The 55,633-nt window shown below is 62.5% G+C and carries 54 protein-coding genes (1 of these 54 cut by a window edge); 27 read left to right on the forward strand and 27 right to left on the reverse strand.

What is annotated here, in order from left to right; genetic code table 11:
• Positions 1–215: 215 nt before the first annotated feature.
• Positions 216–1,298 carry a DUF6161 domain-containing protein gene (locus tag ACW9H9_RS15720; RefSeq protein ID WP_457344134.1) on the forward strand — a complete coding sequence of 361 codons (1,083 nt, stop codon included), beginning with the start codon at positions 216–218 and terminating at the stop codon, positions 1,296–1,298.
• A gap of 106 nt (positions 1,299–1,404) precedes the next feature.
• Here the strand turns inward: ACW9H9_RS15720 and ACW9H9_RS15725 are convergent, their stop codons facing one another.
• The 3 genes from ACW9H9_RS15725 to ACW9H9_RS15735 all read right to left on the reverse strand — a co-directional run bounded on the left by ACW9H9_RS15725 (position 1,405) and on the right by ACW9H9_RS15735 (position 3,420).
• Positions 1,405–2,379 (reverse strand): hypothetical protein, encoded by a 975-nt coding sequence (locus ACW9H9_RS15725; protein ID WP_457344135.1) that lies wholly within the window; start codon positions 2,377–2,379, stop codon positions 1,405–1,407.
• Positions 2,380–2,440: 61 nt separating this feature from the next.
• Positions 2,441–2,842, reverse strand: coding sequence for a CesT family type III secretion system chaperone (locus tag ACW9H9_RS15730; protein WP_457344136.1), 402 nt, complete (start codon positions 2,840–2,842; stop codon positions 2,441–2,443).
• A 143-nt stretch (positions 2,843–2,985) separates the two neighbouring features.
• The gene (locus ACW9H9_RS15735) at positions 2,986–3,420 is read right to left on the reverse strand and encodes a GNAT family N-acetyltransferase (protein ID WP_457344137.1); all 435 of its coding nucleotides are present in this window, start codon (positions 3,418–3,420) and stop codon (positions 2,986–2,988) included.
• Positions 3,421–3,589: 169 nt separating this feature from the next.
• On the opposite strand from ACW9H9_RS15735, the gene ACW9H9_RS15740 reads away from it, so the two are divergent.
• The 4 genes from ACW9H9_RS15740 to argE are packed head-to-tail and all read left to right on the forward strand — an operon-like array spanning position 3,590 to position 7,193.
• On the forward strand, positions 3,590–4,927 hold the full coding sequence (locus ACW9H9_RS15740; RefSeq protein WP_457344138.1) for a flavin-containing monooxygenase: 1,338 nt from the start codon (positions 3,590–3,592) through the stop codon (positions 4,925–4,927).
• Positions 4,928–4,944: 17 nt separating this feature from the next.
• Positions 4,945–5,355: a RidA family protein gene (locus ACW9H9_RS15745; protein ID WP_010171793.1), complete on the forward strand. Its 411-nt coding sequence runs from the start codon at positions 4,945–4,947 to the stop codon at positions 5,353–5,355.
• 18 nt (positions 5,356–5,373) lie between these two features.
• A complete protein-coding gene (locus tag ACW9H9_RS15750; protein ID WP_457344139.1) occupies positions 5,374–6,051 on the forward strand; it encodes a DUF1028 domain-containing protein in 678 nt (225 codons plus the stop codon).
• Complete coding sequence (gene argE / locus ACW9H9_RS15755; protein ID WP_457344140.1) at positions 6,048–7,193, forward strand: acetylornithine deacetylase; 1,146 nt, start codon at positions 6,048–6,050, stop codon at positions 7,191–7,193. Before ACW9H9_RS15750 ends, argE begins: the two co-directional genes overlap by 4 nt.
• A gap of 345 nt (positions 7,194–7,538) precedes the next feature.
• Here argE and ACW9H9_RS15760 read toward each other — a convergent pair whose 3' ends face one another.
• Positions 7,539–8,450: a LysR family transcriptional regulator gene (locus ACW9H9_RS15760; protein WP_457344141.1), complete on the reverse strand. Its 912-nt coding sequence runs from the start codon at positions 8,448–8,450 to the stop codon at positions 7,539–7,541.
• Positions 8,451–8,700: 250 nt separating this feature from the next.
• On the opposite strand from ACW9H9_RS15760, the gene ACW9H9_RS15765 reads away from it, so the two are divergent.
• The 5 genes from ACW9H9_RS15765 to ACW9H9_RS15785 all read left to right on the forward strand — a co-directional run bounded on the left by ACW9H9_RS15765 (position 8,701) and on the right by ACW9H9_RS15785 (position 12,633).
• Positions 8,701–10,116, forward strand: coding sequence for a purine-cytosine permease family protein (locus ACW9H9_RS15765; RefSeq protein ID WP_457344142.1), 1,416 nt, complete (start codon positions 8,701–8,703; stop codon positions 10,114–10,116).
• 320 nt (positions 10,117–10,436) lie between these two features.
• Positions 10,437–10,931, forward strand: a complete 495-nt coding sequence (locus ACW9H9_RS15770) for a hypothetical protein (RefSeq protein WP_457344143.1) — start codon at positions 10,437–10,439, stop codon at positions 10,929–10,931.
• 398 nt (positions 10,932–11,329) lie between these two features.
• Complete coding sequence (locus ACW9H9_RS15775) at positions 11,330–11,587, forward strand: fructose-bisphosphate aldolase (RefSeq protein ID WP_457344144.1); 258 nt, start codon at positions 11,330–11,332, stop codon at positions 11,585–11,587.
• 117 nt (positions 11,588–11,704) lie between these two features.
• Positions 11,705–12,196 (forward strand): GNAT family N-acetyltransferase, encoded by a 492-nt coding sequence (locus ACW9H9_RS15780; protein ID WP_457344145.1) that lies wholly within the window; start codon positions 11,705–11,707, stop codon positions 12,194–12,196.
• Between the two features lie 11 nt (positions 12,197–12,207).
• Positions 12,208–12,633, forward strand: coding sequence for a GNAT family N-acetyltransferase (locus tag ACW9H9_RS15785; protein ID WP_457344146.1), 426 nt, complete (start codon positions 12,208–12,210; stop codon positions 12,631–12,633).
• A gap of 55 nt (positions 12,634–12,688) precedes the next feature.
• Here the strand turns inward: ACW9H9_RS15785 and ACW9H9_RS15790 are convergent, their stop codons facing one another.
• Positions 12,689–13,879 carry a TPM domain-containing protein gene (locus ACW9H9_RS15790; protein WP_457344147.1) on the reverse strand — a complete coding sequence of 397 codons (1,191 nt, stop codon included), beginning with the start codon at positions 13,877–13,879 and terminating at the stop codon, positions 12,689–12,691.
• Positions 13,880–14,006: 127 nt separating this feature from the next.
• On the opposite strand from ACW9H9_RS15790, the gene ACW9H9_RS15795 reads away from it, so the two are divergent.
• The 3 genes from ACW9H9_RS15795 (at position 14,007) to ACW9H9_RS15805 (ending at position 17,115) form a co-directional block, all read left to right on the forward strand.
• Positions 14,007–14,822 (forward strand): alpha/beta fold hydrolase, encoded by an 816-nt coding sequence (locus ACW9H9_RS15795; protein WP_457344148.1) that lies wholly within the window; start codon positions 14,007–14,009, stop codon positions 14,820–14,822.
• The gene (locus ACW9H9_RS15800) at positions 14,812–15,969 is read left to right on the forward strand and encodes an ATP-binding protein (protein WP_457344149.1); all 1,158 of its coding nucleotides are present in this window, start codon (positions 14,812–14,814) and stop codon (positions 15,967–15,969) included. Before ACW9H9_RS15795 ends, ACW9H9_RS15800 begins: the two co-directional genes overlap by 11 nt.
• An 87-nt stretch (positions 15,970–16,056) precedes the next feature.
• Entirely contained in the window at positions 16,057–17,115 is a 1,059-nt protein-coding gene (locus tag ACW9H9_RS15805; RefSeq protein ID WP_457344150.1) for an alginate lyase family protein, read from the forward strand.
• A gap of 37 nt (positions 17,116–17,152) precedes the next feature.
• Here the strand turns inward: ACW9H9_RS15805 and ACW9H9_RS15810 are convergent, their stop codons facing one another.
• Positions 17,153–18,718 (reverse strand): L,D-transpeptidase family protein, encoded by a 1,566-nt coding sequence (locus ACW9H9_RS15810; protein WP_457344151.1) that lies wholly within the window; start codon positions 18,716–18,718, stop codon positions 17,153–17,155.
• A gap of 37 nt (positions 18,719–18,755) precedes the next feature.
• On the opposite strand from ACW9H9_RS15810, the gene ACW9H9_RS15815 reads away from it, so the two are divergent.
• Positions 18,756–19,469, forward strand: coding sequence for a murein L,D-transpeptidase catalytic domain family protein (locus ACW9H9_RS15815; protein ID WP_457344152.1), 714 nt, complete (start codon positions 18,756–18,758; stop codon positions 19,467–19,469).
• A gap of 72 nt (positions 19,470–19,541) precedes the next feature.
• On the forward strand, positions 19,542–20,291 hold the full coding sequence (locus ACW9H9_RS15820; RefSeq protein ID WP_457344153.1) for a creatininase family protein: 750 nt from the start codon (positions 19,542–19,544) through the stop codon (positions 20,289–20,291).
• On the opposite strand, the gene ACW9H9_RS15825 is transcribed toward ACW9H9_RS15820, so the two are convergent.
• Both ACW9H9_RS15825 and ACW9H9_RS15830 read right to left on the reverse strand, forming a co-directional pair.
• A complete protein-coding gene (locus tag ACW9H9_RS15825) occupies positions 20,288–20,629 on the reverse strand; it encodes a hypothetical protein (protein ID WP_457344154.1) in 342 nt (113 codons plus the stop codon). The two genes, ACW9H9_RS15820 and ACW9H9_RS15825, sit on opposite strands and share 4 nt — an antisense overlap.
• 36 nt (positions 20,630–20,665) lie before the next feature.
• Positions 20,666–21,304 carry an ATPase gene (locus ACW9H9_RS15830; RefSeq protein ID WP_457344155.1) on the reverse strand — a complete coding sequence of 213 codons (639 nt, stop codon included), beginning with the start codon at positions 21,302–21,304 and terminating at the stop codon, positions 20,666–20,668.
• A 142-nt stretch (positions 21,305–21,446) separates the two neighbouring features.
• Between ACW9H9_RS15830 and ACW9H9_RS15835 the strand changes: the two genes are divergently transcribed.
• Positions 21,447–21,695, forward strand: a complete 249-nt coding sequence (locus ACW9H9_RS15835) for a hypothetical protein (protein WP_457344156.1) — start codon at positions 21,447–21,449, stop codon at positions 21,693–21,695.
• On the opposite strand, the gene ACW9H9_RS15840 is transcribed toward ACW9H9_RS15835, so the two are convergent.
• Complete coding sequence (locus ACW9H9_RS15840) at positions 21,674–22,405, reverse strand: GntR family transcriptional regulator (RefSeq protein WP_457344157.1); 732 nt, start codon at positions 22,403–22,405, stop codon at positions 21,674–21,676. The two genes, ACW9H9_RS15835 and ACW9H9_RS15840, sit on opposite strands and share 22 nt — an antisense overlap.
• Before the next feature lie 265 nt (positions 22,406–22,670).
• On the opposite strand from ACW9H9_RS15840, the gene ACW9H9_RS15845 reads away from it, so the two are divergent.
• Positions 22,671–23,735, forward strand: a complete 1,065-nt coding sequence (locus tag ACW9H9_RS15845) for a HoxN/HupN/NixA family nickel/cobalt transporter (RefSeq protein WP_457344158.1) — start codon at positions 22,671–22,673, stop codon at positions 23,733–23,735.
• A gap of 47 nt (positions 23,736–23,782) precedes the next feature.
• Here the strand turns inward: ACW9H9_RS15845 and ACW9H9_RS15850 are convergent, their stop codons facing one another.
• The 6 genes from ACW9H9_RS15850 to ACW9H9_RS15875 form a co-directional block, all read right to left on the reverse strand.
• Positions 23,783–24,700: an alpha/beta fold hydrolase gene (locus ACW9H9_RS15850; RefSeq protein WP_457344159.1), complete on the reverse strand. Its 918-nt coding sequence runs from the start codon at positions 24,698–24,700 to the stop codon at positions 23,783–23,785.
• Between the two features lie 103 nt (positions 24,701–24,803).
• Positions 24,804–27,239 (reverse strand): TonB-dependent siderophore receptor, encoded by a 2,436-nt coding sequence (locus ACW9H9_RS15855; protein ID WP_457344160.1) that lies wholly within the window; start codon positions 27,237–27,239, stop codon positions 24,804–24,806.
• Positions 27,240–27,331: 92 nt separating this feature from the next.
• Entirely contained in the window at positions 27,332–28,285 is a 954-nt protein-coding gene (locus ACW9H9_RS15860) for a FecR domain-containing protein (RefSeq protein ID WP_457344161.1), read from the reverse strand.
• Positions 28,282–28,779 carry a sigma-70 family RNA polymerase sigma factor gene (locus tag ACW9H9_RS15865; protein WP_457344162.1) on the reverse strand — a complete coding sequence of 166 codons (498 nt, stop codon included), beginning with the start codon at positions 28,777–28,779 and terminating at the stop codon, positions 28,282–28,284. The genes ACW9H9_RS15860 and ACW9H9_RS15865 overlap by 4 nt, the downstream gene beginning before the upstream one ends.
• Positions 28,780–28,888: 109 nt before the next feature.
• Positions 28,889–29,683 carry a class II aldolase/adducin family protein gene (locus tag ACW9H9_RS15870; protein WP_457344163.1) on the reverse strand — a complete coding sequence of 265 codons (795 nt, stop codon included), beginning with the start codon at positions 29,681–29,683 and terminating at the stop codon, positions 28,889–28,891.
• Positions 29,684–29,801: 118 nt separating this feature from the next.
• A complete protein-coding gene (locus tag ACW9H9_RS15875) occupies positions 29,802–30,707 on the reverse strand; it encodes a LysR family transcriptional regulator (protein ID WP_457344164.1) in 906 nt (301 codons plus the stop codon).
• 210 nt (positions 30,708–30,917) lie between these two features.
• On the opposite strand from ACW9H9_RS15875, the gene ACW9H9_RS15880 reads away from it, so the two are divergent.
• The 4 genes from ACW9H9_RS15880 to ACW9H9_RS15895 all read left to right on the forward strand — a co-directional run bounded on the left by ACW9H9_RS15880 (position 30,918) and on the right by ACW9H9_RS15895 (position 35,516).
• The gene (locus ACW9H9_RS15880; RefSeq protein ID WP_457344165.1) at positions 30,918–31,529 is read left to right on the forward strand and encodes a cysteine dioxygenase; all 612 of its coding nucleotides are present in this window, start codon (positions 30,918–30,920) and stop codon (positions 31,527–31,529) included.
• Complete coding sequence (locus ACW9H9_RS15885) at positions 31,526–33,109, forward strand: rhodanese homology domain-containing protein (protein ID WP_457344166.1); 1,584 nt, start codon at positions 31,526–31,528, stop codon at positions 33,107–33,109. Before ACW9H9_RS15880 ends, ACW9H9_RS15885 begins: the two co-directional genes overlap by 4 nt.
• Positions 33,110–33,191: 82 nt before the next feature.
• Positions 33,192–34,169: an ABC transporter substrate-binding protein gene (locus ACW9H9_RS15890; RefSeq protein ID WP_457344167.1), complete on the forward strand. Its 978-nt coding sequence runs from the start codon at positions 33,192–33,194 to the stop codon at positions 34,167–34,169.
• Positions 34,170–34,181: 12 nt separating this feature from the next.
• A complete protein-coding gene (locus ACW9H9_RS15895) occupies positions 34,182–35,516 on the forward strand; it encodes an LLM class flavin-dependent oxidoreductase (RefSeq protein ID WP_457344168.1) in 1,335 nt (444 codons plus the stop codon).
• Positions 35,517–35,524: 8 nt separating this feature from the next.
• Here the strand turns inward: ACW9H9_RS15895 and ACW9H9_RS15900 are convergent, their stop codons facing one another.
• From ACW9H9_RS15900 to ACW9H9_RS15910, 3 genes are all read right to left on the reverse strand, one after another.
• Positions 35,525–36,400 (reverse strand): LysR family transcriptional regulator, encoded by an 876-nt coding sequence (locus ACW9H9_RS15900; protein WP_457344169.1) that lies wholly within the window; start codon positions 36,398–36,400, stop codon positions 35,525–35,527.
• A 123-nt stretch (positions 36,401–36,523) separates the two neighbouring features.
• Positions 36,524–37,141, reverse strand: coding sequence for an isochorismate family cysteine hydrolase YcaC (gene ycaC, locus ACW9H9_RS15905; RefSeq protein ID WP_457344170.1), 618 nt, complete (start codon positions 37,139–37,141; stop codon positions 36,524–36,526).
• 24 nt (positions 37,142–37,165) lie between these two features.
• Positions 37,166–39,004 carry an amidohydrolase gene (locus ACW9H9_RS15910; RefSeq protein ID WP_457344171.1) on the reverse strand — a complete coding sequence of 613 codons (1,839 nt, stop codon included), beginning with the start codon at positions 39,002–39,004 and terminating at the stop codon, positions 37,166–37,168.
• A 174-nt stretch (positions 39,005–39,178) separates the two neighbouring features.
• Between ACW9H9_RS15910 and ACW9H9_RS15915 the strand changes: the two genes are divergently transcribed.
• The 3 genes from ACW9H9_RS15915 (at position 39,179) to ACW9H9_RS15925 (ending at position 40,828) form a co-directional block, all read left to right on the forward strand.
• Positions 39,179–39,610 (forward strand): helix-turn-helix domain-containing protein, encoded by a 432-nt coding sequence (locus tag ACW9H9_RS15915; protein ID WP_457344172.1) that lies wholly within the window; start codon positions 39,179–39,181, stop codon positions 39,608–39,610.
• Positions 39,611–39,693: 83 nt separating this feature from the next.
• Positions 39,694–40,416 carry a pirin family protein gene (locus tag ACW9H9_RS15920; RefSeq protein WP_457344173.1) on the forward strand — a complete coding sequence of 241 codons (723 nt, stop codon included), beginning with the start codon at positions 39,694–39,696 and terminating at the stop codon, positions 40,414–40,416.
• 112 nt (positions 40,417–40,528) lie between these two features.
• Entirely contained in the window at positions 40,529–40,828 is a 300-nt protein-coding gene (locus ACW9H9_RS15925; protein WP_457344174.1) for a YciI family protein, read from the forward strand.
• Between the two features lie 69 nt (positions 40,829–40,897).
• On the opposite strand, the gene ACW9H9_RS15930 is transcribed toward ACW9H9_RS15925, so the two are convergent.
• On the reverse strand, positions 40,898–41,797 hold the full coding sequence (locus tag ACW9H9_RS15930) for a LysR family transcriptional regulator (protein ID WP_457344175.1): 900 nt from the start codon (positions 41,795–41,797) through the stop codon (positions 40,898–40,900).
• Between the two features lie 131 nt (positions 41,798–41,928).
• Here ACW9H9_RS15930 and ampC point away from each other — a divergent pair, with 131 nt between their 5' ends.
• Positions 41,929–43,083, forward strand: coding sequence for a class C beta-lactamase (gene ampC / locus ACW9H9_RS15935; protein ID WP_457344176.1), 1,155 nt, complete (start codon positions 41,929–41,931; stop codon positions 43,081–43,083).
• A gap of 41 nt (positions 43,084–43,124) precedes the next feature.
• Here the strand turns inward: ampC and dctM are convergent, their stop codons facing one another.
• The 8 genes from dctM to ACW9H9_RS15975 form a co-directional block, all read right to left on the reverse strand.
• On the reverse strand, positions 43,125–44,405 hold the full coding sequence (dctM, locus tag ACW9H9_RS15940) for a C4-dicarboxylate TRAP transporter large permease protein DctM (RefSeq protein ID WP_457344177.1): 1,281 nt from the start codon (positions 44,403–44,405) through the stop codon (positions 43,125–43,127).
• Positions 44,405–45,037 (reverse strand): TRAP transporter small permease, encoded by a 633-nt coding sequence (locus ACW9H9_RS15945; protein ID WP_457344178.1) that lies wholly within the window; start codon positions 45,035–45,037, stop codon positions 44,405–44,407. Before ACW9H9_RS15945 ends, dctM begins: the two co-directional genes overlap by 1 nt.
• A gap of 103 nt (positions 45,038–45,140) precedes the next feature.
• Positions 45,141–46,124 carry a TRAP transporter substrate-binding protein gene (locus tag ACW9H9_RS15950; RefSeq protein WP_457344179.1) on the reverse strand — a complete coding sequence of 328 codons (984 nt, stop codon included), beginning with the start codon at positions 46,122–46,124 and terminating at the stop codon, positions 45,141–45,143.
• Between the two features lie 108 nt (positions 46,125–46,232).
• Positions 46,233–47,048, reverse strand: coding sequence for an HpcH/HpaI aldolase/citrate lyase family protein (locus tag ACW9H9_RS15955; protein ID WP_457344180.1), 816 nt, complete (start codon positions 47,046–47,048; stop codon positions 46,233–46,235).
• A 14-nt stretch (positions 47,049–47,062) separates the two neighbouring features.
• Entirely contained in the window at positions 47,063–48,259 is a 1,197-nt protein-coding gene (locus ACW9H9_RS15960) for a CaiB/BaiF CoA transferase family protein (RefSeq protein WP_457344181.1), read from the reverse strand.
• A 10-nt stretch (positions 48,260–48,269) separates the two neighbouring features.
• Complete coding sequence (locus tag ACW9H9_RS15965) at positions 48,270–49,619, reverse strand: MmgE/PrpD family protein (protein WP_457344182.1); 1,350 nt, start codon at positions 49,617–49,619, stop codon at positions 48,270–48,272.
• A 10-nt stretch (positions 49,620–49,629) separates the two neighbouring features.
• A complete protein-coding gene (locus tag ACW9H9_RS15970; RefSeq protein ID WP_457344183.1) occupies positions 49,630–50,793 on the reverse strand; it encodes an acyl-CoA dehydrogenase family protein in 1,164 nt (387 codons plus the stop codon).
• A gap of 33 nt (positions 50,794–50,826) precedes the next feature.
• Positions 50,827–51,645, reverse strand: coding sequence for an FAS1-like dehydratase domain-containing protein (locus ACW9H9_RS15975; protein ID WP_457344184.1), 819 nt, complete (start codon positions 51,643–51,645; stop codon positions 50,827–50,829).
• A gap of 140 nt (positions 51,646–51,785) precedes the next feature.
• Between ACW9H9_RS15975 and ACW9H9_RS15980 the strand changes: the two genes are divergently transcribed.
• Positions 51,786–52,685: a LysR family transcriptional regulator gene (locus ACW9H9_RS15980; protein ID WP_457344185.1), complete on the forward strand. Its 900-nt coding sequence runs from the start codon at positions 51,786–51,788 to the stop codon at positions 52,683–52,685.
• Positions 52,686–52,855: 170 nt separating this feature from the next.
• Positions 52,856–55,633: the 5' portion of a hypothetical protein gene (locus ACW9H9_RS15985; RefSeq protein WP_457344186.1), read on the forward strand. Its footprint extends 1,194 nt past the window's final position; the window shows 2,778 of its 3,972 coding nt (coding positions 1–2,778); its start codon is at positions 52,856–52,858; its stop codon lies beyond the right edge, outside the window.

Here is a 55,633-nt window from a genome sequence, read left to right on the forward strand (position 1 = left end):
TATATGCACCTCTTACTCATGTTATGCCCGAACACAAAATTTCTGACACCCTCAACCTGTCGAAATGACCGGCTCGATATCAATTGTGGTGAGCGTCCACGCATGCCACCATTGCGCCACCCATCAGAAACAACAGAGTAACCCGCTTAAAAAACGGCACGACTCATACAAAAAATGCCCTCTTCACCACGCCAGATAATTCACAGTACTTGCACATGACATCGGCCAACCTGAAAGCGCTTAGCGGCGAAAACTTCGAGACCCTCGCCGGGGTAGAAAAAGAAACCTTCATCAAAGAGGAAATTTCTTTTTGGGAAGCGTTTTTAAAAAATACAAATAACGCAAAACCTAAGCCAGGACATAAAGCGTTCGAGAACATCAGGTCGTCAATTCAACTATTAGACAATGAACTGTCAGATGATGAGTTTTTATTTTTTCCCGAAAACAACGACGCCCTCTCCAAGGTATGGACTTATAGCGATGCGCCCACCACGCGCAAATGGATGGAAATAAACGCCGAAAACCCTCAGGTCGCCGCAGGCTTCTATGACGCTATCTTCCTGAACAAAAGTGATGAGCTGGCCTCTTTCAACGCACTGACAGGCTATTTGGCGGCCTATGAATTTCAGCGTCCAGAACTCACCTCTTTTGCAGACCGTGCCGCCACCGAAAAACAGAAACTAGCCACGGTGTATGCCACTCTTTTCAAGGCAAAACTACGCCTGGCAAAAAAAGCGCGAGAGCAGTTTGAAAAATTCTCCGGCTGGCAACAAACCGAAGAGGCGGCCTGGAAAGACCGCCTGAAGGCGCTGGAATTTACCTATGAAGAAAAACTGCGCCTGGAAGGCCCTGCAACCTACTGGGCCAGAAAAGCCTGGGAACACGAAAGACGAGGTTATGCATGGGCAGGCATTCTTGGCGTCGTGCTGTTGGCAGCCACCGTCGGCCTCTGGACCTCGTTCAATATTTGGCTGAGCGGTGATCACACCACCATAAACCTGAACCACGTGGAAGGCGCGCTGATCTTTGTGGCCTTGCTGTCCACCCTGGCCTTTTCAGTCAAGGCATTGTCCAAACTTGCGTTCAGCGCCTTTCACCTTCAACGCGATGCCGAAGAACGCGAGCAACTCACCCATTTATACCTCACGCTCAGCAAGGACATTGGGGTGGATGCAGAGTCCAGGAAAATAATTCTGCAATCGTTATTCAGCCGCTCCGAAACAGGGCTGATTGCTAATGAGTCTGGCCCGACCATGCCAGGCCTTACCGATTTGTTGTCTGCCGTAAAAAAGACGTGAAGTAAACAACACTCCTTTGCGGGCGACAGGCCCGGTTTGTATAGCGTGCAGCGTTTTGTCAGACGGTTGTGCGGGACCTGTTTTCACAGGCCCCGTGCAACAGTGTTTAAATCCCCTTGGAACGGCCGTAAAGCGCCTGATCAATAGTCAATTTTTGGTTGTACTCGTTGACTACCGCCATCTTTCCAGACAATTGGTTGCTGCTCATTCTGTCAAAGGACGCGGGCTGATGAATGCCGTCGGTGTATTTCACGCTGGGGTCTGCGGACAGTGTGCGCACATCGTATAAGAGCAGACCTTGTTCCTTGAGCCCTTCAGCCAGGTCCTTGACCAGTGCAGGGCCGATCGCAGGAAAACCCTGGGCCGCCATGCGCTGATTGACCTCGACGTTGGACATCGGGTGTATGCCACTTAACGCCGATTGCGCGTCAGGGTCGCCGGTCCGGCTGTTGAACTGCTTTTTCACCACTAGATCATTAGGGTTGATCGGTGAGTTACGCAACGTGGTCGCAACGGGAATGTGCGGCCATGCATCGATCAATGTCACGTCATTGGTGCCTTCACGGGGATCACCCAGCATCACCAGAATATGGTCATTTTTGTATGACACGTTGGACACGGGCGAGCTTGAACCGCGTGCGGCCAACAGCGTATAGGCCACGTCCGCGAACTCCTGGCAGTTACCGCCCTGCAACGTCGCGGCAGTCTTTGCACTGTTGTACGTTCTGTCCAGCTGAGGGGCCTGTTTGCGAAATTCCTTTTTCAGTTCACGGGTCAAATGCCCCCGCGCATAACTTTCACCCTGTGAATGCACGACGGACAACCACTGGTTCCCCGCGCCATGGGGCAAGAGGCGTTGTGTCTCTTTCTGCACAGCATCGGCCAGTTGCAGGTTTTTTAACGTTCGTGGTTTTACCTGAACCACCGCATTGCTGTAGGGCCCGCGCATCCCCAACGTTGCCGAGGGAATGGCGTGGTGCACCGCCGTAGGTGGCGGTGGTGCGGCAGGCGCAGTGTTTTGATTGCTGTATTGCCCGTAATGGGAGTAACCACCATAAGACGGAATACCATTGCCATTCATACGCTTGATGTCCTGAACATTGAATGAAGGAGTGACGGCGGTTTTTGCTCAACGGTGCCCGTTACGCAGCGGCGGCCAGCCGCTTGTTGACGGTTTCTAAGTAGTGCGCAAAACGCTCATAGAGGCTGATCAATTGATCGGGCGCCAGGCCCTCCCATGGCAGGCGGGCCCACAGGACAATCGCATCGCCACTGCCGTTGGCGGCAATCACGATAGGCGGCGTAATCGCGTTCATGAGGTTGACCTGCAACAACTCCAACAGCAGTTTGCCCGCACTGTCATCGGTTACGGTTAACGGCAGGTGGCTGCTCAGTGTCAGAACGCCGGACGGGTAATTTTGCAACGTAAGGGAGCGCCCGGAACGCATCACCAATTCAAATGCTTCTTCGTGTCCGGTGACCGAAGGGGCCATTCCCAAGTACTTGAATAGCGGCGTAAGGACGTCATTGAAGTTCGACTGCATTAGTCATTTCCTCTGGGCAGGGTAAAAAAGGAAGACGAAAAGTATGACCAGACAATATCTTTTCGACGCCTGCAGAGGGTGTGAGTGGTGCCGCACTTCGCCAGGTTCCATAAATTTGTGGTGCAACACCCGCACGCGGGGCTTCAGGCGTTCTCCTCCCCCGGCCGCGTAAACGAATAACGATCGATATCCGTCCTCAACGTCCAGCCCTGCCCGCGCCAGTGGCGCGCCGCGTGTTCGTTGGTCTTGATCACATCCAAGTGGCATTTACGGATACCCAACTGCTCAAGCCCGGCCAGGCAACGCGCCACCAGCGCACCGGCGAGGCCCTGGCGGCGGTAATCGGGCAAGACCACCACATGTTGCAAGTAGCCACGCCGCCCGTCGTGGCCGCACATCACGCAGGCACACAGCGCGCCGCCAGCCTCAGCGACAAAACTCAAGCCGGGGTTGCGCGCCAGGTAGCGGGCGGTGGCCTCGCGGGAGTCGGCGTCGCGCAGGGAAATACCGGGGGTGTTTTGCATCAGGGTGAGGACGGCGTCGTAGTCGGCCGGGGTCATTTCGCGGATCGTCGGCATTGGCTTAAACCTTGTAGGAACGGGCTTGCCCGCGAGGGCGGTGGTGATATCAATGGGGGGTCACATTGAATCTTCAATGCCCGTGCTGGGTTCTGCATCAGTTATTTATGCTCACTTCTAAGCTTAATAATATTTTATTAAAAAACCGTGTCCCCCTAGCCTTTGAGTCATGCCCGACCTGAATCCAACCGCTGTTCAGAAGGATAGAGACATGACTGTGACACCCACAACAATAGACACCCTCGTGGTAGGTGCCGGGCAAGCTGGCGTGGCCATGAGCGAGCACCTGAGCAAACACGGCGTGCCGCACCTGGTGCTGGAGCGCAGCCGCATCGCCGAGCGCTGGCGCACCGGCCGCTGGGATTCGCTGGTGGCCAACGGGCCCGCCTGGCATGACCGTTTTCCCGGCCTGGAATTCGATGACGTGAGCCCTGATGGCTTCGCGCCCAAAGAGCGCGTGGCGGATTACTTTGAAGCCTATGCACGCAAATTCAACGCACCGATCCGCACCGGTGTGGACGTCACCTCTGTGGTGCGCAACGTGGGCCGTCCGGGCTTTACGGTGCAGACCAGCGAGGGGGTGATTGAAGCCAATCGCGTGGTGGCGGCGACCGGGCCGTTCCAGAAGCCGGTGATTCCGGCGATTGCGCCCAAGGACGTGCCGTTTACCCAGCTGCATTCGGCCGACTACCGCAACCCGGCCCAACTGCCCGAAGGCGCGGTGCTGGTGGTAGGCGCCGGTTCTTCCGGGGTGCAGATCGCCGATGAGCTGCAACGCGCTGGCCGGCGTGTCTACCTCTCGGTGGGCGCGCATGATCGCCCTCCCCGCGCCTATCGCAACCGTGACTTCTGCTGGTGGCTGGGTGTACTGGGCGAGTGGGACCAGGCCGCGATGAAACCGGGCCGCGAGCACGTGACCATTGCCGTGAGCGGTGCCCACGGTGGCCGCACCATCGACTTTCGCGAGCTGGCACAGCGTGGCATGACCCTGGTGGGGTTGACCGCATCCTTCAACGGCACGGTGGCCACGTTCCAGCCTAACCTTGTGGAAAACCTCAAGCGCGGCGATGAAAACTACCTGGCCTTGCTGGACGCCGCCGACGCGTACATCGAGCGCAATGGCCTTGACCTGCCGCTGGAACCCGAAGCGCGCCGGGTGTTCCCGGATGCCGACTGCATCAGTCAACCGATCCTCGCCCTGGACCTGGCCGCCGCGGGCGTCACGTCCATTATCTGGGCCACCGGGTTTGTCACCGACTACAGCTGGCTGAAGGTCCAGGCCTTCGACGACCACGGCAAGCCACAACACCAGCGCGGCGTGTCCAGCGAAGCCGGGATCTACTTCCTCGGTTTGCCTTGGCAGTCACGTCGGGGCTCGTCGTTTATCTGGGGGGTGTGGCACGACGCCAAACACGTGGCCGATCACATCGCCATCCAGCGCCAATACCTCGATTACCGCGACGCCAGCCAGCGCCACGCAACCACCTCCCCAACGGTCAGTGCCTGATTCAAGGAATATTCAAGATGCCAACCCATACCCGCATTCGCATGTTCAACACCAAAGAAACCTACCCCAACCAGAGCCTGGACAACGACCTGTGCCAGGCCGTGCGCGCGGGCAACACCGTGTACGTTCGCGGCCAGGTGGGCACCGACTTTGACGGCAACCTGGTGGGCCTGGGCGACCCACGCGCCCAGGCCGAGCAGGCCATGCGCAACGTCAAGCAACTGCTGGAAGAGGCCGGCAGCGACCTGAGCCACATCGTCAAGACCACCACTTACCTGATCGACCCACGCTACCGTGAGCCGGTGTACCAGGAAGTCGGCAAGTGGCTCAAAGGCGTGTTTCCGATCTCCACTGGCCTTGTGGTATCGGCCCTGGGCCAGCCGCAATGGCTGATGGAAATCGACGTGATCGCCGTAATACCCGAGTAACCCACCAGGAGGCAGGACATGACTTTTTCAATCGTCGGACGTTGCGCCGAAACCGGTCAGATGGGCATCGCCATCAGTTCCTCAAGCATTGCCGTGGGTGCCCGTTGCCCCTGGCTGCAGCCGGGCGTAGGCGCCGTCTCGACCCAGAACATCACCCTGCCCGCCCTCGGCCCGCAGGTGCTGGACCTTTTGGTGCGGGGCCTCGCGCCTGATGAGGCGATGGACCAGGCCCTGACCCACAACGGCTACAGCCAGTACCGCCAACTGACGGCGATTGATCACCTGGGCCGCACCGCGCATTTCAGCGGCAGCGAAACCCTGGGCACACACAATGCGGTGTCGGGTGAGCAATGTGTCGCCGCTGGCAACATGCTCGCCAACCGCGCCGTGATCGACACCATGGTCAAGACGTTTGAAACCGCCGAAGGCCAACTGGCCGACCGTTTGCTGGACGCCATGCACGCCGCCATCGCCGCGGGCGGTGAAGCGGGCCCGGTGCATTCGGCCGCGCTTGTGGTGGTGGGTGAACTGACCTGGCCGATCATCAACCTGCGGGTGGATTGGGCCGACGAAGACCCGATAGGCGAGCTGCAAACACTGTGGGATGCCTATCGCCCGCAAATCCAGGATTACATCGACCGTGCCCTGACGCCTGATCGGTCCCCGGGCTACGGCGTGGCCGGAGACGCGCGATGACCAGCAGCCGTGAGTGGCTGGAAAAGCTGGTGGCGTTCGACACCACCAGCCGCGAGTCCAACCTGCAGTTGATCGAGTGTGTGCGTGATTACCTGGCCGGCTTAGGTGTTGCGAGCCAACTGATCTACAACGAAGCGCGCAGCAAGGCCAACCTGTTCGCCACCATCGGCCTGGCCGACCGCCCGGGCATCGTGCTGTCGGGCCACACCGACGTGGTGCCGGTGGACGGGCAACCGTGGACCGTGCCCCCCTTCACGCTGACCGAGCGCGACGGCAACCTCTACGGGCGCGGCACCGCCGACATGAAAGGCTACATCGCCTGCGTGCTTGCACGGGTGCCGGACCTGGTGCAGGCCGACCTGCGCATGCCGGTGCATATCGCCCTGTCGTACGACGAAGAAGTCGGCTGCCTGGGCGTGCGCTCGTTGCTCAGTGTGCTGGAACAATGGCCGGTCAAACCACTGCTGTGCATCATCGGCGAGCCGACCGAACTCAAGCCAGTGCTGGGCCACAAGGGCAAATTGGCGATGCGCTGTGACGTGCACGGCCACGCGTGCCATTCGGCGTATGCACCCTATGGCGTGAACGCCATCGAATATGCCGCCGAGTTGATCGGCGAATTAGGGCGTATTGGCGAGCGCTTGCGCGAACAGCAAGACCCCCGCTTCGATCCACCCTTCAGCACCGTGCAGACCGGCGTGATCAGCGGGGGCAAGGCGTTGAACATCGTGCCCGCCGATTGCCGCTTCGACTTTGAAGTGCGCACATTGCCATCGCAGGACCCCGCTGAAGTGGCCGCGCAATTGCAGGTGTATGCCGAACAACAGGTGCTGCCGCGCATGCAGGCGATCAGCCCACAGAGCCAGATTCAGTTCAGCCCACTGTCGGCCTACCCCGGCCTGGTGACCGATGAACGTAGCCAGGCCGCAGAATTGATCGCGGCGTTTTCCGGGTCACGGGCATTTGGCACCGTGGCGTTTGGCACCGAAGGCGGGCTGTTTAACGCGGCGGGCATTCCGACCGTGGTGTGCGGGCCTGGGAGTATGGACCAGGGGCACAAGCCCGATGAGTTCGTGAGCGTGGCGCAACTGGACGGGTGTGATGAGATGTTGCGGCGGATGGTGCAGTTCATTCGGGCTTGAACCGCGCGGGGCCGCGGCGCGGCCCTAACCCCCTCCCGGCGGCGGTGACGTGAGGGCGTGAAGACGTTGCTTCATTTCCACGAGCGGGGGCATAGAATGCTCACGCCGATCCAGGACGATCATGTGGAAACCATAAAATGCCCCGCACCCAGGCACTCCTCGTTTTAATCGCCGCGCTTGCTTGCACGGCCTGTACGCGCCCCCCCCCATATTCCGACGGCCTCGTTGGTCTTTTCGGGGTTCGCCTTTTACGATAACGACGTGCAACTTTATGCAACGCTCGAATCGGATCAAAACTTATTTGATCCACCACTTAAAAGAACGCAATCGTGCGGCGGCGCATAACTAACCCAACAACCGAGCCAGTTCCTCCCGGCAATAATCCACGAACAACTGCACCGGCTTGGTCAGCGGCGCACGCCGCAGCCAGACCGCCGACAGCCCCGAGCCCGTGACCGTTTCCACCAAGGGAAGGCACGCCAATTGCTGCCCGTCGTATGTATACGGCGAATGCGGTTTGGTCACCAGGATCGAAAACCCGAACCCGCGCCCGACCATGCCCCGCACCATCTCGATGGACGGTGAGCTGAACACGATATTGGGCGTGAGCCCGCGCTCTTCAAAGATGCTCACGAAGTAGTTCCGGCTCGGCAGAACATCCAACAGAATCATCGGCTCCAGCACCAGGTCTGCCAGTGACACCTTGGCCTGCTGGGCAAACCGGTGGTTTTGCGGCAGTAACGCGTAAGGCTGTTGAGGCGGCATCAGCGGCACCGTTTCGATGGCGCCGCCCAGGTCGTGCTCAAACAGCATGGCCACGTCGATGCTGCCGGCGGTCAGCGCCTGCACCAGTTCCTGCTGTTCGCCGTCGCGCAGGCGAATCTCCACCCCCGGCCACTGCTGCTTGAACCCGGCGATCAAACGCGGCAGGTACAGCGGCGCCACGGTCTCAAAGCAGCCAATGTCGATCTGCCCCGCCACCACGTCGTTGTCCGCCAGCGCGTTTTGCTCAAACTCGTGGGCCACGCGCAGCAATTCCAGCGCCTTGCGATAAAACCGCGCACCACTGGGGGTCAACGAAACGCCTTGGGCGTGATGGCGGATAAACAGCTGCACGCCAAAGCTGTCTTCCAGTTGCTTGATGGCCGTGGACACCGACGGTTGCGCGATGTAGAGCTTGCGCGAGGCCTCGGCGACGCTGCCGCAGTCGGCGGTGGTTACAAAATATTTGAGCTGGCGTAGGTTGTAGGCAGCCATCAACACCTCCAGAAACGTAGGATTTCGCCCCAAACCAGTGCGGAAAAAAACCACTTTTTTAGGCTATTCATAGGGATGCAACATACCGGAGCAAAAAACCGTTCGAGATACTTTTTTTAACGTCTATAGCAACAAACTTACTAATTTACCTGCCTGTGACCATTGCACATGATCACTCCAACAACAAAAGCGTCGCCCGGCGGCGCACTGCGAAGTACGCCCACGTACTCACCTTGCCTTGGAGTTCGTCATGGTCACCACTGCAACAACCTCAGCACCGCTCATCGAGAAACACACGATCGGCTACGTGCCCCCGCAAGATCGCCACGGAAAGGTAAAAGACCTGTTCACCCTCTGGTTCGGCGGCAACATCGCGCCGCTGCCCATCGTCACCGGCGCGCTGGGCGTGCAGTTGTTTCACCTGAACCTGGTGTGGGGCATCATCGCCATTCTGGTCGGCCATTTGGTCGGCGGCGTGCTGATGGCACTGCACTCGGCCCAGGGCCCGCAGATGGGCATTCCACAAATGATCCAGAGCCGCGCACAATTCGGCTCGCTCGGTGCCTTGCTGGTGGTGGTGATCGCAGGCGTCATGTACATCGGCTTCTTCGCCTCCAACATCGTGCTGGCGGGCAAGTCCCTGCACGGAGTGGTGGATGCCGTGCCAGTGCCGGTGGGCATCGTCGTCGGCGCCATTGGCTCGGGCATCATCGGCATCATCGGCTACCGCTTTATCCACGTGCTCAACCGCATCGGCACCTGGGTGCTGGGCATTGGCATCGTGCTGGGCTTTGGCTACATCTTCACGCACATCCAGACCGCCGACTTCCTCACCCGTGGCGAGTTCAACCTCTCGGGCTGGCTCGCCACCGTCTCGATGGCCGCGCTGTGGCAAATCGCTTTCGCGCCCTACGTCTCGGATTACTCCCGCTACCTGCCGGCCGACGTGCGCGTCTCGTCCACCTTCTGGACCACCTACCTGGGCTCGGCGCTGGGCTCGAGCCTGTCGTTCATCTTTGGCGCCGTGGCCGTACTGGCCACACCGGTGGGCATGGACACCATGGACGCCGTCAAACTGGCCACCGGCGCCATCGGCCCGCTGATGCTGGTGCTGTTTTTGCTCAGCGTGATCAGCCACAACGCCCTTAACCTGTACGGCGCGGTACTGTCGATCATCACCCTGATTCAAACCTTCGCCTACCGCTGGATCCCCACGGCCAAAAGCCGCGCGGTGATCTCGATCATCGTGCTGGCCGCGTGTGCGATTGCCGCGGTGTTTGCCTCCAAGGATTTCATCGGTCACTTCGTCGACATGGTGCTGGTGCTGCTGGTGGTGTTGGTGCCGTGGACAGCGATCAACCTGATCGACTTTTATGCCATCCACAAAGGCGAGTACGACATTGCCTCGATCTTCCGGGTGGACGGCGGGATCTACGGGCGCTACAACCCACAGGCGCTGCTGGCCTATGCGATCGGGATTGTGGTGCAGATCCCGTTCATGAACACGCCGCTGTATGTAGGGCCGATTTCGGAACACATCAACGGGGCGGACTTGTCCTGGGTGGTGGGGCTGGTGGTGACGTCGCCGCTGTATTTTTGGTTGGCGAGTCGGGACAGTGCTTATAAGCGGCGGATGGCGAGTGGGAAGTCTGCTCAAAATGCCTAAACCACTTAGCAACTAGCAACCTTCAAAAATTAATAAAAATGACCACCTACCGACAACTAGGTGGTCATACAAATCATGTCAACGCGAAAGTATTGCAGGCAAAAAATAGCGACTCACCAACAGACAGCCAAACCCAATAACGAAAATTATAAAAATCAAAGACCCTTCCAAAAAACCATTCAATTTATACTGCTAAACCCCTATTTTAGGAGGCAATCTAAAATTTCAATGGAGATTGGCTCTCCATAAGAAATTATCGACCACTTCAAGGCCAACTGCTATCATGCGCTTCTTTAGTTCAATCAAAGGAGTGACAGAACATGCTATCCCGCTTACTACTCGCCTGGGCAATACTCACTGCAACGCCATTGCAAGCCAGCACGCTCTCCGCACCAACTACTTTTTTGCAAGGAAAAGAGGTATGGGAGTTCTATAAGACAGCTGTCAACAACCCTCAACAAATTTTTTTACTATCCTTACACATCAAAGAGTATTTTTCTGACAGTTCATCGGGCTATAAAGATCTCAACAATGAATTAGCAGCAAAAAACGACTGGTTTAAGGGTGGCCTATTGGGCAAAGAATTTATTGAGCTAGGCCCAGAGCAATCATCAAACGATGATTATGACTATTACTCCATCACCCTTAAAAAATTAACCTTCAAACAGTGCAACGCCTTGTCGCACAACTCAAGGCTTAACGACCTATTTGAGCGCGTTGAAGTAAACAACTTGCCAGTCAGCAACATAAAAACCTGTAAGTCACAATGGTTTTTTCAAAGCGGAAAAAACACCATAAAATATATCGCACGATAAATTCGTGCGTGCGCATCCAAGCTTAAAAAGCTTAAATTCGCAAAAAAATCATCAGGCCTATCTATATCAAAACCATACGGCCAAGTTGCAATCTTAAAATACAGCACCTATAGTCCGCCCTGTCGTTAGCCTCGGCCAGCGACAGGGTTTCGCAGCCCTTCACAAATAGAATCAACCTGCACAGTCATCAGACCCTCAGGCGGACTCCGCCTGCGTCTCGCTTTATGGCGGCTGTGCGTGGGAGGTCTTCGGGCCTGCCGGGGGTGATTCTTCCTGGTCTGCGAACCCGCGCACAGTTGCCACCCAACCTGTTTCGCAGCAGAACGGTGGCAGTTCTCTTCTCCAAAATAGAATCGAACCTTATTACCACTCAAAACCCGCCCCACCGCTTCACCCCCATGTCCCAAACCGCCACCGACTACCCCGTGCTCCTCATCGACGGCCAAGCCCCGCTCAACGAGCTCCATGCCTGCGCCAGCGAGCGCCTCAATGCCGTGCTCAAATACCTGCACCTGATGGCCTGCTCCAATGTGTCTGACTACGCCGTGCACGACATCAATACCGTCGCCAACACGGCGCGGATCCTGGTGCAGGATGTGGCGGATGTATTTGCCGTGATTGAACGGCGCGGGTTGGAGGCGCCTGTCGCCGCCTGATGGACTTTTACCGATAGACAAGCCCGCTTCGGCGGGCTTCGCAGGATGCGCCTCTTGAACGCATTCTTTCTTTATCATGTGCGCTTTCGCTCAACTGCCCTGCCCTAAGGAAGCCCGATGACTCAACTCACCTTTCGCAACGCCGTCCCGGCGGATGCCGCCCGCTGCTATCACATCGAGATTTCTGCCTACGAATGCGATGAAGCCGCGACGCTGGAGAAGATCAGCACGCGCATTGCGCTGTACCCGCAGGGGTTTGTGGTGCTCGAGGCAGGCGGCGAGGTGGTGGGGTTCATCAATGGCGGCTGCGCCCATGAGGTGGTCATGTCGGATGAGGCGTTCAAGGAGTTGGTGGGCCATTCGGCCGAGGCGCCGAATGTGGTGATCATGTCGGTGGTGGTGGACCCGGCGCACCAAGGCAAGGGGTATTCCCGGCGGCTGATGGATGAGTTCGTGCAGCGCATGCGGAGCATGGGCAAGCGCACCATTCACCTGATGTGCAAGGACCAGCATGTGCCGCTGTACACGCGGATGGGTTATGCCTATGTGCAGCCGTCGGCGTCGGACCATGGCGGGATGGCGTGGCACGAAATGGTGATGGACCTCTAAAGGAAACGGCGATGACACGGCATGTGATCGAAACGGGCGACCAGCCGGACGGCGAGGCCGAACGCGTCATAGGCCAGGGCCTGGCGCTGTTCAATGAACAGGCCAGCGGGCTCAATGACCGGCGCGCGTTGACAGTACTGGTGCGCGACCCCGACACCCAGGCAGTGCTCGGCGGCCTTATCGGCAAGACCAGCCTGGGCATGGCGTTTCTGGAGTTGTTTCACCTGCCCGACGCGCTGCGCGGTACGGGCATCGGTACGCAATTGCTGCACACGTTTGAAGCCCAGGCGCGCGCCCGCGGCTGCCGGACGGCTGTGCTGTACACCTTGAGCTTCCAGGCGCCCGGATTTTACGAGAAGAACGGCTGGGTCCGCTTCGGCGAATTCCCGTGTGAACCGGCGGGCAGTCGCCGGATTTTCCTGGTTAAACAACTCTGAGGGTGCAATATACCGCCCTCGCAGTACCCCGGCGAACGAGGCCGGGCCTGCGACGCTACCACCCTCCCGACGCACCACCCCCGCCGCTGGAGCCGCCGCCACCGGAGAACCCGCTCCCCCCAAAGCTTGAGCCCGAACCGCCGCTGGAGCCCGAACCGGAACCCGACCCGGGCCCGCCAGGGATAAACATAAAAAACGCGACGAACAGGCAAAACACCAGCGCGTGCAACCAGCCCTCAAAACCGCCAAGCGACGAACCCAGGAGCAGGTACACCATCAATAAAATCAGCAGCCGGGACTTGAACGCCTTGCGGCTGTGTTTCCAGAAGCTGCGCATCATGCCCGCCAGCAACGCCAGGGCTCCCACTACCATCAAACACACCAGGGGCAGCACCAGCCAATGGATGAAGGACACTTCAAACCCATAGTGGTTGGCCACCATCAAGCTGGCGACGTACCCCAACACACCCAGCACGCCAAAGAACACCGGTTTTACCATCCACAGTGCGCCGGCGGCCGAACCACACACCAGCAGGCAAAACGGCACCAGCAGCAGGTGCACCCGCCACTCGTCACCGGCCAACTCGGCCAGCCCACCGATCACCACCACGCTTGCCAACAGCCCCCCGCGCCAGCCCAGTTTGCCGGTGCTCATCAAGATACCGCCGAGGGACCCCGCCATCACTGCCAGGAAAATAACCAGGGTATTGAGCGCCACGCCCTTTTTGCCGGGGGCGGGCAAGTGACCGCCGTCCACCAGCACAATCAGGTCACTCACGCCTTGCGCGATGCCGTCGGCGTAGTTGCCTTGGCGAAAGGCCGGAAGGATGCGTTCCTCGATAATGCGGTGGGCCAAAAGGTCAGTCACCGTGCCTTCCAGGCCGTAACCGACCTCGATGCGCACCTTGCGATCGTCCTTGGCCACCAACAGCAAAATGCCGTCATCGATGCCTTTGCGCCCCAGTTGCGAGGTGCGAAACAGTTGGTTGGCAAAAGTTTCGATACTCACACCGCCCGTGTTCGGCAGCATCACCACGGCCACTTGCGCGCCCTTGCGTTGCTCGAGGTCGGCCAGTTGTTCGGTCAGGCGGCCGATGGACGCCGCGTCCAGGGTGTTGGTGAAGTCCATCACCCGCTGATACAGCTTGATGCCCGCCCAACCGGGCGACGCCGCAGCGGCCACGGTCGGCATCACCATACACATCATCAGGAGGCTCAAGAACGCGCCACGCAGCAACACCACCATGCTTTTTTACCTAAAGTTTCATCCTGAAGGGGTCAACTTTACCCGATTGAGGTCATAAGGCATGACTCATTGCATTCTGCTATCTACACTTGCGCAGAACGCGCCCACCCACGACCCCGGAAGCCCCATGACTCTTGAGCACCGCAACAATGTAAGCGTGATGGGCGAAGGGTCATCGACACTGGTGTTTTCCCACGGTTTCGGCTGCAACCAGGCCATGTGGAATTACCTGGCGCCTTCTTTCACCGATCATTTTCGCGTGGTGCTGTATGACCTGGTCGGCGCTGGCCATTCGGACCTCGGCGCCTATGACAAGCGCAAATACAACAGCCTGGCCGGTTACGCCCAGGACCTCAACGAGATCGTCGACGCGTACGCCCGCGGCCCGGTGATCCTGGTGGGCCACTCGGTAAGCGCGATGATCGGCACCCTCGCCGACCGCCTGCAACCGGGGCGTATCGCCGCCCACGTGATGATTGGCCCCTCGCCGTGCTACCTGGACATCGAAGACTACAGCGGCGGTTTTACCCTGGATGACATCCGCTCACTGCTCGACACCCTCGACAGCAACTACCTGGGCTGGTCCAGCAGCATGGCCCCGATGATCATGGGCGCCCCCGGGCAACCAGCATTGGGCCAGGAACTGACCGACAGTTTCTGCCGCACGGAACCTGAGATCGCCAAACAGTTTGCGCGGGTGACGTTCCTGTCGGACAACCGCGAAGACGTCAGCGGCCTCGCCACACCGACCCTGTTGCTGCAATCGACCGACGACCTTATCGCCCCCCTGGCCGTGGGCGAATATTTGCACCGCGTGATGCCCAACAGCACCTATTGCCTGGTCGATAACGTGGGCCATTGCCCGCACATGAGCGCCCCGCAGGCCTGCGCGGCGGCCATGCACACGTTCTTGGCGCCATGGGCGGGCAACCATGCCGATTGACCAGCCGTCCATCCTGTTCGACGGTGCCCCTTGCGCGCTGGTGGTCACCCGTGAAGACGGCAGCATCGTGCGCGCTAACCGGCAGTTCTGTGACTGGGTGGGCTTTGACAGCGAGCAACTGCGCGGGCGGCGCTTCCAGGACCTGCTGACCATGGGCGGCCGAATTTTCCATCAGACCCACCTGGCGCCGATGATGCACATGCAGGGCAGCGTCACCGAAGTGAAACTCGACGTGCGCCACCGCGACGGGCACACCGTGACCTTGCTGCTCAACAGCATCAAGCGCGAGCACGACAGCGGCGTGTTTCATGAAATGGCGTTGTTCGGCACCACCGACCGGGACAAGTACGAGCGTGAACTGCTCAACGCCCGCAAGCTGGCCGAAGCCCTGCTGCAGGAGAAAACCCGCGCCAAAGTGGCGCTGCAAAAGGCGCAGGCCGAGCTGAGCGTGGCCTACGACAAGGCCCAACGCCGTGCGCAGTTTGCCGAGCAGATGGTGGCCATCGTCAGCCACGACCTGAAAAACCCGCTCACCGCGATCAAGATGGCCAACGAGTTCCTGGCCCGGGGCGAACACACGCCCAAGGAAACCCAACTGCTGAGCCACATTGGCCAGTCCACCGAGCGCGCGCAGCGCATGGTTGCCGACCTGCTGGACTTCACCCAGGCGCGCGTGGGCTTGGGGATCAACGTCAAACCTGTCGCCCTGGACCTGCACGCCGTCACGCAACAGAGCGTGGACGAACTGCGCGTGGCGTTTCCCGGCGCCACCTTGCTGCACCAGGCGATGGGCAACGCGTCGGCCTGCCTGGACACCGACCGCGTGCACCAGATCATCGGCAACCTGGTGGCCAACAGCGTGGCCTATGGCGACCTGCAACACCCGATCACCATCACCTCGCAACTGGGCCCGGCGGGCTGCCAGTTGTCGGTGCACAACCACGGCAAGGTCATTCCCGAAGCATTGCGGGCCGTGCTGTTCGAGCCCATGACCCGCGGCGCCGGGCAAGGCAGCCAGGTGCGCAGCGTGGGGCTGGGGTTGTTTATCGTCAGCGAGATCGCCAAGGCCCACGGCGGTGAGGTGTCGGTGCGCTCCGATGCGGCGACCGGCACCACCTTTACCGTGAGGTTTGGGCAGGCGGGTTGAGTGAACGGGCCTGTCAGGGGTTTCACTCAACGCACCAGACGCCTGTGTTAGGGTGCCCCTTGACCTCCGTCTTGCACGAGAAACCGCATGCCGCACCTGCCTATCAACACCGTTGTGTTCACCGCACTGCTCGCCGCCCTCTCTCCCGCCGCCCTGGCCGCCCCACAAACCCTGAGCCTCTGCCAGCCCGCCGCGTCCACGCCGAGCGCCAAGTCGTTGCTCGGCGCCGCCCAGCGTCACTTGAGCGATCAACCCAACCCGTTGGCGCACCTGCACACCGAGGGCACGCTGCCCAACCACGGCATTCGTGAGCAAAGCATCGCGGCCGAAAAAGACTGGCCCGTGATGCGCCAGGCTGCGCAGGCCTGGCGGATAAGCGGTGATGCACGATACCTCAAGCAGGTGGATGAGTTCCTCGCCGCCTGGGCCAGCGTGTACAAGCCGGACTTCAACCCCATCGACGAAACCAACCTCGACATGCTGATGAACGCCTACGCGCTCACCGCCGACAGCTTGCGCCCCAGCACCCGCGACGCTACACGCGGGCTGCTCACGGCCCTGGGCAATGGTTACCTTGCACGCATCGAGCAATTTCAGGGGCAGAAAAAAGGCACCAACACCAATAACTGGCAGAGCCACCGGGTCAAGCTGGTGACCGTGGCCGCCGCCGCACTGGGCGACCGCGCGATGCTGCAACAGGCCTTGCACCTGTTCCAGCAACAGATCGCCGACAACATACTGCCTGACGGCTCGGTGACCGACTTCCACGACCGTGACGCGCTGCACTATGTGGTCTACGACCTGGAACCCCTGGTACAAGCCGCGCTGGCGGCCAAGCCCTATGGCGTGGGCGGTGACTGGCTGAAGATGACCGCCGCCAACGGCGCCTCCCTCGCCAAGGCGCTCGACTGGCTGATGCCCTACGCCGCAGGCCAACGCAGCCACCAGGAATTCGTGCACACCCGCGTGCAGTTCGACAAGGCCCGCGCCAACGTTGGCGTGCCCGGGTATACCGGCGACTGGCAGCCTAAAAGCAGTAATACGCTGTACTGGCTGGCGGCGCAGTTGGACACCCGGTATCTGCCGTTGGCCAAGCAGCTGTCAGCCAACCCGCCAACGTGGGTCGGGGCGTGCTACCTGAAATGATCCTTGTGGCCACACACCCCTAAAGAGCCATGGCTCGCTACAGCCAGCTCTCCATGGCTTTGATCAGCACCGGGTCGCGCCCGTAGATGTCCGGTGCATACAACAGCGCCCCCTGGCTGTCCGCCTGGACCGTCCAGTAACTCAGGAGCACCGGCACCGGGGTGGCCAGGCGGAACTCGTGGGTGGTTTCGGTGGCCAGCAGTTCCTCGGTCCGCGCTTTTTCCGCCGGGCTCACCAGCAGGTCGCGCAGCTGCAGCGGCTGTTCAACCCGCACGCAACCCGAGCTGAACGCACGCGGCCCCTTGGAAAACAGCGGCTGGCTCGGCGTGTCGTGCAGGTACACCGAATAGGGGTTGGGAAAGCGCAGCACAATCCGTCCCAGCGGGTTGCGCGGCCCGGCGCCCTGGCGCAGCAGGATGTTGCCGGGGCGTGCCCAGTCGACCTGGTCCGGCGATAACGGGCGGCCTTCGCTGTCGAGCACTTGCAGGTTTTGCTGGCGCAGGTATTCGGGGTTCAGGCGGATCGCCGGCAGCTTGTCTTCGCGCAGGATGGTGGGTGGGATGGTCCAGGTGGGGTTGAGGGTCAGGCGGGTGATACGCGATTTGAGCAGCGGCGTCTGGCGGTCGGCACGCCCCACTTGCAGGCGGGTTTGCCACACCGGCACGCCGCCCTGGTAGACACTCAGTTGCGCCGAGGCCACGTTGACCAGTACGCCATCGGGCTCCAGATCGCGGGACAACCAGCGAAAACGCTCAAGGTTGATGCGCAGCTGTTCACGGCGCATCGCCGGGCTGATGTTGAGTTCAGTGACGGTGCCCGGGCCGATCACGCCGTCATCTTGCAACGAATGGCTGTGCTGGAAGCTTTTGACGGCCTTGACCAGCTCTCCCTGGTATTGGCTGCCCGTCGGCACGCTGGCCAGGTAACCGCCGCCCACCAGGCGCCGCGCCAGTTCCGGCACGCGCGCGTCTTCCATGCCTGGGCGCAACAACGGCCCGCCAGCCACCGCGTCCCACTGGGGCAACGGTTGCTGGCGCAGGCTGGCGTAGGCGTTGCGCAAGCTGCGGTACAACGGCGCGCTCGGGCGGGCCTGGTCAAACGCCCGGGCCAGGTCCTGCATGCCGGTGGCGGCCAGCGCCAGTACTTGGGTGTCGGGGTCTTGTTCGGGCGGTTGAGCGCGCCACAAGGGCTCGAAACGCGACTGTTGCAGGCGACCAAAATGCAGGTCGTGCAGCGCTTGGAGGTACTGCTGGCTGGTGGCGATGTCCTCGCACAGCACGTTACCCGAGGCATTGGCGGTGGGCAGGCCGTAGTGGCTGGGGTCCAGGCCATCGTCGGCCAACAGGTTCAATTGCGCTTGCAACGGCGCCAAACCGTCTACGCTGGACCACAGCGCCACGTTGCCCTGCTGCTGGTAAAACGCTTGCAGGCGCACCTGTGCGGGGGCGTCGATCTGCCCGGCCAGGCCCGGGCAAACGCTGGGTAATTGCGTCAAGGCCAACTGTACCGGGGCCAGCGACACCACCAGCGGGTCATCGGCCCTCGCGACCAGTGGCGCCACCAACAGGCAAATGCTCAAGTAACATGCGTGTTTTTTGAACAATCGCTTAGCTCCTATCCACGGCGGAGATGCCCTGTACATGCTCAAACTTTGCTACCGCACCGGCTTGATCATCGCAACCTTGGCCGCGTTGAGCACGGTTGCACGGGCTGACACGGTTAAACCCCTCACTCTGTATAGCAGCCTCGCCGTTGCCGCTCCAGAACTCAACCCCGAAGTCCTCAAACGCGCCCTGAGCGCCATGCAATGTGCGGTGGGCAGCGGCCTGGAACGCTCCGAACGGCTGGCCGTCATTGATTATTCCCAGCCCTCGACCGCCCGTCGCCTGTGGATCTTCGACCTGCGCAAAAAGACCCTGGTGTTGCGCGACCTGGTGGCCCACGGGCAAAAGTCCGGGGAAAACTTCGCCACGCAGTTCTCCAACCGTGAGGGCAGCTACCAGTCCAGCCTGGGGTTGTTTCGCACCCAGGAAAGCTACGAAGGCGCCCATGGCTACTCGTTGCGCATGGACGGCCTGGAGCCGGGTTTCAACGACCGGGCACGCGAACGCGCCCTCGTGATTCATGCCGCCGACTACGTCAGCCCATTGTGGAGCAAGCGCGAAGGCCGCATCGGCCGCAGCCAGGGCTGCCCGGCGGTGCGCCCGCAAGTGGCGCGTCAGGTGGTGGACAAACTCAAGGATGGCCAGTTCATGTTTTCCTGGTACCCGGACCAGCGCTGGCTCAAGTCCTCGACCTACCTGAACTGCAAACCCCGACAGTTCGCCAGCAACGGGGCCGTCAAAGGCGGCTGAGGCTTGCTACCATGGGGCTCGCGCCACCGGGAACTTCACCGTGTTCCCGGGCCTGACGAGAGAGAACCTGACATGCTTCTACACACGTCCACCTGGATCGAGATCGGACAGTTCCTGGAACGCAGCCGCAGCATTGTGATCCCCATTGGCTCCAACGAGCAGCACGGCCCCACCGGCCTGTTGGGCACCGACTGGATGTGCCCGGAAATCATCGCCCACGAGGCACAGAAACACGCTGACATCCTGGTCGGCCCCACCTTCAATATCGGTATGGCCCAGCACCACCTGGGGTTTGCCGGCACCATTTCGCTGCGCCCGTCCACATTTATCGCGGCCATCGGCGATTGGGTGCGTTCACTGGCCGGGCATGGTTTCGAGAAGATCCTGTTTCTCAACGGCCACGGCGGCAATATCGCATCGATTGAAGCGGCGTTTTCCGAGCTGTACGCCGAGGCCAGCTTTAGCGGCCGGGCAGCGGGTTATGCGTTGAAGTTGTGCAACTGGTGGGACCTGGAAGGCGTAGGCGAACTGGCCAACCGGCAGTTCCCTACCGGCCATGGCAGCCATGCCACGCCGTCGGAGATTGCGGTGACGCAATGGGCTTACCCGCACACGATCAAATCCGCCGACTACGCGCCAAAAATCGCCAACACCGGGCCGATTCGCGAAGCACAGGACTTTCGCGCACGTTTCCCCGACGGCCGCATGGGCTCGGACCCAGCCCAGGCCACCGCAGAAAAAGGCGGTGAACTGGTAGCGTTGGCCGCCAAGGGGCTGGTCAACGCGCTTGGCAGTTTCAGCCAGGAACCCAAGCCGGTTTAAAGGCAGTCTTGCGCCACTTGCTCAAAGCGCGAGGCCATGAGGGTGGAGGCCAGCGGCTTGCGCTCGTACAGGAATACCTTGCCGCCGTCCTGGGACTTGTAGACTTCCAGAATATTGTCGGCGGCAATCTTGCTGGTCACCACGATACGGGCGTGCCGCGAGTTTTGCGTCACCGTGGAGGCCAAGCCGTGTTTTTCGAACTTGGGCACGACACATTGCACATAGGCTTCGGGCAGCTTGCTGGTTTGCAAGGTCGCCGTAGGGGCATTCGGGGCGGAAGCACAGCCCGCCAACAGCAATGACGCAACGGCCAAGGCCTGTACAAACATGGGACGCATATAAAATCCTGAGAATTAAAAACCGCGAGGTTGGTTTTAACCGGCAGCCACCAGCGCCTTGAGCGAGGAGTCGAACTGCCTTAATGCATTAAGTTGTATGTCACGTTGCTGCTCGATACCGGCCGCAATCTCGGGCGCCGCCTTGCCATGCACCCACACCGATGGCAGTTGTTGCTCCACCGCACCTTCGGCCTTGGCAATGTAGTGCAGGTCGGCATCGTAGAACCGTGCCACGAACCGCGCCTGCACCTGGGTGTTGCGTTGGGTCAGCAACTGATTGTGGGTGTCGAGCATCACCACCACGTCAGGGTGGGCCTGCACCAGCGCGTCCAGCGAATCATAGACAGTCACAGAGACAAACGTTCCCTGCAACGAACTCAACAACCAATCGATGGCCAGCTGCGGGTCGGAGCTGTCGACGAATGCCTGGCGGATCCGGCCATCCAGCGCACCCTTGGCGCCGTGGGTGGCCATGGCGTGGTAGCGCTCGAGGTACTGCAGGTTGTCCAGCGTGTTGTCGGTGTACAACACACCCACTGACTGCGCGTTTTGCAGCGACGTCACACTGGGCGTGATGGGCGACAGGTGCACCGCTCGTCCGTCATCGGCATAAACCGGGGCGATCGTACTGGCCAACATCACGGCTATCAAGACCAACTGGGCAAAAGACCTCATCGCGCAACTCCTTGAGCGGCTTCTTCGATGGGGCGATTTTCCGCCTTTTGCAGCAAAACAGAACTTGCGATGCGTGATGGTGACTATTATCTGAAGCGATAGTAAAACGCCGTGTACCCGCTGCAAATGATAAGGACTGCCGATGAAACCCCACCAGAAAACCTTCGACCGCATCCGCGAAGCCGTCCTGCCGGAGTTTCGCGAACGGGTTGCCGACTACTTGATTGACTACGAAGACGTGCTGCTGGACGAGGCCGCAGGGCCCGACCAGGTCTGCGCCACCGCCCACCAACTGCGCGGTTACCTGCGCGGCCTGAACACCACCCGGGTGCTGGGCATGGCCGACTGGGAAGACCTCGACCGCAGGCTTCAGCGAATATCCACCCGGTAATGAAAGTGCCCGGCATTGCCGCAGGAGTGCCGCCACTCCAGCGGCTGCCCGGCGTAGTCACGGGCCAGGCGCTCGATCACCACCGTCACGCTGCCGGCCGGTATCTGCAACACCTGGGCATCCGCTTCGCTGGCGGGCACGGCCATGAGGGTTTCCTCGGCCGACGCCACCACTTGGCGGCACACCGTTTCGTACAGCGGGTACAGCAACAGGCACGGTGGGCTCAAGTCCAGTGCCAGCAGCGGTTGGAACCGGGCCTGCGGTAACCAGATCTGTTCGGTCAACACCGGTTGCGCCCCTACGCGGCGCACCCGCTCGATGCGAATCACTAACGCCTCCGGCGCCAGCCCCAGGGCCTGGGCCACGGCAACGGGTGCGGGCATCGATTCGACGGACTGGATGCAACTTTCCAGCGCCAGGCGCTCGCCGTCCGGCCCCTCAAAGCGGAAGAAGCGCGACAACGACGTTTTGAACTGCGGGCGTCGCACAAACGTTCCGCGCCCCTGCTGGCGCTCCAGAATCCCTTCCCCCACCAACGCCTCGACGGCCTTGCGCACAGTGCCGGTAGACAGCTCGTACTCACTCGACAACACCGCCTCCGGTGGGATGGCTTCACCGGGGCCCCAGCGAAGGCTGGCGATCTGCTCGACCAAGTGGTCACGCAGGCGTTGGTACAACGGCAAACGCACATCGCTGGACAGGGTATTCATGGGCGGGGTCCACAGGGGGGGGGAACGCCACACTACGAGATCGCGCCGCGCAAATGAAATGCAGGGTTTTCATGGGGGCATTCCCGGCAGGAATACCAGCGCGCGCGTGGCGGTCATGGATGCGTCGAGCCGAGCGGCCGGGCCTTGCACATTTCATCCTGGCGACGAGCAGAACCTATACACTGCGCCTGTGTTTCTGAATGTTTCAGAACCGGGAGCCGGTGCAATTCCGGAATGAGCGCGCCACTGCACACAGGTACTGTTGATGATCCTACGCCTTGCCCAGATTTTCAGTGACTCCAACACCCACGTACGGGCCAAGTTGTTTGGCATATACGGCGTGTTGATCGGTATCAACGTAGCGGCCTGGCTCTGGGCATTGGTGGCGTTTCATGATCATCCCGTGCTGCTCGGCACTGCCTTGCTGGCCTATGGGTTTGGCCTGCGCCATGCGGTGGACGCCGACCATATCGCGGCCATCGACAACGTCACGCGCAAACTGATGCAGGAAAAAAAGCGCCCGGTCGCGGTGGGCTTCTTTTTCTCCCTGGGGCACTCCTCGGTGGTGGTGCTGGCCTCGGTGGGCGTCGCCTTCGCCACGGCGGCGATGCAGGACCATTTTGAAGGCTTCAAAGCCGTTGGCGGGGTGATCGGCACGTCGGTGTCGGCCTCGTTCCTGCTGGTGATCGCCTTGATGAACCTGGTGATCCTGCACTCGATCTACAAAGCCTGGCGCCATGTGCGCGCAGGCGGCGCGTATGTCGATGACGACTTCGACCTGCTGCTGGCCGACCGGGGGTTGATGGCGCGGTTTTTCCGCCCGCTGTTTCGCTTGATCACCCGCAGCTGGCACATGTACCCGCTGGGTTTCCTGTTCGGCCTGGGGTTTGACACCGCCACTGAAGTGGGCCTGCTGGGCATCTCTGCCAGCCAGGCGTCTGACGGCCTGTCGCCGTGGGCCATCATGGTGTTCCCGCTGCTGTTCAGCGCGGGCATGTCGCTGGTCGACACCCTCGACGGGCACCTGATGCTGGGCGCTTATGGCTGGGCGTACATGAAGCCGATCCGCAAGATCTATTACAACATGACCATCACGCTGGTGTCGGTGGTGGTCGCGGTGGTGATCGGCAGTATCGAGGCGCTGGGCCTGGTGGTCGACAAGCTCGACCTGCAGGGCGAGTTCTGGAGTTTCATCGGTGCGCTCAACGACAGCTTCGGCATGTTGGGCTACATCATCATCGGCATCTTCGCCGTCAGCTGGGCGCTTTCGGCGCTGCTGTACCGCCTGAAAAACTTCGACGGGATCGAGGTCAACCGCACACCGGCCTGACCCCGCCCCCAGGGGGAGCGAGCCCGCTCCCCTCTTCTCTCACCGCATCAAAGCCCCGCCACGTCCGCCTTGCTGCTGGCCACACGCTCCCCCACCGGCTGGCCCTTGAGGAAGTCGGTCACCAGGGTATTGAACGCCTGCGGTGCCTGCAAAAACGCAAAGTGACTGGTGCCCGGGATAAACGCCAGCGAGGCATTTGGAATGGCCTTGGCCATGTAGCGCGTGTGTTCCGGGCGGACGGCTTCGTCATGATCGCCATCGAGCACCAGCACCGGCGCCTTGATGGTGCGCAGTTGCGCCGGGGTCCAGTCTGGTTGCGTGCTGTACATCCGCGTCAGTTGGGCATTGAGGTTGTCAAAGCCCTTGGGCGTCGGCGACAACCGCGCGTATTCCTGCGGCGCACGCTTGAGCATCTCGCCAAAGGCCGGTTTTTTATCGGCGTCGGGAAAGGCGCCTGTGGTGTCGACGTTGGCACCAAAGGCCACCACCCGCCCGACGTTCTCCGGGTAGCGCATCGCCAGGTCCAGCGCGGTGATCCCGCCGTCGCTCCAGCCCAAAAAATCGGCCTTGGCCACGCCCAGCTTGGCCATCAACGCCGCCACGTCATTGGCGAACAGGTCATACCCCAACGGTTGATCGCCCTGGCTGCTGCGGCCGTGCCCACGGGTGTCCACCGAAATGACCTTGTAGTGCTTGGCCAGCAGTTGCACCTGGTTGGCCAGGTAGTCGGAGTTGGCCGGGCCGCCGTGCAACACCACCAGCGGCGCGCCTTGGCCGGTGATCGAATACGCCAGCTGAATGCCGTTGATGTCGGCGGTCTGGAAGGTGGCCGAATTGACCGGTGTCGGCGGCAACACCTCCCACGGTTTATCGGCGGCAAACGCCGAGCCGCCCAAGGACAAGCCCGCCAGCAAGCTCAACGACAGCAGGGAGGTTTTTTTTACGCCAAACAGTGAATAGCTCATGAGAAGACCCTAACGAGAGAAATGACAGCACCGACCACACATGGACCGTGCGCTATCAAGACGCTCGAGGGCGCGATCTATTCCTTCAGGGTTTTTGCCGCGATCAAAAATCCACCGTCGCCGACAGTTTCAGTGTGCGCGGCTCGCCTTGGGTCAGGTAGTTATTGGCGGTCGAGGCCGCAGCCCAATACGCCTTGTTCGCTACGTTTTCCACGTTGGCGCGCAGGGTGATGACCTTGTCATCGGCCTTGAAGCCATAACGTGCCCCGAGGTCGACCCGGGTCCAGGCCGGGATGCTCAAGGTGTTGGCGCTGTTGACGTACTCACCGCCGGTGCGCAGCATCCGTGCACTGACCGCCGCGCCTTGCAACCCGGGCACGTCCCAGTCCGCCCCCAGGTTGTACTGGAAACGCGGCACGCCCGGCGCACGGTTGCCGTCGGTGGCGCCGTTGGAGGTGTTGCGTTGCTCGGTGTCCATCCAGGTCGCCCCGGCCAACAGGCGCAGGCCGTCCACCGGCGCGCCAAACACGTTCAGTTCTACGCCTTTGTTGATCTGCTCGCCGTCGACGGTGAACGTGTCCAGCCGGTTGCCCGGCAAACGCGTGGTGGCGTTGTTGGGCTGCTCGATACGGTACACACCGAGCGTGGCGCCGTAGGTGTCCCAGTCCAGCTTCACCCCGGCCTCGGTCTGTTTGCTGCGCTTGGGCGGGAACACTGCGCCGGGGTTGGTCACGTTGGTCAACGGCGCCGTCGGGCCCTGGGCCAGGCCTTCGATGCGGTTGGCGTAGAACGACACATGCTCCCAGGGCTTGATCACCAGGCCATAGACCGGCGTGGTAATGGCTTCGGAATACGGCGTCCCGCGCACGCCCGAGGCGGTGTTCCAACTGTCGACCTCGATCGACTGGCGGCGCACACCCAGGGTCAGCAACACCCGGTCGTCAATAAAACCCAGGGTGTCGGACACCGCCGCGCTCTTGATGCGGTTTTTGCCCACCACGCGTGGGTCGTGGAGATCGCTGCCAAAATACGTCTTGGTGGGGCGCGGTGTTTGCGTGGGGTTGTAGAGGTTGCCCGGCTGACGGTCCGCCACCAGGATCGCCTCGTACGCCGAACGCTGCTCGCCCCAGATGCCCGACAACCCCAGGTTCATCTGGTGGGTCACAGGCCCCGTGTCGAAATGCCCGTTGAGGCCTGCCATCGCGCTGGTGTTGTCTTCATCGTGAGGCGAGTACAAGAACCCCACCTTGGCGCTGCCATCGTTGCCCACGTACAGCGAGGAATACTGGCCGTTCTCGCGGGTGTGCTTGGCGCCGCCACCGGCATAGGCGGTCCAGTGGTCGTTCAGGTCATATTCGGCGTTGATCATGCCGTAGGTGTCTTCGAGCTGCGACCAGCTCCAGTCCTGCGCATAGTTGTGCGTGGCCGACGGCGCATGCGGCACGTGGGTGCCATTCGGGTAGACCACCGAGCGGCCATTGTTGATGCGCTCTTTCTGGTAGCCAAGGTCGGTGGAAACCCGCAGGCGGTCGCCGCGGTAGTCCAGGGCGATGGCGATCAGTTGCGAGCTTTTGTGCTCATCGTCCACCGCCGTGTCGCCGCCATGCCGGGCCAGGTTGATGCGCGCGCCAAAGCGGTTGTCTTCGCCAAAACGCCGGCCCAGGTCCAGGTGGCCGCCCGCCTGGCTGTCGCTGGCGTAGTCCAGAGTGGCGCTGCGGGTGGGCGTGTCTTCGGCGCGCTTGGGCACCAGGTTCACACTGCCGCCAATGCCACTGCCCGAAGGCGCAACGCCGTTGACGAAGGCGTTGGGCCCCTTGAACAGCTCGACCCGCTCCAGCGCTTCGGTGGTGATGATCTGCCGGGGCAGTACGCCGTACAGGCCGTTGAAGGCGATGTCGTCGGTGTTCAAGGGCAAGCCGCGAATGGTGAACACTTGGGAGAAGTTGCCAAACCCCGCCGACTGGCGCACCGAGGCATCGTTGAGCAACACGTCGCCCACGGTGCGCGCCTGTTGGTCGGCGATGGTCTTGGCGGTGTAGCTGACCACGCTGAACGGCACCTCGTTGATCGAGCGAGTGCCCAACACCCCCAGACGCGCCGAGCGCGCCACCTGGCCACCGCCATAGGTGTCGGCCTGCGCCCCGCTCGCCTCGCCGCTGATGGTGGTGGCGCCCAGTTGCAGCGCGTCCCCACTGGCCTCGGGCACCACGGTGTAACCCATTGAAGCGGTGCCTTGCAGGGTGTAGCCGCTGCCCTGCAACAAGCGGGCAAACCCCGACGGCACGCTGAAACTGCCTTGCAGCCCCGGGCTTTGCTGGTTGTTGAGCAAACTGGAATCAAACGACAGCCCCACCCCCGACAACGCCGCGAACTGCGCCAGCACATTGCCCAACGGCCCCGGCGCCAGGGTGTAGCTGCGTACGGCACTGCTTTGCGCCGCGTCTGCCGCCTGGGTGTTTTGCAACGGCGCAAGGGCGGCCAGGGCGACGGCCAGGCTGAGCGCCTTCAAGGGACGGTACGGGAGCGGTCGGGAGGTCATCGGGGGTTCCTGTCGGCGCAGAGAAGTGTGGGGGTTTGCCCTACACCGCACGATCACGAAAAAGGTATCAGCCGCGATCAAAAAAAATACGCTCAGCGCGGCTCGACCGTTACCCAGTAGCCGGTCAGGCGGCTGACCGTCACCGGCAAGGTGTCTTGCAACAGGCGCAGGCTGGCGTCGGTATCGCGCAGGGAAAACGCCCCGGACACGGTCAGGCCCGCCACCGCGTGATGGCAGCGCAGCACGCCTGCGCGGTAGCGCGCCAGCTCGCTCAACAGGTCGGCCAGGCGCATGTGCTGGGCGAGCAGCATGCCGTTCTCCCAGGTCAGCGCACCGACCGCCAGCGGCTCGACCGCCTCCACAGCGCCTTGGCCAAACGCGCCCTGCTCGCCCGCCTGGACGATGGCCCCCTGGCTGGCATGCTCGGGCATCAATTGCACCGCGCCTTCTGTTACGGCCACCCGGCTGTACTGCTCGCCGACGCGCACACTGAACCGCGTCCCCAATGCCTGGGCGGTGCCGTGCCGGGTGTGCACCACAAACGGACGATGGCCGGGTTGTGGGTCTTTGGCCGTGGTGATCAGCACTTCGCCCTGGATCAGCTCAAGGCGCCGCAGTTGCTCGCTGAACACGATGTTCAGTGAGCTGTGGGTGTTGAGTAGCACGCGGGTGCCGTCGGGCAAGGTGAGGGTCTTTTGCTCGCCGATGGCGGTGTGTTGGTCGGCGCTCCATTGCTGCCACGGCAACTGGCGGTACGCCAGCCACGTCGCGGGGCCTGCGGCCAGCAGCAACCCCAGCGCCTGGCGGCGGCCAAGGGGCTTCTTGCGGTTGAGGCGTTTGAGCGTGTCGCCCGCAATGGCAGCCGGCACGCTGTCAAAATCCCCCAGAATCGCCTGTGCCCGCTGCCACGCCTGCGCGTGCTGGACGCTGCGGCCTTGCCACTGGGCCAGGGCGCCGCGGTCTTCGTCGGTGGCGCTGCCGGACTGCAACTGCACCATCCAGTCGGCGGCTTCGCCCAAAATGAGCGGGTCGATGGGCGGGTTCATGCCACGCTCAAGCAGGCCAGGAATGCCTCGCGCATGTAGCGCTTCACCGAAATCAGCGACACCCCCAGCGCCTGGGCGATCTGCGGGTACGTCAGGCCGTCGATCTGGGACAGCAAAAACGCCTGGCGGGTTTTTTCCGGCAAGTCGCGCAGCATGGCTTCGATACGGTACAGCGCTTCCAGGATCAGCCAGCGGGTTTCCGGCGACGGGACCTGTGGCTCAGGCAAGTGGGCGATGGTGTGCAAGTACGCCCGCTCCACGTCCTGGCGGCGCCAGCGGTCGATCATCAGCCCTTTGGCGATATGGGTCAGCAGCGCTCGCGGCTCGGCCCCCAAACTGGCGGTGCCCGGGCGGGTGAGCAAGCGCATGAAGGTGTCGTGGGCCAGGTCTGCGGCATCACTGGCATTGCCCAACTTGCGATCCAGCCAGCGGTGCAGCCAGCTGTGGTGTTCGCAGTACAGGTCCTGGATGTGCGGATGAACGGGAGACGACATGCCAATCACCGGGGGCGCCGGGTGATGAGCCCAAGCAGTAATTAAGAATTGATCGCATTCTAATCTGCTGGGGTTGTAACTGGCAATTTCATCTCGGGAGCGGGCGGACTCAGTGTTTGTAATCGGTGTCGGTGCGTTCCAACTGCCGAATCAGCGCGTTCCAGTGCCGCGCCACGCCGGGCCCGTCACCGGCCTTGAACACCTCGGCTTGTTTTTCCACCTTGGCCACCACCTCGGCAGGCGGGAAAATCAGCTGGTCGTTGCCGCCCGCCTGCGCCGCGATCTGAATGTTGCAGGCCCGCTCCAGCCCCTGCAACAGCATGAACGCGTGCTCCACGCTCACCCCGGCCGTCAGCAGCCCGTGGTTACGCAAGATCATCACGCTCTTGTCGCCCAGGTCCGCGATCAGCCGCTCGCGCTCGTCCAGGTCCAGGGCCACGCCTTCGTAGCCGTGATAAGCCACGCGCCCGGAAAACCCGAGGGCATGCTGGGAAATCGGCAACAAACCACCCTGCTGCGCCGACACCGCAATGCCGTCGCAGGTGTGGGTGTGCAACACCGCTTGCAGGTCAGGGCGGGCGCCGTGGATTGCGCTGTGGATCACATAACCTGCGTAGTTGATGCCAAGGCCGGTAGGGTCGTCGACGAGCGTGCCGTCGATGTCGACCTTGACCAGGTTGGACGCGCTGATTTCATCGAACAGCAAGCCAAACGCGTTGATCAGAAAGTGCTCGTCGGGCCCCGGCACACGGGCCGAAAAATGCGTGTAGATGTGATCGGTCCACTTGTGCAGCGCCGCCAGCCGATACGCCGCTGCAAGCTTGACGCGCACCTCCCACTCTTCGGGCGTCACGCGCAGGCGCACGGGGCTGGAGACGCTGGGTAATGCACTGACGCTGCTCATGGCAAGACTTCCTGTAGGGCCTTAAGGACTACGGGCAAGCCTAGGGGATAGAGCAAAATAATAAAAAGCACATTTTAATCTAAGCTAATTATTATTATTTTTTATATTCACCCCACCTTCAGGCGGCATCACGCGCCGTGTGCAAAGCGCCCGCCACCCGTTTGCCAAAGGCCTCCACCGGCGCTTGCAGGTTGCCCAGAAAGTGCGGGTAGATGAGCCACAAGTCCATCACCGGCTTGAAGTCCTTCAGCGGCATGACCGCCAGTTGCGCGCGATGGGCACTGCGTTCCAGCAACGGACGCGGCACCAGGCCAAGGCCCAGGCCGTCTGCCACCAGGCCCAGTTGCAACTCGGTGCCAAAGGTTTCCAGGTTGACCTGCAGCGCCAGGCCCTGGTCCGACAAGGTCCGGTGCAACCCCGCTCGAAACCCGCAGCCGTCGGGGTTGAGCACCCAGCCGTTCTGGTACACGTCCGCCAGCTTGCACGCGCGCGCGGGCACCTGCGACAGGGCGCAGACCACCACCAGTTCCATCTTGCCGATGGACTGGCCCACGATGTTGTCGGGAAACACCTTGCCCGCCGGAAACAACGCGGCGGCGGCGTCCAGCTCGCCGCGTTCGATCTTGCCCACCAACTGGCTGCCCCAGCCGGTGGCGACCTGGGCCTGCAACTCGGGGTAGTCGTTGCGTAGGTGCTTGAGCGCGTCCAGCAGCACCACATCACCCAGGCTCTGCGGCACGCCCAGGCGCAACAGGCCGGTGGGCGGTGCGTCGGTGGCGACCAGTTCACGCAGCGCGTCCATTTCCCTCAGGATCAACCGGCACTGTTCATACACCCGGGTGCCGATCAACGTCGGCTTGAGCGGTTTGGTGTTGCGGTCGAACAACGCCACACCCAAGGCCTGCTCGAAGTTCTGCACGCGGCGGGTAATGGCCGGCTGGGTCAGTTGCAGCGACTCGGCGGCATGGCTGATGGACTGGCAACGAATCACTTCGACAAAGGCATCGATATCGTCAATTTTCATTTGGGCTGCACATAGAGACGCGTCGTTAAAATGTGCAAAAAGCATAGTTCCATTGCTGGCGCCTGAATAGAGCGGCAGCCGATCAATAACGTCTAACCCTAGTCAAACCGGTTCTAAATTCCTTTCAGCTATAACCTAATCATTAAAAAATAGCATATTAAAGCCAATCATTATGCTTAGATAAAACCCTCCCCACAGACCGGAACGGTTATGACCCAGGCCCGACACCCCGAGCGACTCAGAGCCTTCATAGGCGCCCTGGCCGAATTGATCGACGGCAACCCACGCGAAGGCGATGTGCTGCATCGCGGCGGCAAACTGCTCGCCCAACTGGTGAGCCATGACGACTGGCTGCCGGACGAATTCGCCCAGGCCAGCCCCGAGCGCTACCAGCAATACCTGCTGCACGCCGACTCGCGCCAACGCTTCAGCATCGTCAGTTTTGTATGGGGCCCCGGGCAACGCACGCCGATCCACGACCATCGGGTCTGGGGGCTGATCGGCATGCTGCGCGGCGCGGAGTATTCCCAAGGGTTCGTGCGGGCCGCCGAGGGCCACCTGGTGCCCGAGGGCAAAGCCATCCGGCTTGAACCGGGCCAGGTCGAGGCTGTGTCGCCCAAGATCGGTGACATCCATCAGGTCAGCAACGCGTTCAGCGACCAGGTGTCGGTGAGCATTCATGTGTACGGCGCCAATATCGGCGCGGTGCACCGTGCCGTGTACCAGCCGGACGGCAGCGAAAAGCTGTTTATCTCCGGTTATTCCAATGCCTTTCTCCCAAACATCTGGGACCTGTCCAAAGAAAAGAGCCCTGCCCTATGAGCCTTGTACCCACCCGTTCTTTCGCGCAGATTCGCCAGGCCCTGCTGGACCGTGAAGAGGTCGCCCTCGTGGATGTGCGCGAAGAGGCGCCGTTTGCCGAGTCTCACCCGCTGTTCGCCGCCAACATCCCGCTGTCCAAGCTGGAACTGGAGGTGTATGCGCGCATTCCCCGGCGTGACACCGCCCTCACCGTCTACGACAACGGCGAAGGCCTGGCGAGCATCGCCGCCGAACGTTTGCAGCAACTGGGCTACACCCAGGTGAGTCGCCTGGAAGGTGGCCTGGACGGTTGGCGCCAGGCGGGCGGTGAGCTGTTCATCGACGTCAACGTGCCCAGCAAGGCCTTTGGCGAACTGGTGGAAAGCCTGCGCCACACGCCCTCCCTCGCTGCCGAAGAGGTGCAGGCCCTGCTCGACGCCGAGGCCGACGTGGTGGTGCTCGACGCCCGCCGCTTCGACGAATACCAGACCATGAGCATCCCCACCGGCATCAGCGTGCCCGGCGCCGAACTGGTGCTGCGCGCCCGCGAGCTGGCGCCGGACCCGGCCACCCGCATCATCGTCAATTGCGCCGGGCGCACCCGCAGCATCATTGGCACTCAATCGCTGATCAACGCCGGTATCGCCAACCCGGTGTCGGCGCTGCGCAACGGCACCATCGGCTGGACCCTGGCCGGGCAAACCCTGCAACACGGCCAGTCGCGGCGCTTTGCCCCCACGCCCGAAGCACACCGGCAACTCGCCGACCGGCAAGCGCGCAACGTGGCCGACCGGGCCCGCGTGGGCCGCGCCACCCTCGCCGACCTGCACGGCTGGCAACAGGAACCGTCGCGCACCACTTACCTGTTCGATGTCCGCACCCTGGAAGAATTCGACGCCGGTCACCTGCCCGGCTCACGCGCCACGCCCGGCGGCCAGCTGGTGCAGGAAACCGACCACGTTGCCAGCGTACGCGGCGCGCGCCTGGTGCTGGTGGACGATGACGGCGTACGCGCCAACATGTCCGCCTCATGGCTCGCGCAGTTGGGCTGGGACGTGCACGTGCTGGACGACCTGCAACCGGCACACTTCAGCGAACGCGGCCCGTGGCAAGCCCCGGTGCCCGCGCCTCAACAGGCCGAACTCGTCAGCCCGCACACCCTGGCCCAATGGCTGACCCAGGGCGATACCGCCGTGCTGGATTTCACCGCCAGCGCCAACTACGTCAAACGTCATATCCCCGGCGCCTGGTGGGCCTTGCGCGCACAACTGCCCCAGGCCCTGGCGGTGATTCCCGCCGCGCAGCGCTACGTGCTGACCTGCGGCAGCAGCCAACTGGCCCGGCTGGCAGTGGCCGAGGTGGCGGCGCTCACCGGCAAGCCGGTGTTCTTGCTGCAAGACGGCACCGCGGGCTGGATCGCCGCGCAGCTGCCGCTGGAGGAAGGCGAAAGCCACCTGGCCTCGCCGCGTATCGACCGTTACCGCCGCCCTTACGAGGGCACCGACAACCCACGGGAAGCCATGCAGGCGTACCTGGACTGGGAGTTCGGGCTGGTGGCGCAACTGGCACGCGACGCAACCCATGGGTTTTACGTGATCTGACGCCCACCGTTACCCGCTCACCGACCCCTTCTCCAGGCGGAGGTACTCACCCCCTTGTCCACCCGCCTGGAGCCTGCACCCCATGGTTTTTGCCACCTCCCTCAAACACCTCTTGCTCAGCGGCGCCCTCGCCCTGGGCCTGGTCACCCCTGCCTTCGCCGCCGACCTGCAACCGCTGCGCGTGGCCAATCAGAAATCCACCATCAAGGCGCTGCTGGAAGTCGCCGGTGAATTAAAAGACGTGCCCTACCCCATCCAGTGGTCCGAGTTCCCCGCCGCCGCGCCCTTGGGCGAAGCGCTCAACGCAGGCGCCGTGGACATCGGCGCCCTGGGTGACGCGCCGTATGTGTTCGCCCTCGGTGCCGGAGCGCCGCTCAAGGTGGTCAGCATCATTCACGCCCAAGGGCGCAACACCACGGCGATTTTGGTGCCCAAGGACTCGCCGATCAAAACCGTGGCCGACCTCAAGGGCAAACGCATCGTCACCACCCGGGGCTCCATCGGCCACTTCCTGGCGATCAAGGCCCTGCGCAGCGTGGGCCTGAGCACCGCCGACGTGCAGTTTATCTTCCTGCTGCCCAGCGAATCGCGCCTGGTACTGGACAACGGCACCGCCGACGCCTGGTCGACCTGGGACCCGTACACCACCGTCGTCACTTCGCAAAGCCAGGCCCGGGTGCTCGCCAGCGGCAACCATTTGCTGAGCAACCACCTGTACTTCGCGGCCACCAGCAAGGCCATCGCCGACAAGCGCCCGCAACTCGAAGACTTTATTGCCCGGGTCGACCGCGCCTACCGCTGGAGCAACGCGCACCCCAACGAATTTGCCGCCGCCAACGCCCGCATCACCGGCCTGCCGCTGGAGGTGCATGTGGCCGTGGCCAACGCCACCCACATGCAGTCGGTGGCGATTGACGAGGCGGTGATCCGCGGCCTGCAAGCCACGGCCGACATTTACCAGCAAGAAGGCCTGCTGACCCGACACATCGATGCCGCCACCGGTTTCGACGCCAGCTTCAACGCCAAACGTGCGCCCTTCACCCAGGTTTCCAGCCAGTAATGGAGTCAGATCATGAGTAAACGCCCACTCAAACTCGGTGCCATGGTGCATGGCGTCGGCCACGGCTGGGGCGAATGGCGCCACCCGCAGGCCTTGCCGAATGCCAGCGTCAATTTCGGGTTCTATCGGCACCAGACGCAATTGGCCGAGCAGGCCAAGTTCGACTTTGTGTTCATCGCCGACAGCCTGCACATCCACCCCAAATCCAGCCCCCATTACCTCAACCGTTTTGAGCCGCTGACGCTGTTGTCCGCCCTCGCCGCGCTGACGTCGCACATCGGCCTGGTGGCCACCGTGACCGTGAGCTACACCGAACCGTTCCAGGTGGCCCGCCAGTTGGCGTCCCTGGACCACCTCAGCGGCGGTCGCGCCGGCTGGAATGTGGTCACCTCCTGGCTCAGCGGCACCGCCGACAACTTCAGCAAGGCCGAACACCCGCCGCACGCCGTGCGCTACCGCATCGCCAAGGAACACCTGAACGTGGTCAAGGGCCTGTGGGACTCCTGGGAGGACGACGCCTTTGCCTACAACAAGCAAAGCGGCGAGTTTTTCACCCCTGCCAAACTGCATGCACTGGAGCACAAGGGCGAGTTTTTTTCGGTCAAGGGCCCGCTGAACATCGCCCGCTCACGCCAGGGCCAGCCGGTGATTTTCCAGGCGGGCACCTCGGAGGACGGGCGCCAGTTCGCCGCCGAAAACGCCGACGCGATTTTTGTGCACGCCGAAAACATCGACGCGTCGCGCGCCTACGCACAAGACCTGAAAAACCGCGCCCGACAGGTGGGACGCCATGCCGACGACTTATCGATTTTGCCGGGCATCCGCCCGATTGTCGGGCGCGACGAGGCCGAGGTCGAACGCCGCTACCAGCAGGCGGTTGACCTGGTGTCGATCGAAGACGCGATCGTCGCCCTCGGCCGCCCGTTCAACGACCACGACTTCAGCCGTTACCCGCTGGACGCGCCCTTTCCCGAGTTGGGCGATTTGGGCGCCAACAGTCAAAAAGGCGGTTCCGATCGCATCAAGCAATTGGCCCGCGACGAGGGGCTGACCCTGCGTGAAGTGGCGCTGCGTTTCTCGCGGCCCGGGCGTGATTTTGTCGGCACCCCGGAGCAGGTCGCCGACACGATCCAGACCTGGTTTGAAACCGGCGCCTGCGACGGCTTTATCATCAACTCGGTGCTGCCGGACGGCCTGCAGTACTTCACCGAATACGTGGTGCCGGTGCTGCAACAACGCGGGCTGTTTCGCCGCGAGTACAGCGGCGAAACCCTGCGCGAGCACTTTGACCTACCCGTACCCGCCAACCGCCACAGCACGCCCGACCCCGCGCGCAACGCGGGGTAACAGGCGCGTCAAAGGTGTTCGCGCAAAAACTCGACCAGCGCCTGGATGGGGCGCGAGCTTTGCCGGTGTTGGGGGTACACCGCCGACAACGTCAACGGCTGCGGGGCAAACGCATCCAGCAACGTCACCAGGTGCCCGTCCGTCAACGCCTGCGCCGCAATAAAAGTCGGCAGGTACGCGATGCCCAACCCGGCGATGGCCGCCTCGCGCAGCAACTCGCCATTGTTGGCGCGCATGCGCCCGCTCACCGCGTGAGTGTGCGCCTTGCCCCGGGCCTGAAAGCGCCATTGCACCTGGCGCCCATGGCCGTAGGTGAGGCAGTCATGCTCGGCCAGGTCCTCAGGTTTTTGCGGGGTGCCACGGCGGGCCAGGTAATCCGGACTGGCGCAGTACACCCTGGGGACGCTGGTGATGTGCCGGGCAATCAGGGTCGAGTCTTCCAGGGTGCCGATGCGCAATACCAGGTCGTAGCCTTCGCCGATAAGGTCCACCGGGCGGTCGCTTAAATCGACTTCCACCGAGACGTGCGGGTAGCGGTGCAAGAACTGCGGCAACAAGCTGCCCAGGTGCGCCATGGCAAACGACAGCGGCGCGCTGAGCCGAAGGGTGCCCCGGGGCTCGCTGTTCTGGCCGGCAATGCCCTGCTCCACTTGCTCGACTTCGCCGAGCAGGCGCAAGGCCGATTCATAGTAGCTCTGGCCCAGCGGTGTCACGTCCAGGCGACGCGTGGAGCGGTTGAGCAGGCGCACGCCCAAGCGTGCTTCCAACTGGATGAGGCGGCGGCTGACAAACTGCTTGGACAGGCCCAGTTGCTCGGCGGCAGCGGTAAAGCTGCCAGACTCCATGACCTGGCAAAACAGGCGCATGTCTTCGAAGGGATTCATTGTCACGGCTCGGTGGACATTTCCCGGGTTTATAACGGGTTTGTCCCGGCGGTACAAATCGAATAGCAGATAGGCTGATCGCTCCCACACCCGGGAACGATCAGCCCGGCACTTGCGACGGTCTTACTTGGCCGTGAACGCCGCGTAGCTGTTCATCAAGTTGCGGTAGTTGGGAATGCGCGGCGACAGCAGGTTGGCCAGGCCTTCCATGTCGTTGCGCCAGTCCACCTGCAGCTCGCAGGCCACCGAGAACCAGTTCACCAACTGCGCCCCGGCAGCGGTCATGCGGGCCCAGGCGGCTTGCTGCACGGTTGTGTTGAAGGTGCCCGAGGCGTCGGTCACCACGAAGACGTCAAACCCTTCGGCCAGCGCCGACAGCGTCGGGAAGCTCACGCACACGTCGGTGACGACGCCTGCGATGATCAGTTGCTTGCGGCCAGTGGCTTTCACCGCCTTGACGAAATCTTCGTTGTCCCAGGCGTTGATCTGGCCGGGACGGGCGATGTAGGGCGCGTCCGGGAACAGCGCCTTGAGCTCGGGCACCAGCGGGCCGTTGGGGCCGCTTTCAAAACTGGTGGTGAGGATGGTCGGCAGTTTGAAGAACTTGGCCACATCGGCCAGCGCCAACACGTTGTTCTTGAATTCGTTGGGCGAAAAATCCTGCACCAGCGAGATCAGGCCGGTCTGGTGGTCCACCAGCAGAACCAGTGCATCGTCTTTGTTCAGACGTTTGTACGTCATGGTGTTACTCCTTTTAGGGTTGATTCAAAACGCGAAACACGAGCAGCCAAATGCGCCCCAGAAACCCTGGAAGTCGCTGACCGGCACGTTGGACAGGCGCGCCCGCTCATGGCTGTGGGCATGCACCCCGCACGGGCCCCTGCATTGGTGAACCTGGGCCTGCACCGCCGAGGTCGGGCGCCAGTGGCCCGGCACCTTGACCACCGGCGACCAGTCGGGCAGCACCGGCACGCGGGGCGGTGCGAGGTGGTCGAAATCACCGGCGCCGTACACCACCTTGCCGCCGACCACGGTCAGGACCGACTCGATCCACTTGATGGCCTCTTCATCGACGCTGAAAAAGTCCGCCGACAAGGCCGCCACGTCGGCCAGTTGGCCAACCTTGATCGGGCCCTTCTTGCCCTGCTCGGACGAGAACCAGGCGCTGCCGTGGGTAAACAACTCAAGCGCGGTGAGGCGCGGCAGGCCTTCGGCGTGCAGCTCAAGGCCGCCCACGGTACGCCCGCTGACCATCCAGTACAGTGAAGTCCAGGGGTTATAGCTCGACACGCGCGTAGCGTCGGTGCCCGCGCCCACCGGCACACCCTCGGCCAGCATGCGCTGGATCGGCGGCGTGGCCTGGGCGGCCTTGGCGCCGTAGCGCTCCACGAAATACTCGCCCTGGAACGCCATGCGGTCCTGGATCGCAATACCGCCGCCCAGGGCCCGCACGCGCTCGATGTTCTGGGCGGTGATGGTTTCGGCGTGGTCGAAGAACCACGGCAGGCCGTTGAATGGAATGTCACGGTTGACCTTCTCGAACACGTCGAGCATGCGCGAGATCGACTCGTTGTACGTGGCGTGCAGGCGGAACGGCCAGCGGTGCTCCACCAGGTGGCGCACCACCGGTTCCAGTTCCTGTTCCAGGGTTTGGGGCAGGTCGGGGCGCGGCTCCAGGAAGTCTTCGAAGTCGGCCGCCGAGAACACCAGCATTTCACCGGCCCCGTTGTGGCGCAGAAAGTCGTCGCCCTGGTGCAAGGTGACGCTGGAGGTCCACTGTTTGAAGTCGTTGAGTTCTTCCTTGGGCTTTTGCGTGAACAGGTTGTAGGCGATGCGCACCGTCAGTTGCTGGTCCTTGGCCAACTGCTCGATCACTTGATAGTCGTCGGGGTAGTTCTGGAAACCGCCGCCGGCATCGATGGCGCTGGTGAGGCCCAGGCGGTTGAGTTCACGCATGAACTGGCGCGTGGAATTGACCTGATAGTCCAGCGGTAATTTGGGGCCCTTGGCCAGGGTCGAATACAGAATCATCGCGTTGGGGCGCGCCACCAGCATGCCGGTGGGGTTGCCGTGCTGGTCGCGCACGATTTCGCCGCCGAGCGGGTTCGGCGTGTCCTTGGTGTAACCGGCCACCCGCAACGCGGCGCGGTTGAGCAAGGCGCGGTCGTACAGGTGCAGCACGAACACCGGGGTGTCGGGCGCGGCCTGGTTCAGCTCGTCGAGGGTGGGCAGGCGTTTTTCGGCGAACTGGAATTCGTTCCAGCCGCCCACCACCCGGACCCATTGCGGCGTGGGAGTGCGGTCGGCCTGCTCCTTGAGCAGGCGCAGGGCATCGGCCAGGGACGGCACGCCCTCCCAGCGCAGCTCGAGGTTGTAGTTCAGGCCGCCACGAATCAGGTGCAAGTGGGAGTCGTTGAGGCCGGGGATGAGCGTGCGGCCCTTGAGGTCGATGACCTGGGTGGCGCTGCCGCGCAGGGCCATGGCCTGCGCATCGGTGCCCACCGCCACAAAGCGCCCCTGGTGAATCGCCACGGCGCTGGCTCGCGGGTTTTCACGGTCCACGGTGTGAAATTGGCCATTGAACAGAATCAGGTCGGCATTCATCGGGGCTCCTTACAAGAGCAGGCGTGCAGGTGGAAGGCCAGTGTGCCGTTGCGCCCGGCGGAAAAATTGCACGCATGTGCTCAGCACGACCGATCGCCGCAGCGGTCTACACTGGGGGTTCGACCACCGGCAAGGTATGCTCGACCCCGCGCCCTCTGACCACGGACACTCATCATGGCCCCTTCTGCACCTGCACCCGGAACCCTGTGCGCCCGCCGCGAACAACAGGCCAAGCAATGGATCCTCACCCACCTGGCCCAGCCGTTGGACGTGAGCGAGCTGGCCCAGGCGTGCGCGCTGTCACGCAGCCATTTTTCCAGGGCGTTCAAGCGCACCACGGGCCTGTCGCCCCAGGAATGGATTCGCCAGCAACGCATCAAGCAGGCCAAGGTGCTCATTGCCGGCTCCACCCTGAGCCTGACCCAAATCAGCCAGGAATGCGGGTTTTGCGACCAGGCGCACTTTTGCCACCTGTTCAACCGCAGCGAGGGGGTCAACCCGCTGGCGTGGCGCAAACATCAACAACGCTACCGGCACCACCTGCGGGCACTACAGACCCTGATCGTCAACCCTGAAGCGACAGTCATTCCTGTTTCGGCTTCTTAATCAACTAAATCTCAACCAGTAACCTTCTTCTCACACCGCAGCCCTGCCCTCGCAGGCCTGCGCTACTTTGAGGAGATTCACCCATGCTGACCCTTCGTAAAGCCTCGGAACGCGGCCACGCCGATCACGGTTGGCTGAAGTCTGCCCACACCTTTTCCTTCGCCAACTACTGGGACCCGCGCGAACAGGGGTTCTCCGACCTGTTGGTGATCAACGACGACCGCGTGGCGGCCGGCAAGGGCTTCGGCCAGCACCCGCACCGGGACATGGAGATTGTCTCCTACGTGCTCGACGGCGCACTGGAACACCAAGACAGCCTGGGCACCGGCTCAGTGATCCGCCCCGGCGACGTGCAACTGATGAGCGCCGGCAGCGGCGTGGCGCACAGCGAGTTCAACCCCAGCCAGACGGCGGGCGTGCATTTTTTGCAGATCTGGCTGGTGCCAAACGTGGCCGGTGCCGAACCGCGTTACCAGCAAGCGCACTTCAGCGCTGAACAGAAACGTGGGCGCTTGCAACTGCTGATCTCCCCCGAAGGCGAGGCCGGCTCGCTGAGCGTACGCCAGGATGTGCGCGTGTATGCCGGCCTGTTCAACGGCGACGAAAGCGCCCGCCTGAGCCTGGCACCGGAACGGTATGCCTATGTGCACGTGGCGCAGGGCAGTATCGACGTCAACGGGCTGCGCTTGCGCGAAGGCGACGGTGCGCGGGTGCGCGATGAGCGGGAAATCCGCTTGAGCCACGGCGACGATGCGCAGGTGCTGGTGTTTGACCTGCGGCCTCAGGAACTGCCTGAGATGCCTTGACTGAAGCGACCAAGAGGCGGGCGCACGGTACTGAAAAATTCACTGGGCAGCGGGGACCGTTTGCCGCATAAATCAGTACCGTTCTTCCCGTCCATCCAGCAGGTCTTCACACATGGTTTATTCAATCTATTGCCTGTACAAACCCGACGTGGTCGAACGTCGGGCCCAATTGCTACCCACCCACCGCGAGTACATCAAGATCATTGCCGAGCAGTTAGCCTTTGCCGGCCCCCTGTCCGATGAAAACGGCGAGCCGGTGGGCTCGCTGATTGTCGCAGACTTCAAGGATGAGGCTCACGCACGGGCGTGGATTGCCGGTGAGCCGTTCAACCGTGATGGGTTGTTCCAACGGGTGGACGTGTTGGCATTCCAGAACCGTTGGCCGCAAAAGGCGGGTTTTCCTGACGTTTGATCGGGGCATCAATCCGATTGCCCCGCACCATTAAGATGTAGTTGAGAAGGCTGCTGCGCAGCCCTTTCATCACAGCGGCGGTGTTGATCGGGATACGCTTCTGGCCGCCTGCTGCAACCACCCCTTGAACGCCAGCATGGCCGGTGTCTCGGCCCTGGACTGCAACCGTGTCAGCCAGTAGCTGCCGGTGGTGATCTGCACCTCGAACGGCTGGCGAATCACGTCGGTGGCCAGTTGCCGGGAAAACATCATGGCCGGGGCCAGCGCCACGCCTACGCCTTGTTGCGCGGCCTCCATCATGCCCAGCGAGGAATCAAAGACTATGCTCCTGGGCACGGCGGTGTCGGCCGGCAAGCCCGCGGCCTGGAACCATAGGCTCCATTCATCGGTGCGGTAGGAACGCAGCAACGTGTGCTTGAGCACGTCCGCCGGGGTTTTGAGTTGCCGTGCCAATGGCGGCACGCACAGGACGCTGAGCGGCGCCTCGAGCAACTGGCACGCTTCGGTGCCGTGCCAGGCTCCGGCGCCAAAACGGATCGCGTAGTCCAGGCCTTCGGCGGCGACGTCCACGCGGTTGTTGTGGGTGGACAGGCGCAGGTCGATAAACGGGTAGCGGGCCTGGAAGTCGCCCAGCCTTGGCAGCAGCCAGCCCACGGCAAAGGTGCCCACCGCGCCCACGCTCAATACTTCGCGGTAGTGCCCGGCTTCGAACTGGCCAAGGGTTGAAGCGATGCGGTCAAAGGATTCGCGCAACACCGGCAGCAGGGTTTCGCCTTCACGCGTCAGCATCAGGCCCCGGGGCAGGCGTTTGAACAAGGTGACATTGAGCTGCGCCTCCAGGCTTTTCACCTGGTGACTGACCGCCGCCTGGGTGACGCACAACTCGATGGCCGCACGGGTAAAGCTCAAATGCCGCGCCGAGGCTTCAAAGGCCCGTAAGGCGTTAAGAGGCAAATGGGAACGGAGCATGGGATGCCTGCAATTTTTCTAATGGCTGATGCGAGATATCATCGTTTGTCCGCCCGGCACAAACCACCTAAATTTGCGGCCCTGCGCAGTGCCCGCTTGTTCACGGATTGTCCTTATGGAAGCCCAACCTCATGTACGAAAATTCCTGCTTTAGCGTAAGAAAAATCGCAGCTGTAGCGCTTTTGCTCGTCAGCGGCTCTAGCCTGGCCGCCACGGATTTGCGCCCGATTGTAGACGCCCAAATCAAACCACTCATGCAACAGCAAGACATCGCCGGCCTGTCCGTGGCGGTGTTGCGCGACGGCAAGGCGCAATACTTCAACTATGGTGTCGCCTCCCGGGAAACCCGGCAGCCGGTCAGTGAAAACACCTTGTTCGAAGTTGGCTCGGTCAGTAAAACCTTCACCGCGACGCTGGGCGCCTATGCCCAGGCCACCGGCAAGCTGACCCTCACCGCCCCTGCCAGCCGTTACTTGCCTGCGCTGCAAGGCGGCAAGTTCGACCAGATCACCCTGCTGCAACTGGCCACCTACAGCGCGGGCGGCCTGCCCCTGCAATTTCCCCAGGATGCCGACAGCGCCGACAAGATGCTCGGCTACTTCCAGCAGTGGGCCCCCACCTACGCCCCCGGCCAGCAACGCCTATATTCCAACCCGAGCATCGGCCTGTTCGGCCACCTCGCCGCCCAGAGCCTGGGCCAGCCGTTCAACACCGCGATGGAACAATTGCTGCCAAAACTGGGCCTGTCACACACCTACATCAGCGTGCCGCCCGCGCAAATGGGCCTGTATGCCCAGGGCTACGACAAGCAAGGCAAGCCGGTACGCCTGGAAGGTGGCGCACTGGACAGCGAAGCCTACGGCATCAAGACCAGCGCCCAGGACCTGGCCCATTACGTGGCCGTGAACATGCGCCCCGAAGGGCTGGAGAAACCGCTGCAACAGGCCATCGCCACCACCCACACCGGTTTTTACACCGTGGGCAAGGGCACCACGCAAGGGCTGGGTTGGGAGTCGTATGCCTACCCGCTGACGCTGGACGCGCTGATCGAAGGCAATTCCACGCCCATGACGATGACGCCGCACCCAATCAAGTGGCTAAACCCGCCGCAGGCGGAGTCGGCAAACAGGCTGTATAACAAGACCGGCGGCACCGGTGGTTTCGGCACGTACGTGGCGTTTGTACCGGGCAAGAACATCGGGGTGGTGATTGTGGCGAACAAGAACTACCCGATCATCGACCGCGTCAAAGTCGCCCATGCGATCTTGAGCGCGGTGGATCACTAAGCCAGAAACGTTGCGGGAGCCCTTGGGCTCCCGCAGCGGTTTTACATGCCCAGCAAATGCGGCAATGACAACGAGATCAGCGGTACGTAGGTCACCAGGATCAAAAACGCCAGCAGGATCATCAGCCACGGCAACGCCGCACGGATGGTCTGCCCCAGGCTCAGGCCCGTCACCGCCGAGGTCACGAACAGGTTCAACCCCACCGGCGGGTGCACCAGGCCAATCTCCATGTTCACCACCATCACGATGCCCAGGTGAATCGGGTCGATGCCCAGCTTCATCGCAATCGGGAAAAAGATCGGCGCCAGAATCAGCACAATCGCCGAAGGCTCCATAAAGCTGCCGGCCACCAACAGCACCACGTTGACCATCATCAAAAAGCCGATGGGTGTCAGGCCTTCGGAGATCACCCAGGCGGTGATTTCCTGCGGGATCTGTTCGGTGGTCAGCACGTGCGCAAACAGCATGGCGTTGGCGATGATGAACATCAGCATGATCGCCAGGCGCCCGGACTCCAGCAGCACTTTGGGGCAGTCGCGAAACTTCATGTCCTTGTACACGAACAGCGCGACAAACGCCGAGTACACCGCCGCCACCGCCGCCGCTTCAGTGGGGGTGAACATGCCGCTGTAGATACCGCCCAGGATGATCACCAGCAGCAACAGGCCCCAGAACGCACGACGGGCGCAGGTCAGCCATTCGCGAAACGTGGCACGCGGTTGCGCCGGCAGTTTCTTGATGCGCGCAACGATGTAGATCGCCACCATCAGCATCAAGCCCAGCAGCAGCCCCGGCACGACCCCGGCCATGAACAGCTTGCCCACCGAGGTTTCGGTGGCGGCCGAGTACACCACCATCACGATCGACGGCGGAATCAGGATGCCCAGGGTGCCCGCGTTGCAGATGATCCCGGCACCGAACGCCTTCGGGTAACCCGAACGCACCATGCCCGCCACGGCAATCGAGCCCACCGCCGCCACCGTCGCAGGCGAGGAGCCGGACAACGCCGCAAACAGCATGCACGCCAGCACCGCCGCAATCGCCAGGCCGCCGCGAATGTGACCGACGCAGGCGTTGGCAAAGTCGATCAAGCGCTGCGCCACGCCACCGGTGGTCATGAACGCGCCGGAGAGCAGGAAGAACGGAATCGCCAGGAAGGTGTAGGCGTCCGAGGTTTCAAACAGCTTGATCGCCAGCGAGCTCACTGAGTCCTGGCTGAACATCAGGATCGACACGGCACCGGACAACCCCAGCGAAATCGCGATGGGCACGCCCAGGAACATGAACACGAACAACAGCAGAAACAGACAGAGCACGGCCATCAGTGACGCTCCTCATGGCCGCCGGCCAATTTGCTGGCCTCGCCTGCTTCGTCGGCCAGGCCAAGGCCGACCTGACGGCGGGTGAACAACCGGTAGAAAATTTCCAGGTAGCGGACCAGCACCAGCGCAAAGCCGATGGGCACGATCAGCACGATGTAGCCCACTTCAACGCCAAACTGGTCGAGGTCTTCGGCGCCGATACCGGCGGCCAGCACCGCGCTCAGCCACTTGTAGCTGGCGATCATGAACAGCCCCGCATAGGCCAGGCAGCAGCCGCACGCGAGCATCGCCAGCACGCGCTGCACCGGGCGCGGCGTGAGCTTGACCAGTGCGTCCACGCCCAGGTGGCCGGCGGTGCGCACGCCATAGGAAATCCCAAAGAAAATCAGCCAGCCAAACATGGCCTTGGTCAGCGCCACGCTCCAGGTCATGTCCTGGGCCCAGCCCATGGTGCCGTCACCCAGGGCGTTGAAAAAACCGCTGCTGAAGGCCCATTTGTCGGCCAGGGAAAAAAACAGGGTGTAGACGTTGTTGAGCATCACGTAGACAAAAGTCACCAGGGTCATGGCGGCCAGCAGAAGAGCGATAAAGCCCTCCTCCAGGTGCTCCCAGACGCGCCTTAGCGTTTGCATGGCAAAACCTCGCGAAACTGGACGGGTAAGTGCTGACAACGCGCGGTCCATCGGGGCGCAGGCTCGCAAGCGCGCCTATGGACCGTGTCGAGTCAGTGACGACTTACTGGTTGGCGGCGTCGGCGGCCTTGATCAGGTCGGCACCGATGTCACCTTCGAACTTCTGCCACACCGGGCGCATGGCTTCGCGCCACAACTGGCGTTGCTCGGGGGTCAGTTCGATGATTTCGCTGGTCTTGGCGTCGATGATCTTTTGCTTGGCCGCCTGGTTCAGCGCTTCAGCCTGCTTGTTCACCTCGACAGTGACTTCGGCGACGATCTGGTCCAGGGTGGTGCGCACGTCCGGCGGCAGGCCGTTCCAGAACTTGGCGTTGGTGATCACCATGTAGTCGATCAGGCCGTGGTTGGACTCGGTGAAGTACTTCTGCACCTCGTTGACCTTCTGGCTTTCATAGTTCGACCAGGTGTTCTCGGTGCCGTTGACCGTGCCGGTCTGCAAGCCCTGGTACACCTCGGCAAAGCTCATTTTGCGCGGGTTGGCGCGCACCGCCTTGAACTGCTCTTCCAGCACGCTGGACGCCTGCACGCGGAACTTCAGGCCGCGGGCATCCTTGGGTTCACGCAACGCCTTGTTGGCCGACAGTTGCTTGAGGCCGTTGTGCCAATAGGCCAGGCCCAGGATGTTCTTGTCTTGCATGGAGGTCAGCAACGCCTTGCCCTGCGCCGCCTGGAAACGATCGACCGCCGCCAGGTCGTTGAACAGGAACGGCAGGTCGTAGATCTGCACCTGCTTGGTGTACTGCTCGAACTTGGCCACCGACGGCGCCAGCATTTGCACGTCGCCCAGCAACAGCGCTTCCATTTCCTTGCCGTCACCAAACAGCGAGGAGTTGGGGTACACCTCGACCTTCACCCGGCCCGGCAGGCGTTCTTCGGCCAGTTTCTTGAACAGCAAGGCGCCTTGGCCCTTGGGGGTGTTTTCGGCCACTACGTGGGCGAACTTGATGACAATCGGGTCCGCCGCCTGGGCCAGGCCCGCGGCAAACAAGGTGGCGGCGCACAGCAGCGCCCGGGAGAGCTTGAGCATGGGGGAATCACCTTCTTATTGTTGTGTTGTAAGGCAAAGTGCCTGATGTCACGCGTGTAGAGAATTTCTATTTTTTGATACCTGCGTTCGGCGTGGCCGAACACCGCGCTATACCTGTGCGGCCAACAAGCGCTGGGCGCGCAGCAACACCGGCGCATCGACCATTTGCCCGTCCAGCTGATAGGCCCCGGCCCCGTGGGCACCCGCCTCCATCACCCGCCTGGCCCAGGCCAGGTCCGCCGCGCTGGGCGCCAGCGCCTGATGAATCACCGCCACTTGCTTGGGATGAATGCACAGGGCCCCGGCAAAGCCCATTTCATAGGCATGCCGGATCGAACGGCGCAGGCCTTCGGGGTCGTCGATGGCCGGGTGCACGCCGTCCAGCGGCGCCACCAGCCCGGCAGCGCGTGAATGCACGATAACGGCCAGGCGCGCCTGGTCCAGCGCAAATTGCGCCGCCGGGGTTTGACTGCTCAGGTTCAGGTCCAGGGCCAGGTCGAGCCCGCCAAACGACAAGCGCTCCACCTGGGGCGCACGGGCAATCTCTGCCAGGGCCAGCAAGCCCCGCGCACTTTCAATGATCGGCCAGATCGCTTTGCCGGTGGCGGCCACCACCGCCACTTGCGCGGCGCTTTCAACCTTGGGCAGCAACACGCCGCTCACATTGGAATGCGCCTTGCAAAACGCCACATCGGCAAAGTGCTCGGCGTGCTCGGGCGCGTTGATGCGCACCCACACACGCGCCTGGGGCGTGGCCTGTAAAAACACCGCGAGGTTGTCCCGGGCCTGACGCTTGAGCGGCTCTTCCACCGCGTCCTCGAAATCTACAATCACCGCATCGGCGCCGCTGGCCAAGGCCTTGGCAAAACGCTCGGGACGGCTGCCCGGCACAAACAGCGCCGAGCGAACAAGAGAAGTGGGCATGACTGGATTCCTTATCAGATAACTCCGCGCGCGCGCAGGCTGTCGATGACTTGCGCCGAATACCCGAGCGTTTCCAGCACGGCCTGGCTGTGTTGCCCCAGCGCCGGCACACCGTCCATGCGCGGGGTAAAGGCGTTGTTGCGCGCAGGCGGCAGCAGCGCAGGCAAGGTGCCCGCCGGGCTTTGGACCTCACGCCAGCTGTCGCGGGCCTGGAGTTGCGGGTGCTGCCACACGCCTTGCATGTCGTTGACGCGGGCACTGGCGATCTGCGCGTCTTCCAGGCGCTGTATCACCGCCTGCGCGCTCAGTTGCGCAAAGCTGTCCACGATGATCTCGCGCAGCACGTCGCGGTTGGCCGAGCGCCGCGAGTTGGCCGAGAAACGCTCGTCTGTCGCCAGCTCTGGCGTCAGCAGCACCTTGTCGCAAAACGCCGCCCATTCGCGTTCGTTCTGCAAGCCCAGCATCACGGTGCCGCCGTCTCCGGCGGGAAACGGCCCATACGGGTAAATCGTCGAATGCGCCGCCCCAGCACGCGGCGGCTGGGGTGCGCCGTCGAACGCGTAGTACATCGGGTAGCCCATCCACTCCACCAGGCTTTCGAGCATGCTGACGTCGATGCGGCTGCCCTGGCCGGTTTTGCCGCGCAGCAACAGCGCCGAGAGGATGCCGCTGTAGGCGTACATCCCGGCCGAAATATCGGCGATGGAACACCCGGCCTTGGCCATCTGGTCCTCGCCCGCGCCGCCGGTCACCGACAAAAAGCCGCCCTCGCTCTGGATCAGCAGGTCGTAGGCCTTTTTCGTCTCATAGGGCCCGCCCTCGCCGTAGCCGGAGATGTCGCACACGATCAGGCGCGGAAAGCGCGCGTGCAGGGCCTCGAACGACAAGCCCATGCGCGCCGCCGCGCCCGGCGCCAGGTTTTGCACCAGCACGTCGGCGCCTGCGAGCAGGCTGTCGAGGATGTCGCCCGCCTCGTCCTGCTTGAGGTCCAGGGTGAGGCTTTCCTTGGAGCGGTTGGTCCACACGAAATGCGACGCCAGGCCCCGCACGCGCTCGTCGTAGCCCCGGGCAAAGTCGCCCGCGCCGGGGCGCTCCACCTTGATGACGCGCGCGCCCAGGTCTGCCAGTTGGCGGGTACAGAACGGCGCGGCAATCGCGTGTTCCAGGCTGATGACGGTGATGCCGTCCAGAGGTCGTTGGTTAACGGTCATGGCAGGTTCCTTATAGCCAGTGGGCCAGAGTGGCGGCGTTGCGCAGGTCCCAGACCTTTTGCACCAGTTCGCGGGCTTGCGCCGGGGTGCGCGCCGCGCTGAATTGGCACAGGCGCTGGAACTTGTCGGCCAGTTCCACACGGCTCAAGGTGTTGCCTGGGTCGCCCTTGGGTTCATCGATGGCGCCGTGCAGCACGCGGCCGTCCACGGTGGTGACCACCACCCGGCCCAACCAGTGCTTGGGGTAGGCGCCGTCGACGTAAGGGTCCAGGGTCATGCTGACCTTGTCGCGAAACGCCGACACCTCGGCATCGTGCAGCGCCAGCTCGTGGAACTCGGTGAGCCCGGCATGGCCGTGCACGGCGATCAGGCCCAGCACGGTGCCCATGGAGAACTTGGCCTGGTGCACGCTTTGCGGCACGTTCACGCGGCCCAGCACGTCGATGGCGCCCTGGTGCACCCGGGTTTCGACGTGGGCGATCTGTGCGTGGGTCAGGCCTTCGCGTAGCATCAGGTCCAGCAGCGCGTCGGCAGCAGGATGGGTGTGACGGCACGAGGCGTGGAACTTGAACGAGGTTTCTGCCAGCGCCCAGCGGCTGCCGAGGCGATCAGACAACTTGCTTGGGTCGGCATCGCTGGACATGCCCGCGGCCAGGCCCTGGTCACCTTCCAGGATATTGCGCGCGCCGGTCAGCCCGTCGGCGGTCAGGTAGGCGGCGAGCAAACCGTCTGCTGCCGCTTTGGCGGTGTGCAATTGCTTGGAGTCGGCGGCGTCGCGCAGGAACTCCCACAGCCCCGCCGCCTGGGTTCCCGCGCTGCCGAGCAGGTTCGTGAATTGCTCTTGGTTGAAACCCAGCAACTTGCCGACCGCCACTGCTGCCGCCAGCGTGCCGACAGTGCCCGTGGTGTGAAATATACGGTAGTGGGAACGGCCCATGAATTCGCCGATGCGAATGCCCGCCTCGTAACCGGCCACCGAGGCCAACAACAGTTCGCGGCCGGATTTGCCCAGGTCCTGCGCCGCCGCGAAGGCAGCGGGAAACACCACGGTGGCCGGGTGCAGCACCGAGCTGTTGTGCAGGTCGTCCTGCTCCACCAGGTGCGATGAGGCGCCGTTGACCAGCGCGGCAAAGTAGGCGCTGCTGCCCGCGCCATTGACGATGATCTGCGCCGAGCCGGTGGCCGGGCCCATGGTGCGCGCGTAACGCTCGAACAACGGGATGGGGTGCGCGCCCTGGCTCGCCAGCGCCGAGGCGAGCCAGTCCAGAAACAGGTCTTCGGTGCGCGCCAGCACGGCGTCCGGCACCTGCGCGTAGGTCAGTTCGGCGAGGAACCGGCAGAGGGCTTGGGTATGGCTCATGGTCGGGCCCTCAAAAGCTGCGTGGCAGTTCGAGCAGGTGCTCGGCCACGTAGGACAGGATCAGGTTGGTGGAGATCGGCGCCACCTGGTACAGGCGCGTCTCACGGAACTTGCGCTCCACGTCGTATTCGCAGGCAAAGCCAAAGCCGCCATGGGTTTGCAGGCAGGCGTTGGCCGCCTCCCACGAGGCCTTGGCCGCCAGGTACTTGGCCATGTTGGCACTGGCCCCGGCGTTGGCACCGCTGTCGTATTCCTCACAGGCGCGCCAGCGCATCAGGTCCGCCGCTTCGATCTCGATATGCGCTTCGGCAATCGGGAACTGCACGCCCTGGTTCTGCCCGATGGGCCGGCCAAACACCACGCGGTCACGGGCATAGGCGCTGGCCTTCTCGATAAACCAGCGGCCATCGCCGATGCATTCGGCGGCGATCAGGGTGCGCTCGGCATTCAGGCCGTCGAGGATGTAGCGGAACCCCTTGCCTTCCTCACCAATCAGGCTGTCGGCGGGCAGTTCGAGGTTGTCGAAGAACAGCTCGTTGGTTTCATGGTTGACCATGTTGGCAATGGGCTGCACGGTCAGACCGTTGCCGATGGCCTCGCGCAAATCCACCAGGAAGATCGACATGCCGTCGGACTTTTTCTTCACCTCGGCCAGCGGCGTGGTGCGTGCCAGCAAAATCATCAGGTCGGAATGCTGGATGCGCGAGATCCACACTTTCTGGCCGTTGATCACGTATTTATCGCCGCGCTTGACCGCCGTGGTCTTGATCTTGGTGGTGTCGGTGCCGGTGGTGGGCTCGGTGACGCCCATCGATTGCAAGCGCAGTTCGCCGCTGGCGAGCTTGGGCAGGTAGAAGCTTTTTTGCGCTTCGCTGCCGTGGCGCAGCAAGGTGAACATGTTGTACATCTGCCCGTGCACAGTGCCGGAGTTGCCGCCGCAGCGGTTCACTTCCTCCAGGATCACCGACGCTTCGGCCAGGCCCAGGCCTGAGCCTCCGTATGCTTCAGGGATCATCGCCGACAGCCAGCCAGCGTCGGTCAGGGCTTTGACGAACGCTTCGGGGAAGCCTTTTTCTTCATCGATCTTGCGCCAGTAGGCGGCGTCGAATTCGGCGCACAGGGCGCGCACGCCCTCGCGGATGGCATTCAGTTCTTCGTTAGTGTTCGGGTTCATCAACTGCTCTCCGCCTGTTGTTCTTGTGAAGGGTTAGTCGAAATGCAGTTCGGCTTTCTGGGCCAGCCCGTCGGCATTGCCCGCCCATAGCTCGGCAACACCCGGCGCGGTGATGCGTCCGCCCACTTCAAACGGCTGCGGCGCAATCAATGGCCGCACGCCGCGATAGGCAAAGCGGCGCAGGGTGGCCTCGGGGTGGACGCGGCAAAACGCGCGCAGGTTGAGCGTGGCGATCAGCGGGCCGTGCACCACCAGCCCCGCATAGCCTTCGGTGCCGGTGACGTAGGGGTAGTCGTAGTGGATGCGGTGGCCGTTGAACGTCACGGCGCTGTAGCGAAACAGCAGGGTCGGCGTAGGGTCGACCGCCTCGCGCCAGCTGCCTGCGGGCAGCACATCACCGGCACCCGCCTTGGGGGGCGTGGGTTCGCGGTAGACGATGTCCTGTTCTTCGCGCAGGGCCAGGCGGCCGTCCTGGGTGTAGTCATGGCGCACGGTGACAAACAGCAGCGAGCCGGTGCGGCCGGTCTTCTCTTCGACCTGGGTGATGGTCGACACGCGGCTCGCTGCCTCACCGGCACGCAAGGCATGGAAAAACTCGATACGCCCACCGGCCCACATGCGGTTGCGGTTGTCGGCGGGCGGCAAAAAACCGCCCCGGGCCGGGTGGCCGTCGCTGCCCAATGCGGCTTCGGGCAGCGGGTCCTGGAAGAAACACCACTGCCACAACGGGGGCACCGCTTCACCGTCGGCCGGCACAGCCTCGCCCAAGGTGGCGGCGATGCGTTTGAGCAGGTTGTGGCTCAGGTGATCGTGGGCGGTTTCGCTACGGCCGATCCAATCGGTGGCGCTCATCGGGTGCAGGTCCTCGGGCAGTGGAAGTCTGCCCCGGATCATGCAAGCGGATAGCCGTTCTGAGAATTTGCATTTCAATAAAGCAGCGTTCGGTTATGCTGAACGCCACGTTGCCGCACGGGTGTCCCCCGGGAGTCGCCATGCACTTTGATCTTGCCGATTTGCGTTTGTTTATCCACATCGCCGAATCCCCCAGCCTGACCCAGGGTGCCAAGCGCGCCTACCTGTCCCCCGCCGCCGCCAGTGCGCGGATCAAGGCGCTGGAAGGCCAGTTGGACACGCGTTTGCTCTACCGCGACAGCCGTGGCGTGGAAGTCACCCCGGCGGGTGAACGGCTGCTGCACCACGCGCGCTTGATCATGCGCCAGGTGGACTACCTCAAGAGCGAATTCACCCAATATGGCGTGGACTCCGCCGGGCACATCCGCATCTTTGCCAACACCACGGCGGTCACCGAATTTTTGCCCGAAGTGCTGGCGGGTTTCCTGTCCCAGCGCCCCGGCGTGACGGTGGACCTGCAAGAACGCCTGTCACGCGACATCGTGCGCGGCGTGCTCGACGGCACCAGCGACATGGGCATCATCGCCGGGCCTGTCCAGGCGGCGGGCTTGCAGGTGTTGCACTTCAGCACCGACGAGCTGGTGCTGATGGTGCCCGTGGGTCACCCGCTGGCCCATCAACCCTCGGTGACGCTGGACAAGACCCTCGCCTATCAGCACATCGGCCTGCACGAGGGCAGCACCTTGCTGACGTTTTTGCGCGAACACGTCGAACGCCTCGGCAAGCATTTGTCGCTGCGTATCCAGGTGTCGAGTTTTGAGGCGATTTGCCGGATGGTCGAGGCTGGCGTGGGTATTGGCATCATCCCGGAGTCTGCGGCCGTGCGGCACAGCCGCACCATGCGGCTGGTCACGGTCAAGCTGGACGAAAGCTGGGCGATCCGCGAACGCAGCATCCTGGTGCGCGAGCTCGAGGCATTGCCGGGGACCATTCGGGCGCTGATTGCGACGTTAATGCCAGACACCGTCAACGCAGGGTAATCCTGCGCTGGCGGGCGTGTGCCGTTGGGGCTGACCGAGTAGCGCACGCTGAAACATTTGCACCATCATCGAGAGGAACCAAGGGGTGGAGTTGGCCACGAAAACGTACCGAACAGCCGGTGAAAATTCCGCCGGTAGCGTTTTCCCGTCAACTCCCCTGAGGCTTCCCGATGACCCTGCCCCTTCACGCTCCCGCGGTGAACGTTTATACCCCTGCGTTACGTATCAAGCGTTCTGACGACACCGGCGCCGTCGCCGCCAAGCCAGCTGATGACCCTACCCCGGGCCCGTCAAACGACATCCCCAGTGTCAACGACGACAGGGCGCTGGCGGGCCTGTATGGCAAGGCGTTATCGGATGCCGCCAACCAGGCCCCGCTGTTCACGCAGGCGAATCTGGGGATTGGGCCGATTCCGGCGAACTCCACATTTGGCCGGTGGCGCCAGCACGTGGACGACCTGGTGGGCAGCGAGGATTTCAAACGCTGGGCCATCGATAACCGCATCGACCTTTCAAAGCCGATCCGGATCTATCCGCCCAACGGCAATCGAGCGGGGTTTATCAAGTGCACGGTCTTACCCTCGCCCTTTGACGGCTTTGGCCCCTCAGCGTCCACGCGTACGGCGCCCAGGGCGCAGCTGTTTGGCGCCGATTACAGCAACAGTCACGCACTGCCGCTGAGCTGGCCGCTGATCATGGACGCCGCTCATACACTGGCCTCCGGTCGATTCGCCGTCAGTGCGCAACCCGGCGCACAGCCCGAGCGGCCTGCGTCGCTTGAAGAGCTGGCGGCCTTTTACGGGGAGACCGTGCCCGACACGCAGGACGCGCTCAACCAGCGGGCCGAGGAGCTGAGCCAAAACCCGACCTTTGCCCTGCAAGGCGCTCATCTTGAGGCGCAGCCGCCCGGTGCGCGGTCCGAAGAAACCCTGCAGGACCAGGCCCGGCAACTGGGTGATATCCACACCACACGCGTGTTTGTGCACACCCTGACCGAGCGTTTGCAAACACGCCTCACCACGCCCGAGGACCACGGCACGCAACCTATATTGTTGCCGCGCCTACCCAGCCCTGAACAACGCGCGGAGAAAGAAAAAGCCTGGGTTGCGACAATGCTGGAAGAAACCCACATGCCGGTCGACCCCGCCTCCTGGTACTCCCACGACGAATCGCTTGAGCCTGGCGAACAGGTGAGCCTCATGCGGTTCATCGTGGATCACGGCTGGGCCGTGCCGCAAACGGTCGAAGAAGTCACCAACCTGCTGAAAGCCGTGCAGCGTGCGCCCTTGCAACCGGTGCCGTATGGCAATTTCAGTGGCGCGCTGGGCTGGGAAGCGCCGCTGAGCGACCTGGAAAAACGGCAGCTCTATAGCCATGTGCGCTACAACAACCTGCGCTTGCCCGGCCTTGAATCGCAAACCCCGCTGGAGCAAGAACACGGCGCCCTTGGCTATCTGACTCAAAATCGTCACTGGCCCGCCTCGGCGCTCAATAATCCACGCCGGGTCATCCAGGAAATTCTCGAGTCGCCCAAGGCGCAGGCGCTGGAGACAGCCCTGCAACAAAAAATGGGCACCGCGCCCAGCGAGGGCAGCCGCGACCTGGTGTTGGGGGCGATCATCGCCGGGCTCGACGTTAATCTCACGCTGGGTAAAAACCCGAGAAACCACGTCGCCGGGTTCAATCTCGCGGACGAGCGGTTCCACGGCAAACCACTCGCCGAGATCAAGCAGGCGCTGATTGAGCGTCTGATCGCCACCCATCGGTGCAGCCGTGAGATGGCGCCGGTTGCCGCGCACCTGCTGCTCTCGCAAGTGGCGCCGGAATTACTCGTACAGGGGCTACCGGCCGACGTGACCTACGGCTCGCTGGCCTGGTTCAGCCTCAAAGCGACGGTGGGCCACATTGAGGCGACTCAGCCGGGCGCCAGTGCGTCCATGACCTTTGCCCAGGTGATCGAATATGACGCCATTGAGCCTGTGACCGAACGCGAGAAGGCATTGCGCAGCGAGGCCACGCGCCAAGCCCTGATCGACTGGGGCCTGGCGCAGGGTGTGCTGGTGCCGTCGGACACTTATTCGGCGGACCAGATCACTGCAGCGCAAACAGCGCTGGCCGAGGTGATGAGCGACCTGCAAGAGGCCGTCGCCGCCCTCAAGGCCTCCGCGCCCACCCAAAAGGAGGTGGCGTTGCAGGCGCTGGGCGAGCGCCTCAAGAACGTGGCGTTGGAACAACCCAGCATCACCAACCCGTCGGCCCGTACCCACAATGCGTTGAGCGACGAGCTGTCGGTCAATGAAGGCCCGTATTCGGTGCTGGATATTTACTTATCGGAACATGCCGTCAGCTCGAAAGAGTTGACCCAGTGGTACTCGCTGGACGGCAAGAACGTACCCAGCGATGTCACCGACGCGATCCAGCAACTCCCCGTTCCCCAGCAACTGCACGAAGCCGCGTTCTCCCGTTATAAAACCGGCATCGAAAAGGGCTTCGCCAGCCTCACCCGCCATCTGATTTCACAGTTGCCCCTTGAGGACCGCAAGAACCTTGAATACGGCCAGCTTGAGATTTTTGAAGAAGGCGCCGTGTCCAAACATGTGATCGAGTCACCCCAAGGCACTCACACGTCCTCGGACCTGCGCCCGCAGCAACACAATGGCAAACGCTCGCTGCTGATTAAAACCGTGCGCGACGGGCAAACCACGTTTTATGAAGTATCGCCGCAGCAGAATTTCATCCGTAAACGGGACGACTTGAGCAGCGACTTCAAGACCGGTGTGCAAAGCGAATGGGTCAAGCAGCCGTCCGGCTGGGGCGTCAGGGATGACTTCACCGCGACCGCCATCACTCAAGCGCAGGTGCCGCAAGACCTGGACGAAGCACAGCTGCAAGCCAGCCCCCCCACCACCCAGGCTGCACCCGCCTCGTACACCAGCCCCCGCAGCCGG

The sequence above is a fragment of the Pseudomonas sp. SDO5215_S409 genome (genome assembly GCF_054071325.1).

Bases quoted from the DNA above. Each gene is read 5' to 3' on its own strand.
- ACW9H9_RS15880 (WP_457344165.1), top strand. From the start codon at position 30,918: ATGACCCAGGCCCGACACCCCGAGCGACTCAGAGCCTTCATAGGCGCC.
- argE (WP_457344140.1), top strand. From the start codon at position 6,048: ATGACCAGCAGCCGTGAGTGGCTGGAAAAGCTGGTGGCGTTCGACACC.
- ACW9H9_RS15955 (WP_457344180.1), bottom strand. From the start codon at position 47,048: ATGCCCACTTCTCTTGTTCGCTCGGCGCTGTTTGTGCCGGGCAGCCGT.
- ACW9H9_RS15785 (WP_457344146.1), top strand. From the start codon at position 12,208: ATGACACGGCATGTGATCGAAACGGGCGACCAGCCGGACGGCGAGGCC.
- ACW9H9_RS15965 (WP_457344182.1), bottom strand. From the start codon at position 49,619: ATGAGCCATACCCAAGCCCTCTGCCGGTTCCTCGCCGAACTGACCTAC.
- ACW9H9_RS15775 (WP_457344144.1), top strand. From the start codon at position 11,330: ATGTCCCAAACCGCCACCGACTACCCCGTGCTCCTCATCGACGGCCAA.
- ACW9H9_RS15850 (WP_457344159.1), bottom strand. From the start codon at position 24,700: ATGAGCTATTCACTGTTTGGCGTAAAAAAAACCTCCCTGCTGTCGTTG.
- ACW9H9_RS15740 (WP_457344138.1), top strand. From the start codon at position 3,590: ATGCCCGACCTGAATCCAACCGCTGTTCAGAAGGATAGAGACATGACT.
- ampC (WP_457344176.1), top strand. From the start codon at position 41,929: ATGTACGAAAATTCCTGCTTTAGCGTAAGAAAAATCGCAGCTGTAGCG.
- ACW9H9_RS15830 (WP_457344155.1), bottom strand. From the start codon at position 21,304: ATGAGGTCTTTTGCCCAGTTGGTCTTGATAGCCGTGATGTTGGCCAGT.
- ACW9H9_RS15760 (WP_457344141.1), bottom strand. From the start codon at position 8,450: ATGGCTGCCTACAACCTACGCCAGCTCAAATATTTTGTAACCACCGCC.
- ACW9H9_RS15895 (WP_457344168.1), top strand. From the start codon at position 34,182: ATGAGTAAACGCCCACTCAAACTCGGTGCCATGGTGCATGGCGTCGGC.
- ACW9H9_RS15840 (WP_457344157.1), bottom strand. From the start codon at position 22,405: ATGAATACCCTGTCCAGCGATGTGCGTTTGCCGTTGTACCAACGCCTG.
- ACW9H9_RS15735 (WP_457344137.1), bottom strand. From the start codon at position 3,420: ATGCCGACGATCCGCGAAATGACCCCGGCCGACTACGACGCCGTCCTC.
- dctM (WP_457344177.1), bottom strand. From the start codon at position 44,405: ATGGCCGTGCTCTGTCTGTTTCTGCTGTTGTTCGTGTTCATGTTCCTG.
- ACW9H9_RS15915 (WP_457344172.1), top strand. From the start codon at position 39,179: ATGGCCCCTTCTGCACCTGCACCCGGAACCCTGTGCGCCCGCCGCGAA.
- ACW9H9_RS15900 (WP_457344169.1), bottom strand. From the start codon at position 36,400: ATGAATCCCTTCGAAGACATGCGCCTGTTTTGCCAGGTCATGGAGTCT.
- ycaC (WP_457344170.1), bottom strand. From the start codon at position 37,141: ATGACGTACAAACGTCTGAACAAAGACGATGCACTGGTTCTGCTGGTG.
- ACW9H9_RS15720 (WP_457344134.1), top strand. From the start codon at position 216: ATGACATCGGCCAACCTGAAAGCGCTTAGCGGCGAAAACTTCGAGACC.
- ACW9H9_RS15960 (WP_457344181.1), bottom strand. From the start codon at position 48,259: ATGACCGTTAACCAACGACCTCTGGACGGCATCACCGTCATCAGCCTG.
- ACW9H9_RS15730 (WP_457344136.1), bottom strand. From the start codon at position 2,842: ATGCAGTCGAACTTCAATGACGTCCTTACGCCGCTATTCAAGTACTTG.
- ACW9H9_RS15925 (WP_457344174.1), top strand. From the start codon at position 40,529: ATGGTTTATTCAATCTATTGCCTGTACAAACCCGACGTGGTCGAACGT.
- ACW9H9_RS15865 (WP_457344162.1), bottom strand. From the start codon at position 28,779: ATGTCGTCTCCCGTTCATCCGCACATCCAGGACCTGTACTGCGAACAC.
- ACW9H9_RS15875 (WP_457344164.1), bottom strand. From the start codon at position 30,707: ATGAAAATTGACGATATCGATGCCTTTGTCGAAGTGATTCGTTGCCAG.
- ACW9H9_RS15835 (WP_457344156.1), top strand. From the start codon at position 21,447: ATGAAACCCCACCAGAAAACCTTCGACCGCATCCGCGAAGCCGTCCTG.
- ACW9H9_RS15790 (WP_457344147.1), bottom strand. From the start codon at position 13,879: ATGGTGGTGTTGCTGCGTGGCGCGTTCTTGAGCCTCCTGATGATGTGT.
- ACW9H9_RS15805 (WP_457344150.1), top strand. From the start codon at position 16,057: ATGCCGCACCTGCCTATCAACACCGTTGTGTTCACCGCACTGCTCGCC.
- ACW9H9_RS15910 (WP_457344171.1), bottom strand. From the start codon at position 39,004: ATGAATGCCGACCTGATTCTGTTCAATGGCCAATTTCACACCGTGGAC.
- ACW9H9_RS15825 (WP_457344154.1), bottom strand. From the start codon at position 20,629: ATGCGTCCCATGTTTGTACAGGCCTTGGCCGTTGCGTCATTGCTGTTG.
- ACW9H9_RS15745 (WP_010171793.1), top strand. From the start codon at position 4,945: ATGCCAACCCATACCCGCATTCGCATGTTCAACACCAAAGAAACCTAC.
- ACW9H9_RS15795 (WP_457344148.1), top strand. From the start codon at position 14,007: ATGACTCTTGAGCACCGCAACAATGTAAGCGTGATGGGCGAAGGGTCA.
- ACW9H9_RS15780 (WP_457344145.1), top strand. From the start codon at position 11,705: ATGACTCAACTCACCTTTCGCAACGCCGTCCCGGCGGATGCCGCCCGC.
- ACW9H9_RS15920 (WP_457344173.1), top strand. From the start codon at position 39,694: ATGCTGACCCTTCGTAAAGCCTCGGAACGCGGCCACGCCGATCACGGT.
- ACW9H9_RS15945 (WP_457344178.1), bottom strand. From the start codon at position 45,037: ATGCAAACGCTAAGGCGCGTCTGGGAGCACCTGGAGGAGGGCTTTATC.
- ACW9H9_RS15980 (WP_457344185.1), top strand. From the start codon at position 51,786: ATGCACTTTGATCTTGCCGATTTGCGTTTGTTTATCCACATCGCCGAA.
- ACW9H9_RS15970 (WP_457344183.1), bottom strand. From the start codon at position 50,793: ATGAACCCGAACACTAACGAAGAACTGAATGCCATCCGCGAGGGCGTG.
- ACW9H9_RS15930 (WP_457344175.1), bottom strand. From the start codon at position 41,797: ATGCTCCGTTCCCATTTGCCTCTTAACGCCTTACGGGCCTTTGAAGCC.
- ACW9H9_RS15855 (WP_457344160.1), bottom strand. From the start codon at position 27,239: ATGACCTCCCGACCGCTCCCGTACCGTCCCTTGAAGGCGCTCAGCCTG.
- ACW9H9_RS15870 (WP_457344163.1), bottom strand. From the start codon at position 29,683: ATGAGCAGCGTCAGTGCATTACCCAGCGTCTCCAGCCCCGTGCGCCTG.
- ACW9H9_RS15890 (WP_457344167.1), top strand. From the start codon at position 33,192: ATGGTTTTTGCCACCTCCCTCAAACACCTCTTGCTCAGCGGCGCCCTC.
- ACW9H9_RS15770 (WP_457344143.1), top strand. From the start codon at position 10,437: ATGCTATCCCGCTTACTACTCGCCTGGGCAATACTCACTGCAACGCCA.
- ACW9H9_RS15815 (WP_457344152.1), top strand. From the start codon at position 18,756: ATGCTCAAACTTTGCTACCGCACCGGCTTGATCATCGCAACCTTGGCC.
- ACW9H9_RS15820 (WP_457344153.1), top strand. From the start codon at position 19,542: ATGCTTCTACACACGTCCACCTGGATCGAGATCGGACAGTTCCTGGAA.
- ACW9H9_RS15750 (WP_457344139.1), top strand. From the start codon at position 5,374: ATGACTTTTTCAATCGTCGGACGTTGCGCCGAAACCGGTCAGATGGGC.
- ACW9H9_RS15725 (WP_457344135.1), bottom strand. From the start codon at position 2,379: ATGAATGGCAATGGTATTCCGTCTTATGGTGGTTACTCCCATTACGGG.
- ACW9H9_RS15950 (WP_457344179.1), bottom strand. From the start codon at position 46,124: ATGCTCAAGCTCTCCCGGGCGCTGCTGTGCGCCGCCACCTTGTTTGCC.
- ACW9H9_RS15845 (WP_457344158.1), top strand. From the start codon at position 22,671: ATGATCCTACGCCTTGCCCAGATTTTCAGTGACTCCAACACCCACGTA.
- ACW9H9_RS15860 (WP_457344161.1), bottom strand. From the start codon at position 28,285: ATGAACCCGCCCATCGACCCGCTCATTTTGGGCGAAGCCGCCGACTGG.
- ACW9H9_RS15765 (WP_457344142.1), top strand. From the start codon at position 8,701: ATGGTCACCACTGCAACAACCTCAGCACCGCTCATCGAGAAACACACG.
- ACW9H9_RS15975 (WP_457344184.1), bottom strand. From the start codon at position 51,645: ATGAGCGCCACCGATTGGATCGGCCGTAGCGAAACCGCCCACGATCAC.
- ACW9H9_RS15800 (WP_457344149.1), top strand. From the start codon at position 14,812: ATGCCGATTGACCAGCCGTCCATCCTGTTCGACGGTGCCCCTTGCGCG.
- ACW9H9_RS15885 (WP_457344166.1), top strand. From the start codon at position 31,526: ATGAGCCTTGTACCCACCCGTTCTTTCGCGCAGATTCGCCAGGCCCTG.